Consider the following 57,671-nt stretch of genomic DNA (forward strand, 5'->3'; position numbering starts at 1 on the left):
CCGTCCCGGTTGACCCACCTTGCAAAAAGAGGGAGCTTGCCCTCACGAAGGAGATTCAATGCATTTCGCTACTCAACCAGCAAGATAGCTAAACCAGTTATTAATCCCCTGAAATGAAAAAATGTGGGTAATGGTTAGCTCAAGGGAGGGATGGAGGCAGGGTCGCTCCGAACTTTTTTGTAAGTCGGGGATTTTATTGAATTACAAAAGCCCCACAGGGGCGATCTGTTTATAGTAGATCCATGTTCTTTTTATTAACCTGGCCTCAGAGGAGCCGGCCTGTTGGTAGACAGGTCGCCCCACCAGGGCTATAGAAAAGGAGAAGGAATATTCTTCCTATAAACAGGCTGCCCCTCCGGGGCTTACCCAGGTTATTGGATTTAAAATTTAATAGGTTCAAGTTAAAAACTGCAAAAATTATAGAGTCCCACTTTTTCAAGTTGAGAAGGATACTTTAAGAGGGTCCTTGCCGATAACCCATGAAGTCATTGGGTACGGAGAGGAGGAGAGCTATGCGTCCCCTGGCTTCTCTGGGGACTTCGGCTTACCTCACTTTTTGTAAAGACAGGTCTGGTATTAACTTGAAAAGATAGGACTTTTACTTATTGACGAGACCTTATGGCGCTCAAGAAGGTGGTTTCCCTGGGTGGAAGCTCAGGTCCTCGATTGGTGTTTGAGAGTATCGGATCTTTCCCGGATATTCAGCTTACAGCCATCGTTGCCACAACAGATACCGGAAGCAGTACGGGGATCATCCGTAAGAATTTTTCCATTCCCGCTCCAGGGGATCTGCGGGCCACCCTGGCCCTCATGGCGGATCCTCCGGAGGCTTATAAACTTTTAAAAGAATTGTTTGAATATCGGCTTCAGCCGAGTCTTTCAACGGACCTTAGGAACATGGCCTTCGGGAATCTCTTTATTACAGCCTTAGCCGAGTTGTTGGGAGATTTTGATGGGGCTATTCAATGGCTGCATCAGTTCTTACAAGTCCGGGGAAAGGTTTTACCCGTTTCCCTTCAAAGCACCCATATTTGTGCCGAGTTGGAAGACGGGTCTATTGTAAAGGGAGAGTACTCCATCCGACAACCCCACAAACCTCCCATTAAAAGAATCTTCTTGGAAGATCCGGAGGCTAAAGCAAACCCGGCTTGCCTTGAAGCTTTACATACGGCCGATCTTATCGTAATAGGCCCCGGCTGTCTTTATACCAGTCAGATCGCCTGTCTGGTTTTTCCTGGGATCGTAGAAGCCATTCAAAAATCTTCCGCCAAAAAGGTTTACATTTGTAATACAACGACCTATCCGGGTCAGACCGATGGATTTACCTGCTTACGTCATGTGGAAGAAATTATGGCCTACCTTGGGAAGAATGTTCTGCACTATGCCCTCATCAACCAGGGAACCCCTTCCCAAGAGGTCCTGGACTTATATGCACAGGAGGGTTGTATGTTTATGGATTTAACGCCGGAAATGCGAGATCAAATTCAGAAGTTAAATATCCGTATCTTGAGTGGTTATCTCTTAGAACCTGAGAGAAAAGAGAAAAGAAAGCTTCACAAGTTGGATACCATCCGGCTGGATCCTGGGAAGGTTGGGTTACTCTTATATCAGATCCTAACCTGTAAAGAATAATCAGAACCAGCGCTTCTTATCTACGATATTCTTTAAAGGTTCACCTCCCATAAACCGTTGAAGGTTTTCTTTTACAACGTGGATTCGGCGCTCTGCCGTATGAGGGTCTTCTCCTGCAGTATGGGGAGTTATAATGACATTTTCCATGCCCCAAAGGGGATGGTGAGAAGGGAGAGGTTCGATTTCAAAGACATCCAATCCTGCACCGGCAATTTCACCGTTCTGCAAGGCTGTAGTTAAGGCCGCCAAATCCACCACCACCCCGCGCCCCACATTGATAAAGTAAGCGGTTTTCTTCATCTGCCTGAACTGGGCCATACCGATCATTTTAACCGTCTCGGGGGTTTGCGGTACACACACTACGACAAAATCGGACTCTGCTAAGAGCCTGCTTAATTTATCGAGTCCCCACAACGCCTTAACAAATCTGGGTTTTCTTTTCTTGATGGCATCGACCGCAAGGACCCGCATCCCGGAAGTTGCTCCCCGTCTGGCCACCTCCGTTCCGATTCCACCCAACCCGATAATCCCTAAGGTCTGGTCCGCCAGATGGATGACAGGGACACCCCCCTGCCATTTTCGTTGGAGTTGCCGTCGGAGGTAAATATGAAACCCACGGGCAAAACACAGAATATATCCCATGACATGATCTGCAATATGATCGCTGTAAATCCCTTGCATATTGGTGAGAATCACGTCACTTTCTACCAATGCGGGGAACATATAGTGTTCAAGCCCCGCAATAGGCGTTTGAATCCACCTCAATTTTTTCGCCTTTGCCAAAAGGGCCGGTGTAATGGTTCCATACATGGCATCTACCTCGTCCATAACCTCAAGCGCTTTCTCTTCTTCCTGGATATTCAAAACTTCAACCTCCTTTGAAACGGATTGGATCTCTTGAAGGGATTTCTCATCTATTGCGGGATAAATCAGGAATTTCATAAGGTATACTCCTTTTAGAAGTGATCTTTTAAAGTCAAAGATTTTATATTAACTTTAAATGGGGAGATATGGAGCGTCAAGGATTTTATCCACCGGAAAGTCATTATTTTTTCTTTTATGGGACCCTATGTCGGAGGGGTTCCAATTTCAAAAAGTACGCCTACGACGCCTTAACCATTCAAGAAGCCAGAACTTTAGGAGAACTTTATCGCCTTCCCCAGGGGTATCCGGTCCTGCTGCCAGGTTCTACAGGATATGTTTACGGTGAAGTCATGACCTTTCCAGATACCCGGAAAACCCTGGAACGATTGGACGAGTTGGAGGAATATAATGAGAAAGATCCTGAAGGAAGCTATTACCTTCGGGTTTTAAAGGACGTTGAGATTTTGGAAACCGGCGAACACCTCCAGGCCTGGTGCTATCTGTTTCCGGAGAGTCGTCGTAGAGAGCTGGAAAAGATTGCTGTCAGGCTTCCTACGGGATATTGGGATCCAACCGAACTTTAGGGCTCTTTCTTTATCGAACCCTCCGTCTCAACACCCGACTGAGAACTTCTTTAGCAGCACGTTCACCGGATTCAGTAGCTCCGTTCATAAATCCTTGAAAATCAAGACTTGTATGTTCTCCGGCAAAGTGGAGGCCCTTAACCGGTTCCATTTCGGCTCCTGCCAGGGTGGTATATTGACCCGGTCTATAGCAGGCATAACTTCCTTCAACGAAAGGCGCCGTCGGCCAGTGGTAACGGGCAGCTTGCCCGGTATAAGCCGTCGTGGCTCCGGGGAAAATTTTGTTGATCTGGGAAACGAAATCGGCAGCTTGTTCCTGAGGAGTCCCCTTACCGACCGTAATTCCACGCTTTCCTCCCACGAAGTTTGTCAGAATTCCATGTTTACCGGCCTGTCCACGGCTTGTGTCCCAAGAGGATTGATAACTCAGATCTGAAAAAGTACTGCCGTTACTTCCGGCCATCTGCCAGATCCGTTGGGAAAAGCCTGCAATAATCTTCGCATTGGTACCATAGCCCAGGGTCTCTATAGCCAGTCGCTTAACCGGAGGGAGTGGGACCTGGATGTTAACCTGCCGAAGCATGGTAAAAGGGATGGCCAGAACCACCTCGTCGGCTGTAATATCTTTGGCCTTACCGGCCTGGTTAACCGTCAAGCGATAAGTCCCATTGGCAAGCTGTCGGATGGCTTCCAGGCGAGTTTCAAACTCGATGGGTCGCCGAAGTCGCTGGGCAAGTTGCTTTGGTACACTATCATTACCTTCGGCGATATGGAAGCGCTCATCACTTTCCCCGAAGAGTTTGAAGTGATCTGGATCGGTTCCGATCAAAAAGAGTAAATTCAGAGCACTTTGTTCATCCACTTCAAGGCCGTATTCCCCCAGATAGGCTACTTCCAGTAAAGATCCAATGACCCCGGTTACACCCCGTGTATTTAACCATTCGGCGATACTGAGACGGTCCAGGGCTTGACCATTGTGGGGGTTTTTATAGGTCACCGATCCATCCCCGGTAAGGGTTGCAAGATCTTTCAGAATAAGCGCAGCGACCGGACGAAAATTTTCTACGATCTCGGTATAGGGCACAGAACGGTTTTCAAAGTAATAAACATCCGAGACCAAGTTATCATCGGCCTTATGGACATCGATCAGTGTAAGTCCTAGTTCCTTAACCAGACGCCGAAGCGAGGTGTGGCTGGTATCGATGAACTCACCCCCCAGCTCTGCAATCTGGCCGTCAGGAAAGGCCTTACGCAACGTAAACATACGTCCTCCCACCCGGGTATCTGCCTCTAGCACACGGGCCTGGATCCCCGCTTGCTGAAGTCGATAAGCACAGGTCAGTCCGGCACAACCTGCACCCACAATGACAACCCGGGGACCCTCGGCGGCCATTACCGAAAATTCTGGAAACACTTTATCCACCACTATCCCGGCTACGACGGCGGTGGCTGTTTGAAGGAACCGACGGCGACTCCATTGAACCTCGGCAATCTGTTCAAGCCCCTCCGTTGTGGAAATACCTTTCGTTTCAAAGTATGCGGCAAGTTTTAAAGCACGTTGAATTTTAGAAAAAAGTTGGGTTCTGGCCATGACCAATCCTCCAAATCGATGGGTAAAAAAGCGGCCTCTTTTACACGGCCTCTTCCATATCCAAAAGGTCAAAATCGGTTACCACACGACTGACGCGTCCATCCGGGCCGTATCCCAGGTAGGTTGCATAAAAACCATCTCCAAAGCCCGACGAAAAGGCTATGAGATTTGCTCCATTGGAAGGATTCATACATATATTCATCCAAGACCAGGAGGGAAGGTAGGTTTTTTCAAACTCCGAAATTAACCTTTCCCGATAGCCCTCTTCATGTTCTAATTTTTCCATAAGTATCTGAGCCGTTTCTGCATCCATAAAACATCCCATTTCCGAATCAACCCCATAACCAAATATCTCCCTTTCCCTCAGGGAGCCCAGATCCTGACCCGGAATTGTAGCCATTTCCCATCGTACGGGCATCTCAGAACCTGTCTGGATCATAGCACAGACAACCCTCTCATCCCCGGTATCCAGGAAATGGGCAACGCTTAAAATAACCGGATAAGAACCCGGTCTAAAACTTACCGTAAAGGGTTTGGGCTCCGGACAAACCAGGGGATCACAGGCAACTAACTTGCCTGAAGTCAAAACCAGCTCCCCAATGGGATGACATTTTAAAAGGATTTCTTCATCTGCAACCACTATTTTTTGACCATCCTGAAAGGCCTTGGAAAAGTCGGGATGTTTCATAGGTTATCCTCCAAACATCATCAAACAGATAACGTATAGCCGGGGTTTACCTCTAGATTTGTCGTCATTATAAAAATTAATGAGAAGGATGCAAGGGGAAAATGCCGGGAATCGAAAGAAAGAATTCTCAAGCTAAAGATTTCTCTTCCTCAACCAGCTTGATTCAAACGATCCAAAGAAATAACTTGACGGAGTATTCCTCCGACAGATATATAACAGATAGATAAAAGCTATACTTTCAAGGTTTAATTTTGCAAAAATAACGATTAGAGAAAACGGACTAAAGTATCCGGCTTCGATTTAGTCGTCAGCGAGAAGGGAGGAGAGTCAGTATGCATAAAGATGTTGTCATTATCGGAGGAGCCCGGACCCCTTTCGGGAAATTCTTGGGAAGTCTCAAAGATATAGACTCTGTAGAGCTGGCCACCGTAGCCTCTAAGGAAGCCATGAGGCGGGCTCGAATCACACCGGATCGGATTGATCATGTGGTCTTTGGGAATGTTATTCAAACCCATAAAGGATCTATTTATTTAGCCAGACACATCGGCTTAAAATCGGGGGTTCCGATTTCAACTCCGGCCCTTACCGTAAACCGACTGTGTGGTTCCGGTTTACAGGCCATAGTTTATGGAGCCCAATTGCTTTTGTTAGGTGAAGCAACCTTTGTACTGGCGGGTGGAACGGAAAATATGAGTCAGGCCCCCTATGTTTTACGTGGAGCTCGGGAAGGCTTCAGACTCTCATTTGCCGGAAATGAGCCGGTATTGCAGGATTCTCTAGGAGACGCTTTGGTAGACACATACCACGATACGCCCATGGCCATCACGGCTGAAAACTTAGCACAGAAATATCAAATCACCCGACAGGAAGTAGATGAATTTGCTTTGCGGAGCCAGATGAAAGCCCGGGCGGCTATTATGGAAGGAAGACTTAAGGAAGAGATCGTCCCCATGGAGATAACGGACAAAAAAGGACGGACCTCTATTTTTGACACCGATGAACATCCCCGTATGGATACCACCCTGGAAGGACTTTTGAAATTACCTCCGGTATTTAAAAAAGACGGATGTGTGACGGCGGGTAATGCAAGTGGCATCTGTGACGGTGCAGCAGCTGTTGTTTTGACCACGGCAGATATAGCCGAAAAAGAGGGCCTGACCCCCCTGGGAAGATTGGTTAACTGGGGGCTGGCCGGTGTAGATCCCGATATCATGGGAATCGGACCGGCAGACGCTACCAGAATCGTACTGAAAAAAGCAAATCTGAGCCTGAAGGACTTAGATCTGATCGAGATTAATGAAGCCTTTGCCGCCCAATATTTAGCCGTAGAGAAAGAATTAGGCCTCGACCGGGAGAAAGTGAATGTAAACGGTGGCGCCATCGCCTTAGGGCATCCGGTAGGCGCCAGCGGGGCCCGGCTGGCTTTAACCCTCCTCTATGAACTTCGACGTCGAGAAGCTAAATACGGTCTGGCAAGCCTCTGTATCGGAGGTGGGCAGGGAATCGCAGCGATTTTTGAAAGAATATCGTAGGTCAAACGTCCTTGTTTGACAATGGAAAAGACTCTTTCGCCTCTAAGACCCAAAGGTACTAAGATGTGCTAAAACTCTGAAGGTCTTTAGGTTCCTTCCAATCGGTAGAAAACAGGCTTAATGCCTTTGAGTCTTAGGGTTCCGGATATGCAAATTAAACATGTTGGGGTCGTTGGATGTGGATTGATGGGTTCGGGTATTGCCCAGGTTTGTGCACAAGCCGGATATCCGGTTACCGTAAGGGAGATTTCCCAAGATTTGCTGGATAAAGGACTTCAAAGTATCCATAAGTTTTTGTCAACCGGCGTTGAAAGAAAGAAGTTGACCGAAGAACAGAAAAATCAGATCCTGAGCCGAATTAAGGGAACAACTCGACTGGAGGATTTGGGGAATTGTGATTTGATCATTGAAGCCGTGGTAGAAGATATTCATATAAAAAAGGAAGTGTTTGGTGCACTGGACAAGATTTGTCCTTTTGAAACCATTCTGGCCAGTAATACCTCCTCCCTGACGATTATTGAGATGGCTGCGGCTACCCGTCGCCCAGATCGGGTTGTAGGCTTGCATTTTTTCAATCCGGCTCCCTTGATGAAATTGGTCGAGGTGGTACGAACCATCGCTACAAAGGAGGAAGTCTTTCAGACAGCCTTTGAGTTTGTAAAGTCCCTGGGGAAAGAGCCTGTAGCGGCTAAGGATAACTCTGGATTTATCGTTAATTTTCTACTGATTCCTTATCTGCTGGGAGCTATTCGGGCTCTCGAAAACGGATTGGCTTCTAAAGAGGACATCGATAAGGCCATGAAGCTGGGCTGCGGATACCCCATGGGGCCCTTTGAACTCCTGGATTTTGTAGGATTAGATACCACTTACAAAGTGGCCAATATTTTCTTTGAAGAATATCGAGATCGTCTTTATGCTCCACCCCCCCTGTTGAAAAAAATGGTTCTGGCCGGTTATCTGGGACGAAAATCCGGGAAAGGATTTTATGATTATCCCAAGTAACTACACACAGATTTCCCCCCTTCCTTTCTGAAGTAGGTTTTTCTTAACACCTAACCCTCTCATCCCCATACTCCTTCCCCCCGTCCACGGGGGGATACAGGGGGGTATGGGGATGAGAGGGTTAGGGTAGGCAATCCAACGGTGGGTCCTCCAAAACCATTTCGTCGAATGATGACACTACCATCCGTATTCTCGAGCTACTGCGGATCGTGTAGGGGATAAGGTTTAGGAAGAAGTATCTGGAACTTTATAAATAATCACCTCACCTTGATGATAAACCGGCTCAAAGGTGGTGTTAAATCCTTCCAACCCCACCGGGCTGTAAGTTTGCCTTTCCAGGGAACCTACGTAAATGTACTGAATGTGATATTTTTTTAATAAATCTTGAACGGTGGACTTATCCGGAGCTGTATAAATCGTCTGAATGTCCTGGGTGCGTTCCATAATGGATTTCCAGGTTTGATCCCGCCAGAGAGCTTCATGATTCCCCCAACCCAATACAGTTGGAAATCCTGTATTGGTGGAAACCCTCCCATAGAAGGAATAAGGTTTCCCGGTGGCTTCTAAAATAACAGGTTGCCCGGAGAGGTTTTCTTTTAGCCATTTTATAGCCCGATACTCTTGAGGATAACGAAATTGAATATACAGGGTACCGTCCAGGGTTGGAAGATAGGGAAGGCCTCCATGTTTTGAATCTTTGAATCGATTACATTTCTCGTAGGTAGCGGCCACGGGATAAATAACCAGAGCTACCAGCAAAAACATGAAAACATAATCCCAGTAAATTCGGACTTTTTCCTTCAAAAACCCCTGGGTATCGATCTCATAGAGTAGATAAGGAACCCCTATGGATAAGAAAATCCAAATCTGATAATAAAATTTGAAGATAGTGTTCTGCCGTTCGAGGGGATGGGCGTAAAAATCCTTAATATATATCAACTCGCATCCTATCAAAATCGCCGTAGCCACGAAGATCAATCCATAGATAAATTGCGAAGAGGCTTCTCTCTCCTGTAAGGTTAATACTAAAAATAACAGGGTAAGGGGCAAGGTCAGAGGAATAACCCAGGTATTAAAGACAAGGTATAAGATGGGAAAGGATAACAAAAGACCTCCCCACAGGGTCCTTTGAACATCTTGCGTAAAGGAACCTAGGATATGTGTGAATTTACAGAAGGCAAAGGTGACCAGGATAAACAAGAAAAACCCATAGATAATGAGGTAATAAGCCACCCCGGTCCGTTGAGAGCTTGAAACCATTCGGAGGCTACTGAGAGGAACCTGAGATTTAAAAGATAGATGGAAAGGCAGGTACAGGATATAACTCCCGGCCAGTAAGACTAAAAAGGTGAAGAAGGTCCATCCAGCATAAGCAGATAATTTCGGTTTCTGGAAATGCGGGCCAGAAGTTTCTGCCTTTCTAAGATTTCCTAGGAAAAGGCACAAAAGGGTTAAAAGGAGATACGTGGGAAAATCCCATGTGTTAAGAAAGGGAGTTGCACCAAGGGAGAGACAGAAGGGGAGAAGGGGAAAAAGGGAGCGTGGAAGAACGCGAGGGTGAAAGAGGGAAAGGAAGGAGGAAGGGAACGGCTCTTCCCCTTCTCTGTTCCTGTTTTCGCCCTTTCTCCCTTTCTCCTTTTCCTTCCAGGTCACCTCATACAACAGGGAAAGAAATAACAAGGCAAGGGGGATCGACATAAAATGGGCATGAAGATCTCCCAGTAAGAAGCTGAAGAAGGGGAACTCGTTGATAGTATCTGGAATAATCCGGGAGCTTCTCCACCAGTCAAAGGGAAACAGTCTTCCTCTCTCCAGCCACTGGATAAGGGCATCGAGATTACCTGCCAGGCACAATAAAAACCCGGTCAAAAAACCATAACGAAATCGCCCTGTTAGCTTAAAACCCAGACTAAATGCGCCCACGAGGGATAAAGCCGGTATAGTGGCTATGGCTAAATTAAATCCGATGGAAGAGGGAATCCTGGATAATTTAATGACTTGAGCCCAGATAAAATAGCCAAAATAATAATAGTTAAGAGATTCTCCGGCAAACCAGGTATCCAGGGGGGGAAGGGTTTTACTTTGTAAAATAGCGTTGAGGAAGGTGAAATCCGGCTCCTTTTCCGCTCCTGTAATATCTGGATTATAGGATCGGATAAAGGCAAAGACCGAATAGGCCGATAAGAAGATAACTTCCAGGAGGAGCAGCAGTTTAAGGTTTCGTTGAAGGAACTTGATCAGATCCTTACGATGGGGTTGGACGAGTCCGAAACCCACTCCTAAAACGAGAATAAAGGCTACTGACAACCAGGCCGTTGTAGTCTGATAAGGGAGCAGATGCAGGCTGGTGAGAAGCCAGCTTATATAAGCACAGAATAACAGTCCCTGGATTTTAGCCAGGGCATAACCCCGGTCTGGAAAACTGGGAAAAAGGCGATAAGAAATGGGAAAAGTACTCCATGCCAGAATCTGGAGGATAAGATACCAAATAAACAGGGATAAAAATTCAGAATTCATAAACGTTACTACCTAACCAACCCTATACAGGGTAAGTTCTAAGGATGTCAGGTGGCTGAACTGTGGGTATCATAAAATTGTTTTTACTAAAAGTCAATCAAATCCAGGAACTTTTTTCTAATACCGGCTTCAAACTGGTGAGCTGCTTTACTCTCCTTTTTTGGAGCTTTAGCCTACGATTCGAGCTGTTAAAAGTCATCAAACTAAAGATATTCGGATAATGGGTTGGGTTGGATCGGTTATGAAGGGTGGGATTTGCTATGACGTTCTTTCAGAATTTTAACCTTCAGGTTTGGACAAACTGTCAAACTAGGCTGTTCCCTCCGGGGGAAGAAGGAGTAGTATTAAATCCCAGACAGAATGTCGAAAGAATCTGGTTCGGTTTAGATAGATTTCGATTCAGAGTGGGAAAACGGCCATAGAGAACCACCCCTACCGGGTTCTCCTTCAAGATTATAGGAACCTACAAGATAGGGGCCTTCTCTTAGGCTGGAGACCGGTAGAATAAAACGGTATTCTACCGGGTTAACGACGATTGAGACGAGATTTGGAATTTAAACGGTTAACATCTCTGATCTGTACAGATTCCTTGGCTGCAATGGGAGCCTGACCAACTCCTGACGTCTGGTACTGTGGCCATCTCGCATTCTCTGGATTAAACGCAACACGGTCCGATGGTAAAGGTGGTGTCACGCTCCCAAATCGGGACGTATTTGAAAGACCGTTGTTGTTAAACCAGGGCCACCGTGCACCTTCCGGATTAAAGGCAGTTTGATTTGAGTTCTGTCCTCTATCCGGTAGTAAAGCAGGTGGAAGGGGTGTTACAGGCTCAGCGGTCGACTGATTGAACCAGGGCCATTTAGCCGCTGCCGGATCAAATTCTGTACGATTTCCATTACCAAACCGATCCAGAGCTGTAACTCCGGTCACCGTGAAAAGCAACAGGCTTATCACCGCAACAAAAAAGATAGACTGAATTTTAAACCAAGACATACTGTAACCTCCTTTTTTTAAGAATGTTGTGGGTTATACCCTCTCCGTGTTGGAATGTAACATAACTGGTAGGAGCAGTTCTCTATGGCTATCCTGTTAAAAGGCAATACCGTAAGGTCGTCCTACCCTTTATGAAACATTTTCACGGTAAATGGGTAACCATTAGACATTTTAAATTATCTCCAAATTTTATGCCAGAGCTTTTAAAGCAAAAAAGCCCTCCCTACACAGGGAAAGGCCATTGATATTCCAGAAATTTTGACAAAAAGTCGTTGGTTTCTTGTTTCTGACTCCACTTTTTATGACACTACTTAGAAGTTGAGAAGTTTTCCTCAAATTTTATTTTTGACTTAATCCGCTTCCTTTCCAGCTTCTTAGGAACTCAACCAGCAACCGTACTCCAAAACCGGTTCCTCCTTCAGGAATATAAGGTTTCTCTTCAAAATTGCGGGCCACATTGGCAATATCCAGGTGAACCCAGGGAAAACCTTCGGCAAAATAGCTCAGGAAAGCTCCCCCCATAATCGTACCGGCTCCTACATCTTCGGTAATATTTTTTAGATCGGCTATCTTACTCTTGGCCAATTCCCTGTAATCCTCCCATAAAGGAAGTTCCCAAACCCGTTCACCGGAAGTTTCTCCGGCCTGACGGATCTTATCCAGAAGAGATTTATCATTTCCCATCATAGCGGCTGCAACCCGACCGAGGGTAATGGCGCAGGCACCGGTAAGAGTTGCCAGATCAATAACGGCCTGGGGATTGTATCTTTTAGCATAGGCCAGGACGTCCGCGAGGATCAACCGACCCTCCGCATCGGTATCTAGAATTTCGATGGTGATCCCGGAGAGGGAAGTAACGACATCACCGGGTTTTGTGGCTTTACCACTGGGGAGGTTCTCGGCAGCTCCTATCAATCCCACTACGTGAAGGGGGAGATCCAGCAGCGCTATAGCCTGCAGGGTACCTAACACAACCGCGGCTCCGGACATATCGGTCTTCATCTGGTACATCCCCTTTGAGGGTTTCAGAGAAATTCCCCCACTATCAAAGGTTACACCCTTACCGGCTAAAACTATGGTACCCAAAGCCGAACTACCCTCTGGTTCTTTGCCGATTGCTGCTTGCTTCGGATCGTGTTCCAGAATTACAAATCGGGGAGGCTCTTCGCTTCCCTTTGCAACGGCTAACAAAGCTCCCATTTTAAGATCTGAGATCTCTTTTTCCGTCAGGATCTGACATCTTAAACGGCAGGTTTCGGCCATCCGCCTGGCCTGATGGGCCAGCTCCGAGGGAGTCAGGATATTCGCCGGCGTATTAATCAAGTCCCGAGCAAAGTTAACGGCTCCTGAGATAATCCGGGCCGTACGAATTTCCTCTTCTACTTCTGCTAACCTTTGCTCATCGGTGCAGATAAGGATCATGCGATCTATCTCCCTGGCATCCTCTTCTTTCTTAGACTTATAGGGATCAAATTTATAGAGTCCCAGTAACGTTCCTTCAACCAAAGCCTGGGCTTCTCTGGGATTACCTGTTCCGGGAAGCAGAGTCGCAAAACTGGTAAATCCCTTCCTTGAAATTTCTTTTGCAGCCTTACCTGCCGCACGACGGAGGGTTTCCAGATTAAATTCCTCTTTTTTTCCAAGCCCTACAAGCAGAACGGCTTTTGCAGTGAGAGTCGGATCGGTTCCCTGTTTGCTTAAATAAATCAGTTGGGTTTCCAGGACCTTTCCTTTGAAGTTGTTTCCTTGCAAGACCCGATGGATCATCCCCTGGAGGGATTGATCCAGGGACTTGACAGGTTCTGTGAGATCTTTCGTTTTCTCAAAAAAATTCAAAACGAGGACGTCCACAGACTCCTCGTGGATCTTTCCTGTTCTGGCCAGAATCTGTTTCATATTTCTACTAAAATCTTCCAAATGGTTGGATTGAAGAGGACAAGATTTGCCTGTGATTGGGTTTCTGTCTTTACATAATCCAGCATTTCCCAGATCCGATCTTCGGTAGGCGGAACTACCGGAAGCCCATCGGTCCAGCCTTTCTGGAAATAAAACTCAATAGCTTCTAGAGAATCCTTCACTTCAAACCTTCGGGATAGCAATTCTCTGCTGGCATTTAGCTCAAAAATCAAAGAGGTAGAAGGTAAAAGCCATAAAGCAGCGGCCGTTAGGCAGGTTTGTATAGACTTCAATCTCCCATAATAGGCGTCGGTCGACCGTTTTCATCGACCGCCACGTAAATAACTTCAGCCTCCGTTACCCTAACCTTGGATTTATGACTCGTTCCACGTTCTGCTTCGACTATAACGTGGACCGTTAAAGAGGTGCGCCCTACCCGAATGACCTGGGCATAAAAACTTACCAGATCTCCCACATATACAGGGGCCACAAACTCTACTTCCCGCATGGCCTTGGTAACAAACCTTTTAGGAGCGTATTTATGGGCCTCTATCCCCCCGGCCAGGTCAATATAGCTCAAAATAACCCCACCAAAAATAGTCCCAAACCCGTTGGTATCCCGGGGGAGCATCATCACGCGAATAGCTGGCTCTTGCACAAATTAATCGATGCCAGATAAGGGATGACCCTTAAGGTCAGAAGTTAAAAGCCAGAGGTCCTTCCGGCTTCTAACCCTATCCTTTACCCTGCATCACTCGGTGAGAGGGTTTTGATCAGATTCCCGGTTTTGGCGTCCCAAATGCGAATAGTATCGTCGAAGCTGCCGCTGGCCAGATAATTACCATCCGGGCTGTAAGAAACCGACATAACCTGTTTGGTATGCCCTTTAATTAACAACTCTAAGTTTCCCGTTTCAAGATTCCAGATTCGAATGGAATGATCATCCTTTCCCCCTCCACTGGCCAGGTGCTTTCCATCCGGGCTATAAGAAAGACTCATCACAGATCCCGTATGACCCAGCAGCCTGTGAATTTCCCTTCCTGTCTGGGTATCCCATATTTTGATGGAATCATCAAAACTTCCGCTGGCTAAATAGGAACCATCTTCCAGATAAACCAGGGTTTTAACATGTTTTAAATGCCCTTCCAGTATAAATTGGGTCTCTTCCGTTTCCACATTCCAGATTCTGATCTTTCGATCCATTCCTCCACTAGCTAAATAGCGGCCATCTGGACTGTAACAAACCGTAAAGACCTGATCTGTATGACCCTCCAGGGTTTTTACCTCTTTAGTAGTCAGATTACAAATTTTAACCTGCCTGTCCCGACTGCCACTGGCTATACTCTCTCCATCAGGACTATAAACTACACTGAATACATCTGCCGTATGGATTTTTAAGCTGTATAATGCTTTACCCGTTGCCGCTTCCCATATTCGAATACTTTTATCTCTACTTCCACTGAGGATGTACCTTCCATCTGGACTGTAACAGACGCTATACACCGCATCATAATGTCCCCCCAACATCATGACTTCTTTGCCGGTTTGAACTTCAAAGATTTTTACCTGGCTATTGCTACTACTGGCTACCAGATAATTTCCATCTGGACTATAAGCAACACAGGTAACTTTAATCATTTTAACCTATCAGAATTCAGAGGCCAGAATTCAGAAGAAGGAATACAACCTCTTAACCTAGTTTTGCCCTTCTATCCATCCGGGAATGATTCCGTGGGTAAGATCTAAATTCTGACTCCTGAGTAACTTCTAAAACGATTTACAGTTCATGGTACTTCAAAATCTTCAACATCACTCTAGGCTGACGGGGATCTAACTTTTGCCTGACTTCATAAAACTCGTTGAGTTTAGTTATTTCTTCTGAAACGTAGGCCTGATAGGCTTCATGAACCTTTTCCAGGGTCCAGTCGACTCGGGTTGGACTCCAATGATAACCCTTAGAAAACTCCATAGGATCATTCTCCACCTGAGTGATATAATTTACGGCACATTTTGTACAAACAGCATAACCTTGAAACCACCAATCTCTGCGGAGCTCGCGCTCTGAACCTTCCACCTTCTCGTAATCACAGCTAAAAAAGCGTACATTTAACCTGTTTCCACAATTCAGGCAAGGTTGTTTCTTTAATATTTCTACAGCTCCTCTGGCATTTCCAGGGGAAATAAGATCATATTTGAAACGATCCCACAGTCCCATTTTTGCTTGTGGGTCCATGTAAATACAGGAGCAATTTCAGACAACCAGCTTATCCACCGGTCATTTTGGATTAAGACAAGGACCCAGGACCTCTTTATTCTAAAGATAGCCAGGGGACCTGAAAAGTTCCAGGAATTTCAATAATAGTTGTAAAATTCGAATATAGAGCCTCTTTAAGGGCAGATTTTAGTTCTGAAGGATCCTTTAATCGAATTCCTCGCGCCCCAAAAGCTTCTGCAAACTTTACAAAATCAGGGGTATAGAGATCTACCTCAAAGCTACGACCATATCGAATTTCTTGAAAACCCTTGAGAACCCCATAGCTTCTGTCGTTAAAAATTAGTATGGGAATATTTAGCTGATATTTGACTGCTGTAGCCAGTTCCTGGCAAGTAAACATAAACCCCCCATCTCCACAAAGGGCTATAACCTGTCGGTCAGGATAGGCCACTTTAGCTCCAATTGCAGCAGGTAAGCCAAACCCCAAGGTGGTAGAACCATAAGGATATAAGAACGTCCGTGGCCGACGTACTTTAAAATACCGCCCAGTCCAGTAAGTCATAATGGTCATATCATTGGCCACAATGGCATCTGGCTCTAAAACCTCTTGGAGATCCCAAACTATCTGGAGTTCTTTTTCCCGACGGCCCGACTTGAGAAGCCCTTCAATTTCCTTTTTCAACTCAGTCACCGTATTTTGTACTTCTTCCCATTCAGAGACTCGAGATAGATTTTTTTCTTTTAGTTCCTTCAAGATTTCTGCCAAAACTTGTCTGGCATCCCCCACAATACCTACCTCGACCGGATAGTTTTTTCCGATCTCTTTCTCATCCAGGTCAATCTGGATCCTTCGCACCGGTAAAGGTAACCGCCAATTATCGGTGGTCGCTTCACCCAGTTTTGTCCCAATGATCATTAAACAATCGACTTTAGATAGAAATTTCTGTACGAAGGGACTCTTCACCGGATTTCCTCTATAGATAAGGAGTCCATTTATACAACCCAGGGCCAGAGGGTGATCTTCGGGGAGGATTCCCTTTCCCTGAAAGGTTGTTATAACCGGAGCACTCAACCGTTCTGCAAGCTCACGGATTTCTAACTCAGCCCCTGATCGAATCGTTCCACCGCCGGCTAAAATTAAAGGATTTCTAACTTGATGTAAGATGTCTATCGCCTCTTTAATCTTTTGGGGATCACCGGATCTCCTCGTCCACGGAACCTTCTCCGGGATAGTTATCTGACCTTCGCTACTTAGAATATCTGTGGGAATTTCGATCTGTACCGGCCCGGGTCTCTGGGTTTTTAATTTTTTGAAGGCTTCCCGGATCACGGAAGGGATTTCCTCCACTGACTTCACGCGATGATTCCATCGGGTAACCGATTTAAACAGATTATAATGATCTTTAACTTCATGAACCCCTCCTTTTCCGCTATCCACCAACTTAGAATGAATTTGTGCCATGAGAATTAAGACCGGAGAAGAGCTCGCGTAGGCTTCCATAGCCGGGGTAATGACATTACCTCCCCCTGGACCCGGGGTTATTAAACAAACGCCCGGTTTTCCGGTTACCCTTGCATAGGCATCGGCCATAAATCCGGCTCCCTGTTCGTGCATAGTCTGAATGTGACGGATCTCGGGGTAATCTATCAACACATCATAAAGAGGTAGTGCATGAACTCCAGGAATCCCAAAAATAACTTCGGTCCCCTCTGCCTTCAGGGTTTGAATAACTGCCTCTGCTCCCTTCATCCGATAGGATTTCCCTGACAGGCTATCTGTTGGTTGTTCCGGTTTTGCTTTGGCTGCAAACCTCTTTTTATCGATAATCGCCCGTTCATGGAATCCTTCCCCGATTTTTTCCCTTTCGTTATAGGCTTCTACTTCGAACATACAGCGTCTATCACGGATCTCGATCAACCGGGATCTGGCCGTAACCTTCATTCCTATCGGGGTTGGTCTCAGGTGTCTGATATTCACGGCTGTTCCCACAGAACTTTCTCCTTGATCTAAATAGGGCTCTAAGAGCTTCCTGGAGGTATCTTCCATGAGTCTGATCATGGAAGGAGTCGAGAAAACCGAGGGATACTCGGGACCTAAGTACGTGATTCCCTCTTCAGGTGCTACGGTAATCGTCTGTTCAAAACTTAATCCAACTTTAAGTCCTTCTTTCATGGGTTATAACCCACGAATTATACGAATCACATAAATCCGTTTAATCCAGGGTTGTAGGAGATTTAAAGCCTGCCTTCTTTAGAATGATCCTGTTACCTGTATTTAATGCGATGGGGTCCCTGTTGTCAAGATGCAGTTTGGACTTACCCGGCAAACCTAGTCGGAAATAAACTTTTTATTGACGGGATCAACCTTTCTTTTATAAAATTTAAATAGTTATTCACTCTAAAAATCCAAAGAACGTAAAAGGAATAAAGGGGGCTAGGGAATTGAACGAACTTTTTCAAGCTTTGGATCTGCTCTTAGAACAGATGATTTCCCAGCAAAGGGAAAAAGTCTACCAGGTTGCTCAAGAAATTAATCCTCGATTAACTCGGGAGGATATCCTGGATCCTCCCGGTTTTCCAGAGCTGGCTTCCAACCCCAGGTTTAATTATGAAGATGGTATTCTGGCCGGGCTGATCAGTGCCCAGATGGCCCTTCGGGCTCATATACAACGTTAAGATGAAACAACATCCTATTTTTGCAGCTACCTATAACTGGATTATGATTCCGCAAGAGTGGTTGGGTCTTGGGAAGCAGAGACAAAAAGTGGTCTCGGCTGCAAAGGGAAAAGTCTTAGAACTGGGGATTGGAACGGGATTAAACCTTCCTTATTATCGGGACGTCGAGAAAGTCGTAGGGATTGATCCAGAACCCCATATGCTTGAAAGGGCCTATAGGGAGTTAAAAAGGGCTTCCGTATCAGTTGAGCTTATCCGGTGTAGTGCCGAAGACCTTCCCTTCAAAAATTCTAGCTTTGATACGGTTATATCAACGTTGGTCTTCTGTTCAATTCCGGAGGTAGATAAAGCAACCAGAGAAGTTCATAGGGTCTTAAAACCTGCCGGAACCTTTAGATTTCTGGAGCATGTCAGGACCAAAACCCCGATTTTGGCTAAAGTTCAGGATGCCTTAACTCCGGGTTGGAAAAAACTCTGTGCCGGTTGTCATCTGAATCGGGAGACTCTGTCCATTTTCCGACGAAACGGTTTTGAGATTATGGAATTACAGAGCGTCGTATACGATGTGGTATTACGAGGTATGGCTAAACCCCAGAGGATCTCCTAACGAAAGGGAAATGAAATTTTTCCGAAATAAATCTTCCGGAATCCCGACCCAGAGAGAATTCCGGATTCAAAAGGAGTAGGGACGACCAGCCGGTCATCCCTACAAGAGCTTATCCGGTCTATGGGATCAGAGGGGGTAGGTAGGGTAAAACGCATTATCGGAGAGGATGTCCTGCTCCACCTGTGCCGGAAGCCTGTCCCCCGCCCATTGCTTTACCGGTGCCGGTAGCACTCCCTTTGCCAATAGCAATTCCCCTACCAGAAACGGTGCCGGTTCCTTTTTTAGCACGGACTTTACCGTGATTACCTCGATAGATAACCATTCCGGTACCGCTGGCACTACCTGTACCCAGGGTTGTACCACCACCATGAATACTGCCGGTTCCCCGAACTCCGCCTCTTCCACTCACTTCACCGGCCATAACCGGAACAGAGAATATAGCCAACAAAACTACCATACATATGGCTATAAGCATTCTTTTCATAAGGCACCTCCTATTTATATTGGGTGAAATTTACCTGAATTCCCTTGTAAGTAACCCATCGTAAACCTTTGTAATAAATTCCCAAACAATCAGTAGAAGCGAGTTTCTACCCTATCTCTATTCCCACGACTACGAGGGTAGAAATCTTAAAATTATTCAGGATCGTTTGTTTATTACCTCAGCCTTTTTTCAACCTGAGTAAGATCATTCTACTTTAGAATGACGTACTGACCTGAAAAAGGTTCCCAATAAATTATCTTGGCCGGAGATGCAGGTTAAAAAAGTTCTCAGATTCTACCAGTCCTGATTCGGACAAACCGGTTGAATAAATAAACCTGAGAGGAAAAGCCATCGGTAAGAGAGGAAGTGCAGCGGAACAGACATCCGCTGCAGCTCAGGATCAGGTGGGTTTCATCTTTCCATAAAAATTTAAGTGGAGTTATTGCTTAGTATTGCTCGTTGATCCAGTATTTCCGGTTTCTGTAGTTGTTCCGGTATCGGTACCTGTATGGGAGTCACCATGATGTCTGGGATTACCGGCTGTACCCGTCCCCGTGGCAGCCCCTTTACCTGCTGCAGTACCCTTACCGGAAGTAGTACCTTTACCTATGGCAACGCCTTGACCAGAAACACTTCCTTTTCCCTTCTTAGCATGAACCGTAGTTTTCTTCTTACCTTTTCGAGTCCGTTTCTTACTTTTGTAAACTACGACGCCGGTCCCCGTGGCACCTCCAGTCCCCTTGGTTATTCCCGTACCTTCGGTGGTACCTGTACCCTTCGCACCGCCGGTTCCGGTTACTGTATTTCCGGTTTCCGTATTCTGAGCTATACCAGGAACAGAAGACGCAGCCATTAGGGCTGCCATGGATATTGCAATCACGGTTTTCTTCATAACTTACCTCCTTGGAGGGCCCGAGAAAAAACGCCGAAGGTTTTTAATCCGGCCCTTGTTTTAATTCTCCTGAAAACGGAATAACACCAGCTCAAAAGACGTAATCCTTTGAGAAAAGTTTCTATACCTGTTGGGAATTATCACTCAAGACCTTATCCAACAGATATCTAAAACCCTCTCTGGGGATACCCAAAAGGGTTTGCATCTTTTCGACTTTCCTTACTCCGTTTCAACAACTTAAAAATTATCTACCCGGTGTACGAGCTAGGCTAACTAGAAAACATAACATCTTGTCCGTAGCCTGGTTTCAGACTCCTTCTGGGAACATACCTCCATCAGGCTCTCTGCTCCGAATCCCCTTTACGACCAGGCAAAGTTTCTGAATCTACCTTTTAAGGTAGAACCCGGGAGCGAGAAAAACTGGTCACGGATCGAAATGTCAGGTTTAGCGTGTATTTTTTAATTCTTTTAGTCTTAAGTTTATTTAATTTGACAATATGGAATTACTAGCTTAAACTCATAGACTAAAATATCATAAAAAATACAACTACTGAGAATCTGGTATCATTTAGAATCTGAGTCAAGGAGAAAGATAAGTATGGATATAGAAACTTTTGTAAAAGAACTGGAAGCGTCTAACAATGAACTCTTAGATCAGCTAAGGGCTATGGATGCCCGTAAAGCTTTTGGAGAAGGAAATCTGGATGTTAGAGACCTTTTAAAAATTGCCCTTAAAAACGAGATCGAGGCTGCAGAAATTGCGGCCAGGTGGATAGGAACTACCCCTCAGGCGGAAGTAAAACTGGCCTTTGCTCGTCAGGTAGGTGATGAAGCGAAGCATTACCGGTTAATCGAACAGCGACTCAAGGAGTTGGGGGTAGATCTTACCGGATTTGATCCTCTGGCCCAGGGATATAGCCTCCTGTTTCAGTATTTGACAACCCTTACAGATACCGTTGAACGTGTAGCCGCAGGACAATTTACCCGAGAATCGATTGCCCTTATTAAGAACCAACAATTCATTGATTTTTGCGAATCTATAGGAGATCAGGCAACCGCCGGTCTTTACCGGGATATCATCCAACCGGATGAGCGGTTTCACCACGAGCTGGGTCGACGTCTTTTGCTAAAATACGCTTTAACGCCTGAACAGCAGGAACAGGCCCGACGTGCGGCGGCACGTACTTTAGAATTAGCCGAAGAACTCCAGGACCTTGCCTGGACCAGGGCCAGGATCCATCACGCCCCGGGATGCTGAGAGGTTTTTAGATCGGTTCTGAAGGCTCAATCCACTTTCCATGGGCTTTAATAAGCTCGATCAACTTTTCGTCGGCAACTTCTTCGGGTATGTTTCGGGCCACCCGTTCTTTCCCGACATAGAGATCTACCCGCCTGGGGCCTGATCCAACATATCCAAAATCGGCATCAGCCATCTCACCTGGACCATTAACAATACATCCCATGATGGCGATTTTAACCCCTTTAAGGTGGGACATCTTAGACTTAATACGTTGGGTGGTAGTTTGGAGATCGAACTGGGTGCGACCGCAAGATGGGCAGGATATAAAATCGGTTCGAGATATTCGCAATCGGGTAGCCTGAAGCAAATTATAACTCACTTCAAGGGCTTCGAGAGGATCATCGTATCCGGCTATCTGGATGGCATCGCCGATTCCATCGCATAGCAGAGAACCCAATATCACCGAAGCCTCCAGGAGAGGATCTTCAGTTTCAGGAGTCGGACTATACCTTAAAAGGAGGGGAACGTCCATTCCCGAAAAATCCAATTTATCAACAAGCTTACGGTAGGCAAAGATCATTTGAGAGGTTTTCAGAGAGATAAGAACATTCTCATAATTCTGATCCAGACCCAGTCCAACAAGCTGATAGCACGTCTCTACAAGACCTTCGAGGGTTTTTCCATGGGTCTTTAAGATAAACTCAGGAATCTGGGCTTCATCAACATCCCATTGAATCGTCCTCTGATACGTCTTGGCCAACTGGATATACGGTAGAATCCGAGATTTCCAATCTGAGCTGGATCCTTCTGGATCAGGACTCAGGTTGATTTTATCAACCTCTGGAAGAATACGACAGATAGGATCCGGATCTATCAGATGAGGAGAAATTTTAAGGGCCAGAGGGACTCGACCCGAAACCATGGGCCCGGTTTCCGATTGAATAAGGGGAAGGGATAAGGACCTGGAACCCTGAAGGTTTCTTCGAATTTCTGTTACATAATCTATTTCTATGTCCTTTTCCAGGGAAAGCTGAATAATCTCAGAAGGTGGACAGTTTTTGGACTTCGGATTTAGAAGTCGGTCCATTTGCTGTAAGGTAGCTTCTACATCTGAAATCGGCGTTGTAACGGCAATTTCTACCCGGATCGGATGGGTATTTCCGAGTTTAAGACCGTTTAAATCCAGTTCCCGGGTTTTACGACGGGAGTAAGTGTAAGGATTTCGTAGGGAAGCAGGCATAGGGGAAAGTAGGGGTTTGGGAGAAGAGAGAACAATGGGCGTCCTGGCCTCTCTATCTTTATGGTCTTCTTCCTCCATCTTTCCGTACTTCCTTACTTTCTCGAGCAAATCATTATACTTCTTAACCAAAGCATAGGCCACAGGAATTTCTGCAACCGGATCTTCCGTTAAAGAGACGCGAATGGTATCTCCGATCCCATCTTCCAACAGGGAACCGATTCCAACGGCGGATTTCATACGTCCATCCACCCCATCCCCGGCCTCCGTCACACCCAGATGAAAAGGATAATCCATTCCCAATTCAGCCATCCTGGCAGCCAACAACCGATAAGCCTGGATCATAATCAGAGGATTGGAAGCTTTCATGGATAGAACCAGATCCCGGTATCCATATTTTTCACAGATTCGTACAAATTCCAGAGCAGATTCTACCATGCCCTCCGGAGTATCCCCATAGCGGTTCATGATCCGATCTGAAAGGGAACCATGATTGGTTCCGATCCTCATGGCAACTCCATATTGTTTAGCTTTTAAAACTAAGGGTTTAAATTGGGTCTCTAACCGTTCCAATTCCCGGGCGTATTCGCTATCGCTGTATTCTTTTTGCTCAAAGTGTTTCCGATCTGCATAATTTCCCGGATTAATTCGAACCTTCTCCACATACTCTACAGCTTTTAAGGCAGCATTCGGGGTAAAATGGATATCTGCTACCAGCGGAACTTTAATACCCCGCTCTCGTAAAGCGGCTTTAATATTTTTCAGGTTTTCAGCATCGGCCAGAGAAGGCACCGTTACCCGGACGATTTCACAGCCGGCTTCCACCAATCGGATGATTTGATCCACCGTGGCAATGGTATCCTTTGTATCCGTGGTAGTCATGGACTGAACCCGAATAGGATAATTTCCCCCAAGGGGAACATCCCCCACATAAACAACTCTTGTTTTTCGGCGATAATAGGTATAAGGGTCTTGACAATAAGGTAAGATGTTAATCATAGAAACGAGAATCAGGATCAGCCTCCAGGAACCGGAATTCAAAACATTCTGATCCCTGAGCCCTTATCTTTAGATCACCTTTAATTGGTACTTGCAATGAGCTTCCGAAGTACCTGAATATGTCCTTGAATGATATCTCTATCCGGTGCATCGGGTACCATTTTTACATATCGCTCCAAATCCGCCAATGCCTGGACGTAGCGCTCCAGATTGTAGTACAATAACCCCCGATCTCGGATCTCCTGAGGATGGTTAGGATTAATAAGAAGAATGCGCTCGATAGCCGAAAAGGCTTTGGAATAGTTTTGCTCGCGAATATAAATTCCCTTAAGGTTTTGGAGCACTCGAGTTAAGATCTGTTTTTTAGTAACTATCGCCAGAAACTGCTCCTGAAACAAGAGGGCACCACCATAAATCTGATCTAACCGGGTCTGGCAGTCTGCATAAGAAAGAATGGCTCCTTTATTAAAGGGATCGATAAGGATTTCTCCACTTTCAGAGGGACTCTTAACCAGGAAATGCCCGGGAAAACCGACCCCAAAGACCGGGAATTCGATCCTGCGCCCGATTTCCATGTATAAGATAGAAAGGAGGATAGGAATACCTGTCTTCCGGTCCAATACCTGGTTCAAAAAACTGTTTCGAGGATCGTAATAGTTTTCTGTATTGCCGGTAAATCCCTCCTCCTCAAAGAGATACCGGTTCATGGTTTGAATAATCCCTAAGGGGCTATGAATCCCTTCCAACCAGTTTCTGACTTCCTCAGCCATCCTATCTAATCTTCGAAGATATTTCTCTACCTCCAGATCCGGATATTCTTCCCTGGCAATGAGGAGAGCAGCTCTATCCAGCTCAATCTCGCCTTCAGAACGCCGCATCATCTCGACAAAGAGCTGACGGGTGCTGATAGATTGCATCAGTTAAGTAGGGGAGTGTGGGAGTGTGGGAGGATGGGGGTGTGGGAGTGTGGGAGTGTGAAAGCAGGAAATTTTTTGTGGTAACGTCGCGTTAGCTGTTTATGGGATAAAAGAAAATATGGAGGTGAGGAGTACATTTATACTCTTACATCCCCATCCTTCCCTACTTCCACACCTCCACACTCCCACACCCCCATCCTCCCACACTTCCACATTTCCACCTAGAATAATTTTTCTGCTTCTTCTATATTATAGCTCTCTAGACTGGGAATGACCAGATCAGCACCGGCAGATTTAAGAGCTTCTTCGGAATAGGTATTCAAAACGGCTAAGCATTTCATCTGGGCACTTTTGCTGGCCTGAACTCCGGCTAAAGAATCTTCAATAACCAGACATTGGGAAGGACGAATAAGAGGGGCTGTTTTCATAATTTCTTGATTAATTTTTTTTAATGCCTTAAGGAAGCCCTGGGGATGAGGTTTGCTATGTTCGATGTCCTCAGCGCTTACAATAACTTTAAATTTATCCCGGATCCGCGCAGCTTCCAGTACAAACTCTATCTCGTTTCGCAAAGCTCCAGACGCAATAGCTGTTATATACTTTTCTGCCGTCTTTGTTATAAAATTGACCACCCCGGGGAACAAAATCAGATGATGATGTAACTGTTCCTGATAATACCCAGCCTTACGTTGGGCCAGGTTTTCAATCCATGCAGGATCCAAGGGTAAGTTCAGATCCTTCAAAATAGCCCGAAAGGCATCTAGGTCATCATAGCCCAGATATCTGGCATAAAAAGCCTCTCGGGTTAGAGGGATTCCTTCTTCCTCTAAAACCTTTCGAGTTGTTTCGTAGTGCATCCCTTCGGTATCTACAATAGTACCATCAAAATCAAAAATAACGGCTCTGAGCAAGACTCTTCTAATCTTGAACCATGAAGATCACGAAAGGACATGAAAATTACGAAACAGGAAAAGGTCTATATAAGGTGGAGAAGAGGGATCTTTTCACATTTCGTAGGCTTTGGTTTTTTCGCGCTCTTTATGGTCCAAACACTCCTTACCACCTGGTCGTTTCTTTATATGTAAACAGGTATGAACATAAAGTATTCTTATCCCATCCGTCAATAGAAAAATAAACCCATCTTTAAAAGCATTTTTGGTCTAAACCATCTCCTTAGCGAAACTTTTCACCGGCTAGGGTTGCGGGAGGAGGAAGGAGGATTAAGGAGATAGCCCCCGATTTTACTGTTTTCTTAATGCTTCTAATTTAACTCGGGCCTTCTCGGTGAGATCTTGATCCGGAGAAGTCTCTATGACTTTTTCATAAAGGGTAATGGCTTCCTGGATTCTTCCGAGTTTGGCGGTAATCTCGGCAGAAGCAAAGGCTGCGGCTGCGGTATAAGATTTTTGGTCCGGATAAAGGTAGATGACTTTTTGATAAATGGCAAGGGCTTTATCCAAATTATTGGTTTGGGTATAACACTGGCCGATCTTGAGTTGAATTTCAGCAACCGAGGTATTTTTAAGGGGAGCGCCCTCGATCCCTCTTTCTACTTTCTCGGCTTCCTCACATTTATTCTCATGGGTTAAAGTCAAAGCAAGTTGGGCATAGGCCTCGGGAACCAGGGGATGCTGAGGATATTGTTCTACAATCTTCTTGAAATGATCTTCCGCCTCAGAGGTTTTTCCCGTCTTTAACAAGGTTAAACCGATTTGAAGGAGGGCTTCAGGGATGAGAGGACTGTCAGGAAAACTTTGGGTAAAGATTCTATAGGTTTCAAGAGCCTGTTCGTAGTGGCCGAGTTTAAATTGAAGGGTGGCTTTATCATATTGAGCACGGATTCGGTACTCGCTGGTCGGATAAGTATCCAATAATTTTTGAAATTCTTCCAAAGCCCTATCCAGATTCTCCATCTGCAAATAGCTCCAGGCGATCTTATACTGAGCATCATCGGCCAGTTCACTCTGAGGTTGATGATCCACAATCCATTGATAGGCCTTCAAAGCCTCCGGGTAATTTTTTTGTTGCAGGTACTGCTCACCCAATTGATATTGGGTTGCAGCACTTAAAGGACTTTCGGGATACTTCTGAACAAATTCCTTAGAAGCTTCTATATAAGCGGTGGTGTCTCCCAGTAGATACCTGGAAAGATTCAGGTTGTACTGGGCTTCGGCTGTTTTAGGATGATCGGGATGCTCAATAAGAATCCTTTGATAAGCTTCTATGGCCTTTTGATAATCGCCCATATTAAAATAACAATCGGCTATTTTGAGTTTAGCGTCCACAACCAGGTTACTTTGAGGGAATCGCTCAACAAGGAGTTGGAATTCCCGAATAGCCCCTTTAAAATCCCCTTTCCGAAAATAAGACCAGCCTATCAGATTTTGGGCTTCAGCCGCCAGGGGGTTGTCCGGAAATCTTTTGATAAACTTTGTAAATACCTGCCGGGCTTCATCAAATCTCTCAAGCCGATAGTGGGTATATCCTATCTGATAAAGGGCATCCTGAGTCGAGGGATCGTTAGGATAGCGTTTTTCAATTTTTTGATAAGTCTCCAAAGCCTTCTTGTAATTTTTTAAATTGAAATAAGCATCGCCTTTAAGGAGCAAGATGTCAGGCTGTAGCCGGTCTTCATCAATGTTCTTTAACTCATCCAGGACCTCGTTCCATTTTTCCTCTTGATAAAGGATTTTAGCCAATTCTATATGGATTTCATCGGAAACAGATCCTGCCTGCTTTTGATTCAATAGAGTTGTAAAATACTCCCTGGCTTTTTGATAATCTCCCGAACTTATCAGCATCTCTCCCATCCAATGGCGGGCCTGTTCTACCAGGTCAGGTTTAAGTCCGGGCTCTGAAAGAAGCCGGGTTAGCGAACGGATTCCTTCCTCGTAATCACCCTGCCGATAATAAGAAAGGGCCGAATGAAGTTGAGCTTCCGGCCATAAAGTATTCCCCTGGGGAACTTTTTCATATTCTCGAACTGCTGCACGGTATTCTCCTATGTGGAACAAACTTTCCCCCCTCATAAAATAGGCTACAGGTACCTCTGAGCTTTCTGGATAAAGGCTTATCAATCTCTGGTAAGCCTCTAGAGCTTTTTGGTAAGCTTCCAAATGGACATAAGAATGTCCTATATGGAGCAGGGCCTCATCGGTATAAGCCGATTGAGGAAACCGGTTTACCAAACGATAAAACCCTTCGAGGGCTTTGGCATAATCCCCGGCCTTTTCATAGAGTAAACCGATTTGATATAGGGCCGCCGGGAGTGCGGGGTGATTAAGGTAATCCTGGGTAAAGATTTTCAGAGATTCCAGGGCTTTTTGTTCCTCTCCTATATTTAAATAACTTAAGCTTAACTGGTAGAGGGCTTCTCCTCGTCGGGGACCTTGAGGATCCTTTTCGATGAGCTTTTCATAAAAAGAAATGGCTTTTGAAAACTCTCCTAAACGAAATAAAATTTCACCCGAGTTAAATAAAGCTTCTCCTGATTTATCTGATTGGGGATTTAGCTGGATAAACTGATCATAGACCTGAAGAGCTGTTTGAAAATCCTCTAAATCCATGAGACATTGCCCTAGATAAAAAAGTGAATCCGAATAAGAAGGACTTTTAGAAAGTTCCTCTCCCAGGGCATGGAGTCGGGCTACGGCTGAAGAACAATTTCCGGTCTGGTAGTAACTTAACCCGAGGTAATAGTAAACATCCAGTGGATGAGATTGAAACTTAGCCAAAATTTGTTCAAAAATATCGATAGCTTTGTCAAATTCCCCCAGTTCAAAGTAAGTTTTTCCCAGTTGGTAATAAGCATCCTGGTTGAGAGGATCCTTCTGAATAGCCAGTAACAGCTCCCTTACTGCCGCCCATCTATCACCCTGTTCCAGATGCTTGACCCCTTTCTCGTAAGGACCAGGACACCCGAGAAGCAAAAGAGATAATATAAGAAGAAGGAGGCCTTTAAGAATCCACTTATACCCTACCATACTTGTATGGTACGGAAATGCCCTTCTCCTTGTCAAGGGATTATATTTAGTTTAGTGAAGGTTCCCTCTAGCACCCTATTTAAATCGAAATGTCCTGTTTTTTATCCAGGGAACCAGCCAAATAGGCGATCATATCCTCTATCATCAAGGTGGCTACAGGGTGATTTCCGACATGCTTCTGCAAACGGAAGGTAGAGACCAGTAAACGTCCGTTACCGATACGTCGTTCGGCCACCAGAGCCACCGTGTGATGTAACCATCCTACAAACAATCCAGCATGGACGTCTGCGGCAAAATCTCGAGGGTTTAAACCCACAATAACCTGTTCCGGGGTTAAATCGGCGAAGGCGAAATCGACGACTCCTCCGGAGGGTATATCTTTGAACATCCGATCTTGACGAATCCAACTCATACTACTGACCCAATCCCCTTGCCAGCTTCGCCCTTGCCGTTGTGCTATCCCCAGACTACCCAGATAGGTATGTTGGGAATCGCTGGATTCAGCAAGCCAGAGTACGTTTCCACCATTTTGGACGTACCAACGCAATTCATCGGTCATTTTGGTTGCCAGCACTACGTCAGCAGTAGCTAAATTTTCGGTTATCTGATAACCCAGGGCACTTAACCGTTCGGCTAACTCCGACAGGCCGGGAGCACTCAAAATAGCAGTTCTTAATGTTTTCGACCGATGGGGAAAGAAATATAATTCGTGATGATTGGTTGTTATCAGGTTTCCTGATCCATCCAACAGCCGTAGTTCTAGACGGGTCCGTACACTCTTGTTTAATTTTGGTACCTCAAAAGTCACCGTACCCACATGGGTCACCTGGGCTTTTTGGGGTTTGAATCCGGCAAAATGACCCCGGATATCCGGCCACAAATCTAGATTCCACTCCAACCTGCATTCAGATAAATCTACCTCTGAAAAATGAGATAACATCACGCGTACTTCACAGCGGGTATCTTCCCAAAAAGCTATACATTCCCAATCGGCAGGTATAATAGCATCGGCTCTATTGATTTGACCCATTGCGTCGTAGAAAGCCTTGGGGTTACGACACATATCCAGTAAACCGTTGGCTTCCCAATAGACATCGGTAAATTGAGTGATGATATAGCCTACAATACCGGGATGGCGACGTATCTGTTCGATTTCATATTTAAGTGCAGTAAACTGCATACGCTGACTGGCTGCTGTTAAATCGGATAGGGTTGGGAAGACTTTATCCAGGTGGAAGACTTTGAAGCGTTGTTCAATACCATGGGGATAAACCACTCCATTAACCCATTCGATCCCTGTTTCAAACCACCAGGGTTCTTTACCTCCATAGTGCTCTTTTAACTGGTTGATGTCCGGCAAACCCCAGTTACCGAACTCGGCAATGACCACAGGTTCTTTGCCATGGCGGTGTATTTCAGGCGCCGGAGTACGAGGGATCAGGCTCCAGGGATCCCGGATAAATTCCCGCCAGGTTTCAAGATTTTCGTAAACATGGACAAACATCCAGGATGGACGACCGGCAAAAGTCTGCACCCAGCTCCGCCATTGACGGTAGTGATCCGGAATAGCATAGTAGTCATGAAAGTCCTCAATATCGGTTACAACATGAAAGTTGGTAAAGCAGGGAGAATTACCGATCACTAATCGGTAGGGATCGAGTTGCTTGAGATAAGAATAAGTTTCGGCCAGCCATGCTCGATGCTCGGCATTGACGGCTAAATCTACTCCCCAACCTTCGTTGATAATGGTCCAGATAATAATGGAAGGATGATTCCAATCCCGCTCCACCATTCCGGTCAGGGTCTCTCGGGCCCGACGCTTGGCTGCATCTGTCAGGTTTTGCCAGTTAGGCAATTCGGTCCAGATAAGCAGGCCAACACGATCAGCCACATCGTAATAGCGGGGATCTGTAATCTTGATATGGGTCCGCAAACAGTTCAAGCCCATATGTTTGGCTTTAGTGAATTGATCCTCCAATTCGGCATCACTAAAGGGGGTATAGAGCATATCTGGATAGTAATCCTGATCCAGTGCCCCACGTAAATAAAGAATACGTCCATTCAGCATAAGATATCCATCCGGCGAGGTCGCAATACTGCGCATTCCAAAATGGGAAGATAATGAGTCCAGGACAAGTCCCTTATCATCATTACTGACCAATGAGGCTTCAAGTTGATAAAGCTGCGGATTTTGAGGATCCCATAGGAGGGGGTTTGGTATGGGTAATTCCCCTTCAAATTGTTGCTCCCCTACATCGATAACAAATCGATGGTCATCTTTCTGCCCCAGGGGATTCTTTACGGTGAGAAGGAGTCCTATACGCCGCTCGGTCGGTTGGTTCAATTTTAAACTTACCCGAGCCTTTTCGTCTGCTACTTGGGGAGTTATATGCAGACGGGTGATATGGACAGCATGACGCATCTCCAGATAAACACTTTGCCAGATACCTCCTATGGACCCATACCAGCTCTGTTTCCCATGGGGAATTTCCGCAAAGGTAAACTGGGGAAAGAAATCGGCATCATTACCGGGATCAATAACCCGAACCACCAGTTCATTCAAACCTGTGAGATGTAAGGCATCATCTAAGATAAATTCAAAGGGTAGATAACCCCCTTCGTGTTCTCCAATCAACTGGCCGTTTAGCCATACCGATGCGTAGTAATCCACTGCGCCAAAGTGAAGCACATAGGTAGGATCTGGAATAATCTCTCCTTTCTGCAAAGAATCTGCATTCATAAGCTCAAAACGCCGCCGATACCAGGCTACGCCACTGTAATCACGTAAATCTTCGAATTGAGCCTGCCAGGGACCAGGAACCCAAATATTAAGGGGTGGACCCGCACTTTCAAGGGTTTGTAATTCTAATCGCTGATAGGGGTCCAGGAAGAAATCCCAAGAACCATCCAGGCTTATACGGATCCGCGTCATATACGACTCCATTGTTCCATTAAGATACAAAAACTTGCTCTGAAATTACCCATGTAAAAATGGCGCAAAAGTTATGCCAAAAGCTCCAATCGACACGGGGTAAAATTTTACGTAGACAAGGAAGATTCCATGAGATCCACATAGATCAAGTCGAATTAAGGGGAAATTCAAGATGATTTGTTTTCTCTTGTCAAATATGAGGTAAGCTGATACCCTCTTTTTATCGCCTCCAGATCGGATTTTAGCATATCTGTGGAAAAACAAGGGCCTTTCCTCAAAGTCTGGAGTTTTAAATGGCACGGGAGACGGAGGAGTTCAGGGAATGGCATACAAATTGCCCGAAACATATTTAAAGGACGAGGTTTTAAGCTTCTATAGCGGGGAAAACTCTTAAAGGAACATTCTTGAAATTGGACCTGAAGGAGGCCAGTTATGAAAAATAAAGATAAAAACCAAGGAACCGGCATAAATGCCCTAGAAATGCTTACATCTGACCATGACAAAGTGAAGGAGTTATTTCGGGAATATGAGGCCGCAGGAGATCGGGCCTATAAGAAAAAAAGAGATATTGCCGAGAAAGCCTTTATGGAATTGGAGGTTCACACCATGTTGGAAGAACAGATTTTCTATCCGGCCATTCAGGAAGACGGAAACAGGGAGGATAGAAAACTGGTTGCCGAAAGCATCGCAGAACATGATGTGGTTAAGGGTTTGATTGAGGAGCTTAAAAAACTCGATCCTGAAGATGAGCAATTCGACGCCAAGTTTAAAGTGCTCATCGAAAATGTTGAACACCACATCCAGGAAGAAGAAGAGGAGATGTTCCCGGAGGCCCAAGAGCAACTTGGCGAGGAACTCCAACATCTGGGTATTCAACTGAAAAAGCTCAAGGAACGACTTCTGGCTTCCATAGACTAGACGAGAAGTTCCAAAGGTACTAACAATCCCGTAACTTTTACTGTTTGGATAAAAACACTTTAGTTCATGCCTGTCAAAGAAGGTTCCTTCTATACCCGAAAAGAAAATAAAGGAATCGGCAGGGCTATGGTACTTTCTAAATAAACGATAAGGAGAAAAGTTTTATGAATATAAGCCATCGTGAAGCAATTTCCGTACTGAACAACCTGATTGAAACCTGTAAAGATGGGGAAAACGGCTTTCAGACAGCAGCAGAAGGGATCAAAGACAGTCAACTTAAGAGTCTTTTTAATTCCTACGCTCAGCAACGGGCCCAATTCGCTTCGGAATTGCAAAGGGAAGTCCGGCGTTTAGGAGGCCAACCCGAGGACAGCGGAAGCGTAACTGCATCGATCCATCGCGGCTGGATGAACATTAAATCGGCAGTAACCGGTGAGGACAAAGCTGCGATTATTTCCGAATGTGAACGTGGAGAAGATGTAGCTGTAAAAACTTATAAGGAAGCCTTGAACGCCAACTTACCTGCAGATATAAGAGTTATTGTGGAACAGCAGTATGCAAAGATTCAAGAAGCCCACGATAAAATCCGTTCATTAGAAAAAGCAACCAGTTTCCAGAAGTAATTTCCCTCAGCTCCGGTTCGTTGTTCGTGTTTTACTCTGGATAACGGACAACGAACCCGACCTCACCATGGATAAAAAACAAAAGGAATCCAAACAGCCGGCACAACCTCAAGACCATCAACCTGGAATCGAATCGGAAATGAGACCCAAACCCAGGGCTGAAGACCGTCAGTATCGTGGAAGTGGAAAATTACAAGATAAAGTTGCCCTTATTACAGGGGGTGATAGTGGTATCGGTCGTGCGGTAGCCATTGCCTATGCTAAAGAAGGTGCATACATTACTATTGTATATTTAAACGAGCATAAAGATGCAGAAGAAACCAAGAAAAAAGTGGAACAAGAAGGTCGTCGTTGCCTTCTCATGGCGGGAGATGTGGGGAATAAATCATTCTGCCGGCAGGCGGTTCAACAAACTATCAAGGAGTTTGGGAAGCTGGATATCCTCGTGAATAATGCGGCTGAACAACATCCTCAGGATAGCATCGAAAATATTAGCTCGGACCAATTGGAGAGGACCTTCCGAACAAATATTTTTTCATTTTTTTACATGACCCAGGCCGCTCTCAGATATTTGAAAGAAGGAAGTGCTATTATCAATACGACTTCCATAACAGCGTATAAAGGAAATCCGAAATTATTGGATTATTCGGCCACGAAAGGAGCTATTGTGGCCTTTACCCGATCTCTGTCCCAGGCATTGGTTGAAAAGGGGATCCGTGTGAATGGTGTGGCCCCCGGACCGATTTGGACCCCTCTAATTCCTTCGACGTTTCCACCTGAGAAGATCGAAAAATTCGGTGAGGATGTACCTTTGAAGCGCCCAGGCCAGCCGGAAGAGGTTGCACCCAGCTATGTGTTCCTGGCATCCGATGATGCCTCCTATTTTACCGGCCAAATTTTACATCCCAACGGTGGCGTCATTGTCAATGGGTAAAATCTAAAACAAACCGTTAGAGGAGGTGAGAAAATGGAATCAAAACTATCCACCGGGATAAACAGACAAATGACCTCTGAGGTTCAGCAACAGAGAATGAACCGCATCAATGTGGGGGAGGTTGAGCGCTGGTTATCCGTCCTTGCGGGCGGTGCGTTGACACTTTATGGTTTATCGCGCTCTTCTTGGGGTGGGCTTATGTTAACCTGGATTGGAGGAAGCCTTCTCCATCGAGGTATTACCGGACATTGTTATCTTTATGAAGCACTGAACGTAGATACTAGTCAGGTTTTCTCACCTGTTAGTTCCAGACTTCCTTCCAATAATGAAGTTTCGTCTACTTCACAGCATATTGTAGGGATAGCCTCTGAAGAATCATTCCCTGCCAGTGATGCACCGTCCTGGACACCTACGACGGCTCTAGGCTCCCCTCGAAAATAAGATCGAATTCAAGAAATCTCCAGGGTCTTCAAACCCCTGGAGATCTTCCAGGAACCAACATCCTTCAAATCGAATGGAAGATAAAGCAAATTCTGAAATAAAAATAAAAATCGCCGAAGTGAATATTACTTCCCTCCAGCGGCTTCTTTTTTAAATTAAGAAAAGATCCCCAGAGTCAGGCTACCCACCTATCGCTGACCGGGTTGACCGGGATTTCCCGAAGTCCTGGGAAAGGATCGTATCAAAGCCGGTCACACTACTTATCACCTCACCGTTCTCCACCCAATGGAATTCCGGTCATGATACCTGTTGTAATCCCAGTTTGACTACCTGACGTGATATCCAGGGAATTAAAGGTAGTTACCAGCGGGGGAGGGATCATAAAAGTCCCACTCCCTACCGTCCCAACCGGATTATTCAAGGTGATATCCAGGGAATTAAAGGTAGTTACCAGTGGGGGAGGGGTTATAAAAGTCCCACCTCCTACCGTCCCAACCGGATTATTCAAGGTGATATCCAGGGAATTAAAGGTGGTCACCAGCGGGGGAGGAGTCAGGATAGTGCCGGTGAAAGTTCCAACTGGATTAGTGGGAAACACATTTCCAATTTGAGTGGGGATTAGGAAGGTACTTTGTCCCAGCTGGCCGATTCTTATGGTTTGACTTGCAAATCCCGGTTGGAGAATGGTAGTCGTTCCCGTGATAGTTCCAGAGGGATTGGTTAAGGTAATCCCGACCATGGCCCCGGGCTGGGTGATGGTTAAAGTGGTGAGGGTTGTAGTCCCAAACCGATTACCTGGAAAAACTGGATTCATTTGCGTGTTAACGATAAGGCTACTTGGACCTCCCGGTTGTTCGACTCTCGTTGTGCTGGTTGAAAACCCAGGCTGGACAATACTTACCGTATTGGATAGTATACCAGATGGAGGGGGGAAGGTAATACCAGACGGACCTTTGGTTACCGCACGTAGCTGATCCCCCGATGGGTCTTGAAGTTGCCGATTTGCCACATGACCGATGCCGATTTGACCTATCCGACTAGTCTGACCGGCGATTATAATTCCCGTTCGATCACCGGAAACGTGCCTGGTTATATCACTTGCAGATTGGGCAGCGTCGCTGGGTACCGGCCAGGTGATAATGATCATCAAAAACAAAGTAAAAATACCTGATCTTCTCATTATTTCTCTACCTCCTCACCCTTTTATACCGAATGTTACTCGGTATTTTCCTTCAAAAGGGTTAAGTTGATTTCATTTTGGACTCAATTTATCAGGTAGCCAAACCCATCTGGCTTTTAATGTCGATTACCTTTCAGGTGAAAATTAGACCATTCTCAAGAAGAACAGATGTGAAACACTCCCCTATGTATGAAACGCAAATGGGTAAAATCCATGGCTGACCTTTCAAAACAGATAAGTTCTAATTCCTCTCTTTAACTTAAAGATAAGAGTATTTTTTATTTATATAAAGGAGTAATTTTTGGATCAGAGGGTATTCTTGAGTAAATTCTACAGTAAGAAGGAAGAATTCTTTTCCACGTTCAACTAACTTCCCTCAGAGGTGGAAGAATACCCGGTTTACCCGGGATAGAAGGAAAGATTTTTAGAAAGGTTAAGTCTCCCATAGGGAGTTTGGGGTCATACCCCTTTGGTTCTGTCAGAAAGATAGACAAAAAGAACCGGGATTTTATTCCAGGACAGGAGTTAAGCCCTTCTTTTAGACAATCCTTAGAAACGAGGTTTTAATGTCCTGGATAGGTCAACCAGCTTCGGGTCAGATAATCGCTGAGGGTTAAAGCGATCATAATTCCCAACCAGAAGAGGCCTCCTAAAATAACCACCCAGGTTAAACGCGTACTGTAGCGGACATGCATAAAAAAGAGAGCAACCAGAGTAGCTTTGCAGACCGCGATCCCCAAAGCCAGGATATTATTCAGCCATCCCAAATCCATAAAGGCAACCTGGATGGTAATAAAAGTCAAAACCATCAGGACTACAAAGACGGTGAAGTAGACTTTTTTAGATTCAACATGCTCGACCATGTTTTACAAACCTGCAAGGTGTAATGAGTACGGAATTAAAACTCATGACCCCTTTAAATGCAGTCCAATTAAATAGAGTAAGGGAAAGAGAAAAATCCAGATAATATCTACGAAATGCCAGTAAAGTCCTGCCAATTCCACAGGCGTATAGTATTCTGCCGAAAAGAGGCCCCGGCCGGCCAGAATCAAGAGAATAGTTAATACCCCGACTCCTGCCACCATATGTAAAGCATGAAGACCGGTCATAAAGAAATAAAAGACAAAAAAGAGTTCTACATGACCGGCCTCTGGCCCTGGATAACTAAATCCAAAGCCTGGGACCAGATGATCTCTAAACTTATGGCCATATTCCACCAATTTAATTCCAAGGAAGGTCAGACCAAGGAGAATGGTTAAAATTAGAAATATAACCAGCGATTTACGGTTACTCATCTGGGCACTTCGAACTGCCAGTGCCATGGTCAGGCTACTGGTGATGAGTACAACGGTATTGATTCCACCCAGGGTGATATCTAGATGATGGCTCCCTTCGGCAAATACCCCGGGATAAATCGTCCTATAGACCACATAACCTGTGAACAAGCCTCCGAAGAACATAATTTCTGTTACCAGAAATATCCACATTCCCAAGGAGGAAGCTTCACGCTGTTGTTCTATACTATCGAAATGATGTGCCAGTACGGTCGAATGACTCTTAGCCACTGTTAGTTTAGGATCTGTGATCGATTATCTATCCCTTGTCCTTATCCTTCCGGTTGATGGACAATCGATCACAGAGAGCAAATTAACCGGATTCGTCATTTATGTTCAGTTTTCCGATAACTTCCATTTCTTCTCGGGGTCTAAATTCATAAGGCTCCCAGGTTACAACGGGAGTTTCCTTAAAGTTCTCCGTTGGAGGCGGTGAGGGGGTTCGCCATTCCAGACCGGTTGCTGGCCAGGGATTTGAGCTGGCTCGGGGTCCATATCGCATAGACCAGATGAGATAGATCATAGGAAGTAGATAACCAACCCCAAGGATGGAGGCCCCTGCCGAAGACATAACGTTTAATACCTGGAATTCATCGGGATAGGCATAATAACGCCGTGGCATTCCTAAATAGCCCAGAACGAACTGTGGGAAGAAGGTCAGGTTGAACCCAATGAAGATGACCAAGGCCCCCAACTTGGCCCATCCTTCAGGATACATTCTCCCACTGATTTTAGGCCACCAATAATGTAGCCCACCCAGATAAGCCATGATCGTTCCACCCACCATGATATAATGGAAGTGGGCTACCACAAAATAGGTATCCGTTACATGGACATCAATCCCCAGGGAAGCCAGAAACAATCCAGTAACACCCCCTATGGTAAACAGTCCGATAAATCCAAATGCATAAAGCATTGGAGTTTGATAGGAAATGGAGCCTTTGTAGAGAGTGGCAGTCCAATTGAAGACTTTAATGGCGGAAGGAACGGCCACAAAGTAAGACAGAAATGAGAAAATCATGGCTCCATAGACAGATAAACCGGCCACAAACATATGGTGAGCCCAAACAAGAAATCCCAATACAGCGATAGCAACACTTGCAAAGGCAACAAAGCGATAACCGAAAATATTCTTCCGGGAGAAGGTAGCCACCAGCTCGCTAATCACGCCCATGGCAGGTAAAACCATGATATAAACCGCCGGATGGGAGTAAAACCAGAATAGATGTTGGAAGAGTAAGGGATCCCCTCCCAAGGCCGGGTCAAAAATACCTACGCGAAGTATCCGTTCAACGGCTACCAGCAGGAGGGTAATGGCAACCACCGGCGTTCCTAAAACGATAATGACACTGGTTGCATAGAGCGACCAGATAAACAGCGGCAGGCGGAACCAGGTTAAACCCGGAGCCCGCATCCGGTGGATGGTAACAATAAAGTTTAATCCTGTGAAGATGGATGAGAAGCCACTTAAAAATATCCCCAGTATGGTAACGGCTACGTAAGTTGTCGAATAGCTACTACTGTAAGGGGTATAAAATGTCCAGCCGGTATCCACCCCACCTGCTAAAATCGCCCATATGGCAATAAGTCCTCCCAGAATAAAGAAATACCAGCTTGCCAAATTCAGGCGAGGGAAAGCCAGGTCCCGGGCCCCGATCATCAGGGGCACGAGAAAATTTCCCAATACGGCGGGAATAGCAGGAATCAGAAAAAAGAAAATCATGGTTACCCCGTGCATGGTAAACAACTTATTATAAGTTTCTGCCTGGACCAGATCCCCTTGTGGGGTTAATAGCTCTAGTCGAATTAAGACAGCAAACACCCCCCCCACAAAGAAAAACAGCGTAACCGATACCAAATAAAGTAAGGCGATCCGCTTATGATCTGTGGTTAGTAACCAGGATTTTATCCCGTAATCTGCATTTAAATAATTCTCTCTCGGTTCAACCCGATCTACAATCATAATTTAAGGACCACGAAGAGCGGAGGAGTATGGAAGTATGGGAGTGTGGGGGTATTTACTACCATACCCCCCATACTCCCACACTCCCATACTTTTAGCGTCCTTCATGGATAAACCAAGAATAACTTAAGAAAAAATGCAAAGGTATCATCATTTAAGAGACTTGATATAAGCGATGAGCTGGATCAATTCTTCTTCACTTAGCCGGCCTTCATAAGGGGGCATAATAGGCTGAAAGCCTGCAACAATTTTAGCTTGCGGATGAAGAATCGATTCACGCAAATAATTTTCATCTGCAACCACCGTTTCTCCATTTTGTAAAGCAATGGATTTACCGAATATTCCTACCAGATTGGGTCCTCGTCCCTGGGTACCCAGTCGATGGCAGGTTATACAACCTAAATCTCGAAATAGCTTCTCTCCGGCTGATGCAAGGGAGCCTTCAGCAGCACCGGTACCTGGAGCTTCTGCTAAAGGTGCTGCAGATCCTGGAGCCATACCCGTTGTCACCCCAGCAGGGGAGGTAGACCCCTGTGGGGTACCTGAAGTTGGAGCTTCCCCCGTCATTACGGGGGAAGGGGTAAGGGCACCTGCCTGTTGTATCACGTTTCCACTTAACCAAGCCTGGTATTGTGCGGGTTCCATAACGATTACGCGACCTATCATACCGGAATGCTGAGTCCCACAATATTCAGCGCAAAATAAATGATAGGTTCCAGGTTTGGTTGCCTGGAACCAAAGGGTTGTATAGCGCCCGGGAATCACATCCCCTTTGACACGAAAAGCAGGTACAAAGACGTCATGAATGACATCTTGGGAAGACATGATCAGCTTAATGGGACGATCTACCGGTATATGGAGTTCATTAATTTCCCTTTGTCCTCCAGAATGTTGAAATTTCCACATCCACTGTTTACCGATAACATAAATATCTAAGGCATCCTCTGGAGGGTGGGCCAGGGTAGAATAGATACTGGCTCCCCAAAAAAACATAACCATGAAAAGGCCGAAGGTAAATACCGTCCATAGTATTTCCAGAGGTAAAGAACCTTCTACGGGCCTTGGCCTTTCAGCTTCCGACCGACGATGATACTTGATAGCAAAGTAAATAATCAGGAGAACAACCAGCAGAGATAAAAAACCGGTGATGATTAGCAGGAAATAGAAAAGCGCATCCACACGTCCGGCAATGGTAGATGCTTGCTCGGGAAATAAGGGAAGTTGTTTCATCTATCTTTTAGGGTCCCTCCTTGGTCCTCTGCAAGGAATCATCCTGCAAAGGATAAGAAACAGAAGACCAATTACGATCCCGTCGCCACATGACAAACATAAAAATCCCCAGAGCCAGAACCGTCAGGATACCTCCCAAGCGCACAAGACTTAAAACCGTAGCACTATACTTTCCAGTCGTAGGATCATAGTGGTAACAGAGTAGCATCACCTGATCGACCAGGGAACCGATTTTGTTTGCTGAAGCCTCTACGAGACCAAGGCGTAGGTCTCTGGGTGCAAATTCTACTCCAAAGAAGTAGCGGGCAATCTTTCCCTGAGGGGTTAATAGAATGATGCCGCTGGCATGGGCATATTCATCCCGCTTTGCATCGTAAGTATAATGAAACCCCACGACCTGTGTTAAACGTTCAATGGATGCTTCTTCCCCCGTCAGGAAGTGCCAGCCTTCGGTTGCTCCAGAACGGGCATATCTTCGAAGGTATTCTTCTTTTTTGGTTGCGGCGATCTCCGGGGTATCTTTAGGATCAAAGCTTACCGTAATTACCGAAAAATGCTCCCCAACGTTAAGAGAGAGCACGCGAAGACTACTTATAAGTCCTTCCAGAACCGTGGGACAAAGCAGGGAACACCTGTAATAACTCAATACCAGGATGAGGGGTTTGTTACCAAAGTAATTCCCCAATTGAATCAACCGTCCCGTTTCATCTCGAAATACCAGATCCCCAGGTACCTGCTCGTTCAATCTCTGATCGATACGGAGGTCACCGGGTGATAGAGATTTTTCCTGATGAGCCTGCACCGGAACGGCTACTAAAAGACAAAACATAAAAATTACCCACTTCATTTTTCTTTACTCCCCAAGGATTTAATGTATGCGACAAGTTTTGATACCTCCTCGTCACTAAGTTTACCTTCATAGGGAGGCATAATAGGGGGAAAGCCGGCAACGACCTTTGCCATTGGATTGAGGATCGATTCACGGATATACGCTTCATCAGCTATGACCGTTTCCCCGTTTTGTAACTGCACAGGCTTACCAAACACTCCCGCAAGATCCGGCCCACGGCCCCGGGAGCCAATTTTATGACAAACATTGCAACCTGTTTCCTGAAAGAGTTTTTCCCCTTCTGATGCCAGGGATTTTAAAGAAGGTTCTCCAGACGGCCCAGGTTTCTCAACTGTCGGTGCAGCCACCAATCCAGGAACCTGCTGAATACCGGGAAGTTTCAGGGGAGCGCGATAAGGTTCTCCTCGAATGGTTCGACCCGAGCTGGAGTCCTCCACCAACTCATAGGAAAAAAACTCCTGTGAAGATGTATTTTCTTGGCCCTGTGTCCCGTCCCTGGATCTTACCGGCAGACCTTTTTCGGCTATCAATTTCATGGCCTGCTCAATGGGAATTCGGACCGTATTCGTTTTTTGATCAACCCAACCATAGCTATGAAGTAGGGCATCTTCCGATGCACGCATTTCTTTCATATCCCGGGCCGGAGAAACCTGTAATCGAGGCTCTGGAGGAAGCTCTTTCTGGGGACGGGAAACCGTTGGCACCCGGGGCTGGGTCTGCTTCTGATCACGGGCGGAAAAATAGTCAAATAGCCACCAGAGTAAAAGATGAGCCACAACGGCAAGAACAATGAGTCCCACCCCAAAGATGAAAATCCCCCGAACATTTACATCGCTATGCTCATGGCTCACCTGGGGATTCTCTTTATCGGTGGTACGAAGGCTTGTCTTCTCCATTTAAATATAAAAATACTCCTTCAGGAGTCAGGAGCCAGGGATTATGTTAGCTTCTGACCCCGTTTTTTCCTACATTCAATGTTTACTTCCAGTCGAGCTAAAGGCTTCTTCTAAATAGGGATCATAAAGAGGTAATAAAGGTCGACTCTTCAATTGTTGGATAAACTGCGCCAACCAAACACCCCCCACTCCTATGGGGGCCAGGATATCCATCACGTGAACATGCAGATAAGAAACGACCCCTGTTTCCATTTGGGCGGCAGGGGCTATCATCCAGAATAAATCGACCAGGCGCATCAAAAGCATCCAGACGGCTATGATGGCAAGCACACGCCGGTTGCGTTTTATAGGTCTCGATAGGAGCAACAAGAATGGCAAGGCAAAGTGAAAGAGAATAACAAATAAGCCTATCCACTTCCAGCCACCCTCCATTCGACGCAGGTACCAGGGAGTCTCTTCGGGGAGGTTACCCGACCATATGATAAGGAATTGAGAAAATGCGAAATAAGCCCAAAGCATTACAAAAGCCAGTAGCAGCTTACCGAGATCATGGAAATGGGTTGGTGAGATAACATAGCGTAGGGGCCGTGCATATAAGGGGTCGGGGACTCCGGACTCCGTACGATCTGTCAGCAAAACTGCAACAACAATTGCAAATGAAAGAGCCGAGATTCCCTGCCCTCCCATAAACATAATTCCAAAGATGGTGGATAACCAATGGGGTTCCAGGGACATCACCCAATCAATCGAGGCAAAGGTAACGGTTAAGCCATAGATTACCAATCCAGGACCGCTAAGTAATCGAAACCGTCTCAACTTGGCGTACTCTACATGTTCAGGAAGACGGTGATCCGCCATCTGATCCTGCTCCAAAGACCACTTGTTCAAGAAGTGGGAGACGCTCAACCATGCCACAAAGTAAAGGGCTGCCCGAACCAGAAAGAATGGAATATTTAAGTAAACACTTTTATGCTGGAGGATAACATCCTTGACAACCTCTTCTGGACGTGCCCAGGGGTATAAGTAACGAAGACCCAACACAAGGGGTAGAAACAGAAGTACCAGGAGTGGGAATGTTCGGGTTGCGGCTTCGAGTAGGCGTCGGATGACCAATCCCCATACTCCACCCGACAGGTATTGCACCATTAACAGGGCAAAAGAGCCAAGGGCAATTCCAATCCAGAACATATAAGCCAACAGGTACGAATGAAAAAACTGTCCGGGATTGAAGAACGCCCATATAATACAAAGTGCCAGGCCTACCACTCCAATCTTGAAAGATCGCTGCTGTATCTGATCCAGGTCTTGCATGGGTAAACTATTTAGATTTATTTAAAGTGAACGGAGAGTGTCTAAAGTTAAAAGAACCCAATCCTGGAGGTTCCTTTGACTTCGGGTATGTATCCTTTAGACACTTTAGTTCATCTGCTGAGTTTGGCACGCTCCTCCGCCGGTATATCTTCAAGTCTAGCATGCTGACTGAGCTGTAGTGCACGAATATAGGCAATAATGGCCCATCGATCCCGGGGTGGGATTTGGGTCGCATAATCCGGCATAGCTCCGAAGCCGTTGGTAATAACATCAAAGAAATAACCAACCGGAGCTTCTCGCAATCGATCTTGATGAAACGAAGGGGGAGGGGTATAACCCCTGCGTACAATCATCCCATTTCCACTCCCTGTACGATCATGACAGGGGGAGCAGAAAATATTATACCGCTCCTGCCCACGTTCTAATACCGTCCAGGTTACCGGGAATGGAAAAGTGTTGGTAAAGTCCTTACCGGATTTACCGGTATAGAATTCTGTATCCTCCCGGAGATAACCCCGGGCTACAGTACCGGGTGGAAGAGGCCGTGCAGATTGACCATCGGCAAAAAATGTACTTGCCTCAAAGGGGTCATATCTGGGTTGCTCGGCCATATCTTGACGACAACCCACGATCAAAAAAGCAAAAAGCAACAGGCAAAGGATAAACATCCAACGATTATCCAGGGATCCTGAAAACCCGTAAAATATTTCATTCCAGAATCGTATTTCTGTCTTCGGTTTTTGACCTTTTAGCTTTTGACTTCTCATCCTGATTAATGCTCCACCTCATAGACCACACGGGGTGCCAGCCTTTCCAGGAAGTACCTGGTCGTTTCTGGATCAAAACGGGGGTCTGTAGCTTCAATACACAGGAAGAATCGATCTCGTGTTGCAAGGGCGAAACGAGGTACATTAAAAACGGGATGGTAGGGCATGGGAAGACCGTTCAAGGCCAACATACCCAACACCGCAAACAGAGATGCCACGAGAATCGTACACTCAAAAGTAACCGGGATGAAAGCTGGCCAGCTATTTAGAGGACGTCCCCCGATATTGAGGGGATAATCTATCACGGCGGTATAATACTGCAAAAAATATCCTCCCACACACCCTATCAAACCTCCTATGAGCACGATAAGTGGAAGACGGGTTTGACGGAAACCCAGGGCTTCCGTTAATTCCTCAATGGGAAAGGGAGTATAAGCATCCATCTTCCGATAGCCTTCTTCATAAGCCTTACGGGCTGCAGCGACCAGATCACTTGGATTCTCAAATTCGGCCATTAAACCATATATCGGAGGCCTTCCATCCATCAAAATGAAAGAGATCCAGGAAATTAGAAGCAAGGAAGCCTGAAATCTTGCTTCTAGCTTCTGGTATCTGACTTTGAATTTTCAATCTTCTATATAATCAACCAATTCCCTGACTTCCGCCTGAGGTAAAATCGTCCGCATTTCAAAGATGGAAATCATGGGAAGGAAGCGAATAAACAAGAACAGCAGAGCAAGGAACAGACCGATTGTACCCACAAACATAGACCAATCAAACAGGGTTGGAACATACATATTCCACGAGGAGGGAAGAAAATCCCGATGTAGACTGACGACGATGATAACAAAACGCTCTAACCACATCCCGACATTGACGATCAAAGCGATTACAAAAAGGGCCGGTACACTCGTTCGTACCCGTTTGAACCAAAGTACCTGGGGGATTAAAACATTACACAGTATTAAGGCCCAATAAAGAGGGGCATAGGGTCCCTGCATCCGATTCAGAATCATATATCTCTCGTAAGGATTCACACTATACCAGGCCATGAAGGCTTCCATCATGTATCCATAGGCTACAATAAGGCCTGTGACCAGGATAATCTTGGCCATATTTTCCAGATGCCTCATGGTAATAAAATCTTCCAGTTTATAAACTGCCCGGATCGGAATCGCAAGGGTCATCACCATGGCAAAACCGGAATAAATGGCCCCGGCCACAAAATAAGGAGGAAAGATGGTAGCATGCCATCCGGGCACGATCCCCACGGCAAAATCAAAACTTACGACGGTGTGAACTGAAACCACCAAAGGAGTTGCCAATCCTGCAAGTAACAGATAAGCCGTCTCATAGCGGTGCCAATGTTTCGCCGAACCGCGCCATCCCATTGCCAGGATTCCGTAAATAATACGACCCAATCGACTTTGCGATCGATCTCTCAAAGTGGCTAAATCAGGAATCAATCCCACAAACCAAAACAAGAGGGAAACGGTACCGTAAGTCGAGATTGCAAAGACATCCCAGACAAGGGGACTGCGGAACTGGGGCCAGAGCCCCATGGTATTGGGATAAGGAAGCAGCCAGTAGTCAAACCACGGTCGCCCGGTATGAAAAGCCGGATATAATCCTGCACAAGCCACTGCAAACAAAGTCATGGCCTCTGCAAACCGGTTGATCGAAGTTCGCCATTTTTGACGTAAAAGCAGCAGAATGGCCGAGATTAGGGTCCCAGCATGCCCGATCCCAATCCACCAGACAAAATTAAGAATATCAAACCCCCATCCCACCGGGATATTGACGCCCCAAATCCCAACCCCAACCACCAGCAGGTAACCGATAGTATATAACAACATCAGGGTTAACAGGAAGGTTATCCCAAAACCTACAAACCATCCCCAGGGAGTCTTGCGAGTCAGTACGATGGAACTGATTTTATCGGTGATCGACTCGAAGGTGTGTCCCGGCTCGATGACCGGAGAAAGGCCCGGCTGACGAACGGATCCTATTTCCTTGGTTCTAGTCGTTTCGTGTGGAAGTTCCGATTTCATGGATACCCAGTTCAGAGAGGATAAGGCGTTAAGTAGACAGGCGTTCCTTCTATACCCCGCTCCTTACCTCTTACCCTCTATTATTTTCGGTCATTTCAGGGTTAGGATTACGAATCACCGCCAGATAAGTAGTCCGCGGTTTTGTATTCAATTCTGCGAGTAATCCATAGTTACGAGGTTCGGCCTTGAGCTTTGAAACGCGGCTGTTGGGATCGTTAATATTACCAAAGACAATAGCATCGGCCGGGCATACAGCCTGACAGGCTGTTAAAATCTCCCCATCACGGATCTGCCGACCTTCCTTTTCCGCTTCAATCCGAGCTGCATTGATTCGCTGAACACAATAGGTACATTTCTCCATAACTCCCCGGCTTCGGACCGTTACATCGGGATTTCTTAACAATTTAAGGCTTGGGGTATTCCAGTCTGAATACTGGAGGAAATTAAAACGGCGGACCTTATAAGGGCAGTTATTGGAGCAATAACGGGTACCTACACACCGATTATATACCATATCGTTCAACCCTTCTGCGCTATGGGAGGTAGCTGCAACGGGACAAACCACTTCACAAGGAGCCTTCTCACACTGCATACACAAGACGGGTTGATAGTAGGTTTCCGGATTATCCAGCCCTCCGGCGTAATAGCGATCAATGCGCAGCCAATGCATCTCACGGCTCTTCATGACCTGATCCTTACCGACGATGGGAATATTATTCTCGGACTGGCAGGCGATAATGCAGGCATTACAGCCTACACAGGCACTTAAATCGATGGCCATGCCCCAGGCATATCCTTTATATTCGTATTCAGGATATAAGGAAGGATAGGGGCCGGCTTCAGATTCCCCTTCATGTACAAAATTGGGATTTTCCCGGTATTGCTCCAAACTGGCCGAGCGAACCAGATTACGGCCCTCCATACTATGGTGCATCTGGGTACAGGCCAAGGGATACTTCTGGCCTGTTTTTTGAATTTCCAGTCCGGAACCAAACCAGGGTCCGTCAGAGGTACGAAGGACATAGGCATTGAATCCCTGGCCTGTTCCGACCCGACCTGCACGGGTCCGACCATATCCTAAATGCACCGTAACCGAATGATCCGCGTGACCCGGCATAATCCAGACCGGGGCACTCACCACACGCCCCCGATAAATCAGTTTAACCACGTCCTCATTGGAAAGACCCAGGCGTTCGGCGGTAGCTGGACTGATGAGCGCGGCATTATCCCAGGTAAGTTTGGTCAGCGGCTTTGGTAATTCTTGAAGCCAGCCGTTGTTCGCGAATCGACCATCCCAGATACAGGGGTCCGGTTGAAACACAATTTCTAAAGAGGGAGAACCGATTCCCGGGCCTTCGGGTTTTTGTAATTCTATAGCTCTTTGTACCCAATCCGGTTTTAAGGATACCGATTTAGGTGGAAGCGCCGTATCGGGGATAAATCCGGCATTCAGTACGGTACGCCAGAACTGTTCAAAGTCACCGGAAATCTTCCGGCTTTTCCAATAATCCCGAACGATATCGTAGCTGGTCTGCTCTGGCTTATCGGTAAATGCGGCTAATACTTCATGGGCAGTCTTTCCCCCATAAAGAGGTGCAATCAAGGGTTGAAGGATGGTAATGGTCCCGTCGTAGGCCCGGGTATCACTCCAGGATTCCAGATAATGGGCTTCGGGAATATGCCAATGACACAGGACCGAAGTTTCATCTTCATACAGGCTCAGATGAACACTGAATCCTACTTTTGCCAGACGCTCACCAAACGGAAGATCTGCCGGGGCAGTATAAGCCGGGTTGCCTCCTAGAATTACAAGTACATCCACAAGGCCCTGATCCATATCCTGGACCAATTCCCGGAGCGAAGCCATTTGATCCACCGGATTGGCTTCTACCGGATCTGTATAAACCACCGTATTCCCCACGTTACCCAGGGCATGGTTCATAGCGTGGGCCAGGGCATGAACCAGGGGAGGTTGTTCCGGGCCAACTAAAATTAAACTGGTTCCCCGATGTTGCTGAAGATCCCGTACAAGGGCACCTATCCATTGGGCAGGGATAATGGGCGGAGTGATCGACTGATTGCCCAGGGCTCCTATCTCAACACCCAGGGCTACGGCAACGGCCCGTGCAAAACCCTCAATTTCATCGGCCCGTAGCGGAAGTCGGTGATCGGCTACAGCCCCGGTATTGGAAGGCGTACACTCCACCACATACAAACGGTTCATTTTACCCTCACCCATCTGCATCCGCCGTTTGGTAACGAAATCCCGAGTATATCGCAGGCTTCCGGGCCCCCATGTCAAAAAGTCCGACCCCAGAGCCAGGACGATTTCCGCTTTGTCAAAACGATATTGAGTTTCGACATACTCCCCAAATGCCAGCTTAGCCCCTGCCCGGACATTATCCCGTCCCACAGGCTCATATTGATGCCATTTTGCCGATGGGAACATCGTCAACACACCTTGCAGTTGATGGGCCAGGGTTGGTGAGGTAACGGTTTCGGTCAATATCCGCAGGCGAGTCCCTCGGGTTTTACGCTGCTCCGCCAACACCTTACGAAACTCCGCCAGGAAAACCTCCCAGGGTCGAATATCCCCTCGATAGGTCACGGTCTCTGAGCGATCGGGATCATAGAGTGTCAGGACGGAAGCCTGGGCAAACACATCGGTTGCTCCCAGGCTGGCAGGGTGATCTGGGTTTCCTTCTATTTTGGTCGGACGTCCCATATGGCTTTCAACCAATAGACCCGTAGCAAAACCGCCCAGGGACATGGCCGTAGCGAAAAACAAAGGCTTACCGGGCACAATTTCTTCGGGGGGCCGGACATAGGGTACAATCTTTTCATCGGGTGGACGTGCGCAGGCGTTTAAACCAGCAAGGGCTAAAGAGGCCCCCATTAGCCTCAAAAATTGACGACGACTGACCGGGTCTGGCCATTCTGCCGCCTGCTGCGGAAATTCACGATGGAGGAATTCCTGAAAATCTTCGGTTTCGGCCAGTTCTTCCAGGCTCCGCCAATAGAGCGAACCTTGAGTTGCTTTCAGACGCGCACGAATCGAAGCAAGATCCAGTCGCTTATCGGTTGTCTGTTGTCCGTTGTCCATGATTCCTTGTCCGCTGTTCACCGTTCGTTGCACAAACCAACAGCAACGAACAACTCACAACGGACATCTTTTTACCTATTTACTCTTATCGATGACAGGTAGAACAACTGGTAAGAAAGGCAACATCGGGGATATTGTATTCCTTTACAAGCTTTTGTCCCAGCGCAATCTGATCGGCCGGTGGCTGCCAATCCATACTAAAGACATACTCCCGAGGTCTGATGAAACGTTCCGGCTGGCGGTGACATTCCAGGCACCACTCCATCTGGAGAGACTGCTGCTGCCAGGTTAAGGGCATTTGATCAATCCGCCCATGGCACGTCACACATCCAATTCCCTTATTTACATGGATACTGTGATTAAAATAAACAAAATCGGCCAGATTGTGAACCCTTGTCCATTGAATAGCTTTACCAGTTCGCCAGCTCTCGCGCACAGGTTCCAGATAGGGACTGTTAGCCCAGATCTGAGAATGACAATTCATACAAGTCTTCGTCGGGGGAATTCCGGCAAACGAGGATTCCTCCACGGTGGTATGGCAATAACGACAGTCAATTCCCAATCCACTGACATGATGTTCATGACTGAATTGGACCGGTTGTACACGGACTATATTGGCCTGGGTCACATACTCCGAACGATTGATTTGCATCAAGACCCAGGCAAACACTACAAGCATGAAAACGGCTCCAAAGATACTCAGCTTGGATAAGGTATTCGTACTACGGTGAAAGATCTGAGGCATTTTAGCGTATCAAGTTCATCTTATTCTTTCTAGAAAAGATTATCATATCCTGCTCAATTATCAGAACGCACATTGACGTGTTAATACCATGAATATCATGAATGAATGGCGAACTGTCAAGCGAAATTTATAGATTCTCACTTAAATTTGTGGGCTAAAGGGGAGTAACTGAAATCCTAGCGGGATACAGCAAACCTCTCTCTTAGAGAATTATTTAACTCCCTAACGAAGACCAGGACTTGACCTGGCTAAATAAAAGGGAATTCTCTATGAAGGACTTCCCCAGAAAGGATCCTTATACTTTCTTTTCACCGGGCCCCTCCCCTTCTGATGCTGCCTGCGCAAGGATGGCGTTAATTTCTCCTCCCACCAAAATAAAAAACCCCGTCAGATACATCCAGGTTAAAAGGACTATCACGGCCCCGATACTTCCATAAGTCTTGTTATAAGAACCGAAATGACTGACGTAGTAAGAAAATCCAAGTGAGGTGATAAGCCAGCCGATCACAGCAAAAACAGATCCCGGGGTAATCCATTTCCACTCCTGTTCTACATCGGGGGCAAAATAATAAATCATCGCCATGGCTAAAATCAAAAACATGAAGATAACCGGCCATCGTAGGATGGTCCAGGTTACCTCAAAAATACTTCCCAGGCCTATACTACTTACCATCCAACTCCCTATTTGGGGGCCAAAGATCAAAAGGATCGTGGCCGTGATGAGGAGGATTGAAAGCCCAAGGGTCAGGAGAATAGCCGTACCTTTCACCTTCCAAAAGGGACGTCCTTCCTGAACCCCATAAGCTCGATGGAGGGTCTCTATAATAGCGGTCATAGCACTGGAAGAGGCCCAGAGGGCCGTCAGAATACCAAAGGACAAGAGTCCACCTCTCGGGTTAGAAACCAGATCCCGAATATGATCCTGAATAAGTTTTAAAGCCTCCTCTGGAACTACCTTTGCCAGGAGCTCCAAGATCCTATCCATCAGATCAGGAACCGGCACATATCCCAAAAGACTCGTAAGAAAAAGTAAAAACGGGAACAGGGCAAATAAGAAATAATAAGCTAATTGGGCGGCAGATCCCAGGCAATCGTGTTTTTGAACCTTTTTAACCAGGCATCGTAATAATTCTACCTTGCTGAGTCCGCCCAAACGCCAAACTTCTTTGAGTTGTTCTTTGAGAGAAGTCCTTTTTCTTACCTCGAATTTTTCTGTTTCCCGGGTTTTTGTTTTTTTACCATAGTTATTCATGTTATTTCGATCCTGTTAAATTAGGTTTTAACCTTAAAAGCTCCGCAGGAGCGATCTGTTAATTCCCCCCGCATGCGGGGGAAAAGAGCGATAGAGAGGAAAGGGGGGCTTCCTTTGGTAGCAACCCTCTTACCTGAACACCCTAAGCCCCATAAGGGCGGCGTCGAGTTATTTATTAGGTTATTCATTATTCAATAGTATCGCAAAGATCAGGCCAGAAACCTCTCTTAAGTTATCGAAGTAAAGGAAGAGGTAAAAATATACCCTTATCGGGGAAATAAAATTACCCCTGGTTACAGGCTGATGTTGGGGTAGGGGTTATTCAAAACTCTCCCAGGGGAGTTAGTTGAAGGAATTGAATCCAACCTTTTGTCTTTAAACCGATTCATTCACAAGAAAAATAGACCTCCTGGATAGAGACGAGGAGAAGGGCCCATAACCCTCCTAAATTCTTAAAGATCCATGGGAAAATTTCTTCTTTGCTTTGGCATACTTATTGCCCCAATGTAGGTATTATCCATACCTGATGATAGGAGGGTTTTTATGAGCTACTTCAAGCTAAAAATACTAAATTATTTCAGGGTTTTTCTCTTCTTAGGTCTTTTTTCCTTATCTGGATGCTTCAATATCTTACAACTTACCCCCAAAGACAGGCCTCCCACTCAAGAAACCGGTCAAAGGAACGAAGTCATCCTTAAAGATTTTCCCATTTCTTCCCCTCTACCACAAGGAGAAGAGCAATTATCTGAAGCTGAGGCCTTTTTAGAGAATGCAAACTCTCAAAAAACTCCCTACGCCGGCTATTCGGACCAGGCAGAGTTTTATAGTCAGTTTATTCTAAACAAGGCCAACTAAAAACGAAAGGAGGTTATGGACAAATCAAGAAATAATAGCTAAAATTAGCTAAAGGAATAGGTGGAGAGGGTTAATTATAACCTTTTTTTCAATAATTCAGGAAAATATTCCTCAGTTATCAAACGGGACGTTTGACCTACTAACTTGAGAAATCATAACTTATGAGTCCTTCCATATTGGAAAAAGTAAAAGATCAGCTTGGGTTCAATTTTGTGGTAGTACTTCTGGCCGGATTATTAGGTTTTCTGTTAAATACCCTTCCCATAGAGTTATTCTATAAAGTATGGATCTTTTTCGGAAGTATCCCTGCTTTAATTGTTACCCTTACCCTGGGTCCCTTATGGGGATCTCTAACAGCCCTTCTTGCTTCGAGTTATACTGTTTATCTGTGGAATTCCTTTCACGGGGTTGTTCTTTACACCCTTGAAGCTCTCGTACTTGGTAGCCTGGTCAGCCAACAAAGGTCTCCCATTATCATGGACATGTTTTACTGGATTCTGATAGGGTCTCCACTGACCTATTGGTTTTATACTTCCTGGTTAGGTTATTCAAAGATTTACGTAAGCATCCTGTGGGTTGGATTAATTCTAAATGGATTTATCAACATAACTTTGGCTAAATTGCTGCTGTTGCTGTTCCCCGGCATCAGTCTCGGTATTTCTAGAGGAAAGAAACCTTATCCAAGCGAAAGTCTTCAATCTTATCTTTTTGTGACCTTTATCATCGTAGCCATTACCCCGGTTGCCATAATGAGCCTCGTTAACAGTCGCTCCCTGATTAAAAGCAAACTGGAGGAGCGAAAAAATAATCTAAAAGAAATCTCCAACTCGGTAAGTATCAGCATTGATAAATACATAAAACTCCATATGGAAGGGCTCCAGACCCTGGTCAAGCAGCTTGAATCCAGAAAAAATCTGGCGCCTTCCCCAGAAATTGAAAACCTGATCGAAACGGCTTACAAGGAGTATCAAGGATTTTCCGCTGTTTATCTGGCAGATGCCTCCGGCCAGGTCATGGTAATAAAACCGAGTTCCAGTGCTTCAGAGGTGATGAACTTTAGTAGCCGGGATTATTATAAGCAGCTTGTCCAAACGAAAAATACCACGATTTCAGAGGTATTTTTTGCCATAGAAGGAGGTTTTGAACCGACGGTTGTAATCGTTAGTCCGGTTCTAGACGAAAAAGGGCAAATGATGGCTTTTATCGGGGGAACACTGAACCTGAAGGTTATCAATCATTTCATCGACAAATTTAAAACCGATAAAGACCGGGAAATTATCGTGGTAGATGAACGAAATCGGGTGATCAGTTCCAGTAATCCAAAACGTTATTGGGCCCTCAAGGATCTGGGAAACACAGAACTTATAACCCAGGCTCTTAAAGAAGAATCTGAAGTTTTTCAGTATCAGCTCGATGAAGCGAAGGAGAGGGTCTCACCGGAGTCGGCCATCCGTCTGGTTGGGTTCCAGGTTCTTCGCCCTCTAGGATGGAAAGTTCTTATTGAGCAATCCTTACAAGAAATCTACTCGGAAATTCAAGTTATTTATCAACGACTGGCTTTCTGGATCTTTGGAATCTGTGGATTTTCTATCTTTATCAGTATTTTACTTTCCAGAACGATCTCACAGCCTATTAAAGAATTAGAAGCAGAGGCTAAATCCTTCATCAGCAACCTGGGACATAGAAAAGTCTCCTCCCGAAGCCTCATTGCTCCTACGGAGGTAACGACCCTGGCCAGGGCTTTTTCTGAAATGGCTCAAGAGATTGAAGGCTCTTACTCAAAGCTGGAGAGAATGGTTAAGGAAAGAACTGAGGAATTGGAGACTAAGAATTTTGAACTTCAGCAAATGAATAAAAAACTTGAAGAAATCAATCGACTCAAATCGGCTTTCCTGGCCAACATGTCCCATGAGTTGAGAACCCCCTTGAACTCCATCCTGTCCCTGTCAGAAGGTCTGATTCGCAAGATCCCCGGAGAACTCAACCAGGATCAGGAAAAATATTTAAAGATCATCTTCAAAAATGGCAAAGACTTGTTGGAGTTGATCAATGATCTCCTGGATCTGGCTAAAATAGAGGCTGGAAAGATGAAGTTAAATCACCGGGTTTTTGTAGTTAATCGCCTCATCGAGGAGGTTGTGGAGATCATTTATCCCATGACCCAAGAAAAGGGGTTACACTTCTTTGTTGAAGTGGATACATCTACACCCCCTGTGATTTACAGTGATGAAGAGCAAATCAAAAGGATTATTTTAAACCTGGCCAGCAATGCAGTTAAATTTACAGAGAAAGGACTGGTGGTTCTTGGGGTCAAAAGACGCCTCCAGCAAGATACCCAAAGACCATATATTCAATTTTCTGTATCGGATACCGGAATCGGAATTTCGAAAGAGCATCAAGAAGCCATATTTGGAGAGTTTATCCAGGTGGATATTTCCAGGGCCCGTCGCTATCAAGGAGCGGGGTTAGGCCTTGCCATATGTAAAAAACTGGTTCAAATCTTAGAAGGAGAGATCTGGCTTAACAGTGAGCCTGCAGAAGGCTCCACCTTTATGTTTACTATCCCTACCTGTGAAGATCAGATAAGTCCTGAAGCCCTGGCCTATATCCTAGAAGGGGAGAAAAATGTAGAAGCCAGATTTCGAAAATTTGAACTCAGACTTAAGAATGACCAGGGTCGCAAAGTTCTATTGATAGAAGATGTTATATCTACCCAGTATGCGATCAAGTTCCTCCTGGCAACCAGGAACATCCAGGTTATCATCCCAGACCACAGACCAGAAGAATGTTATAAGAATCTGGAGGTTCAACCTGATTTAATCCTGGTGGATGTGTCGATTCCAGATCGAGATGGACACACGATCCTTAAAGCTTTTAGAGAAATCCAAGCATTTAGGGAAATTCCTATCCTGGCGATTACCTCAGGTTCTAAAGAAGAACAGGGAAACAAATGGATAAAAATGGGGTATAATGATTATATTACAAAACCGATCCAGGACTCGGATTTGTTAGATAAAGTAACCTATTGGCTTAACCCAATCTGTTGTTAGTCATCTATTGTCCGTTGTTCATGGCAGGATTATCAGCTTGACCCTATTAAGTTCCTTAGAATCTCTTAATTACAAGGACAAAAAATCCTGGGGATCAGAAAATTTTATGTTGACACCCATATCCTTGGAATCTTTGGCCCTGACAGTGAAAGAATTCTTTCTGACTAAACAGGGTTCGTTTAAACAGGTAAAGAGTAACAGGGGACAACAGATAACGGACGACTGGCAATTAAGATAGTTATGGCAAAAATCTTAATCGTCGATGATAGAAGAGACAATATATTTTCTGCGACGGTCAAATTAAAAGAGGACAACTATGAAATCCTCACGGAGACTCAGGCCGAAGAAGCTCTTAAGAAGGCTGAAGAGGAGTTACCGGATTGTATCCTGCTCGATGTAAACATGCCGGAAATGGATGGATTTGAGATTTGCAGGAGACTTAAACAAAATCCCAAGACCCAGGATATTCCAGTTTTGTTTACAACTGCCATCTATCGAGATACAGAGAGTATTGTAAGGGGGTTGGAAGTTGGAGGAGATGATTATATTGTATCACCGTTTGAAGCTCAAGAACTCAGGGCTCGGGTCAAGGTTCTGGTTCGTCTCAAAAAGAGCCGGGATGAATTAAGAGAGAAGAATCTGGAGTTGGAACTGGCCAATGAGCAACTCAGAGAAAAGAATAACGATCTCATCCGGGCCAATAATTTTCTCAGCAGTATTATGGATTGGTCCGATTATTCTATTCTGACCGGCGATTTGCAAGGGACTATCTTGACTTTTAATGAAGGGGGGAAACGGACGTTTGCTTATGAAGCAGGGGAAGTTATCGGAAAACCCATAGGTATCTTATTTACGAAGGAGTTTAATGAGCCTGAGCAAATCCAGAACATGATCGAAGCCATTGTTACAACCGGACGCTATGAAGGGGAAATGAAAGGAGTTCGAAAGAATCAGGAAATTTTCCCGGTGCATGCAGTATTTACCCTGAGAAAGGATGAAAACGGAAAACCTTTCGGATTTGTCAATATCTCAAGAGATCTTTCTAAAGAGAAGAAACTGGAATTAACCGTTGAGCAGAAGGAGGAAGAACTCCAGAGAGCTACCCAAGAATTAGAACGGAAAAATAAAGAACTGGAACTACGCTACAAATTCAAGAAGGATATCATTGGATATAGTCCCAAAATGCTGCAGGTATTTAAGATTATCGAACAGGTCTCCCAGATTGATTCTACGGTTTTAATTCAGGGAGAAAGCGGGACCGGAAAGGAATTAATCGCTAAAGCCATCCACTACAATAGCCCACGAGCCAAAGGCCCCCTAAGAACCGTTAATTGTGCTGCACTTCCAGAAACTCTGATCGAAAGTGAGCTATTCGGCCACGAAAAGGGAGCTTTTACCGGAGCAGACCGACAAAAGAAGGGACAGTTTGAGCTGGCCAATAAAGGAACGATCTTCCTGGATGAAATCGGAGAAGTCTCCCTGAGTACTCAGGTGAAACTGCTGCGGGTTCTTCAAGAAAAAGAGATCATCCGGGTCGGAGGGGATAATCCAATTAAAATAGATGTCCGAATTATTACCGCTACCAACAAAAATCTGGAAGAAGAAGTCAAAAAAGGAAATTTTAGACAGGATTTGTTATATCGACTCAATGTAATCCCTATCGTTTTACCTCCACTCAGAGAAAGACGGGATGATATCCAGTTGCTGGTCAATCACTTTCTAAAGAAAACCTGTGAGCGCCTGGGAAAGAAAGTCAAAATCTCCCCAGAGGCCATGCAGGCCCTTACGAATTATCAATGGCCCGGTAACGTAAGAGAACTTGAAAATATCATCGAACGGGCCGTGGTTTTTGAAGAGACCGATACCATTACCTTAAGTTCCTTACCTCAGACCATAGCTGAAAATGCTATTCTCAATCCATCCTGGGATAAAAAGGATCAAGGATTTCTAAAAAAGACCTATCAGGAGTTAAAAGAACAGGCCATTGAAAACTTCCATAGGGAACTCTTAGACTGGATTCTGATCAAATACAAGGGCAATGTGGGAGCCGCAGCCAGAGAGCTTGGATTAGATAAAAGTAATTTCAGGAAAATCATTAAGAAATACCATATTAATGTACGGAATTACCGTCAAGGCCTGGCAAGTACCATGGGACGTACCCCAATCAAAAAGGAAGAGAATACCAGCTAAACCCCCTTGAATTTAAGACCAGAAATATGTAAAGATCCTGATTTATGAAGGTTTCTCAAGAGGTACGGGTTTTCGAAGGGGTAGATCTAAACCTTACCATTTAAACAAATCCAAAAAGGGTAAAAGCACAGATAATACCAGATCGGTATTGAAATAGGGTGTAAAATAGGAACAGCTCCTCCCCAGGAGGCAACCTCTTCAGAGGGAAAGGAAAGGGTCTATTCTGGAGTTGGAGTAGGCCACACGCCAATAAGAAAGTCAGGGAAACGGTCCTGGATATCCTCCCCATCCAGAGGGATAATTACTTCATCCTCCCTGAACCGGCTCGTCCATCTCCCGCCTGATACTTTTAACAACTTAAATCTTATTTTAAGAAGAAAGAGGGGAGTTTCTTCGTTTAAATTAAACCTGACCTCCTAATCATCGTAGAATCCCTATGGATCATAACCTTTGATTTAATTTCCTAATACCTGAGGTAAAGAACGGTAAGTTTCCCA

At 45.6% G+C, this 57,671-nt stretch carries 46 protein-coding genes; 14 read left to right on the forward strand and 32 right to left on the reverse strand.

Annotated features, from left to right (window positions below):
* The first annotated feature begins 618 nt into the window (after positions 1-618).
* Positions 619-1,632, forward strand: a complete 1,014-nt coding sequence (locus tag VNM22_05910) for a gluconeogenesis factor YvcK family protein (GenBank protein ID HWP46678.1) — start codon at positions 619-621, stop codon at positions 1,630-1,632.
* Here VNM22_05910 and VNM22_05915 read toward each other — a convergent pair whose 3' ends face one another.
* Positions 1,633-2,574, reverse strand: a complete 942-nt coding sequence (locus VNM22_05915) for a D-2-hydroxyacid dehydrogenase (GenBank protein ID HWP46679.1) — start codon at positions 2,572-2,574, stop codon at positions 1,633-1,635.
* A 68-nt stretch (positions 2,575-2,642) separates the two neighbouring features.
* Between VNM22_05915 and VNM22_05920 the strand changes: the two genes are divergently transcribed.
* Positions 2,643-3,080: a gamma-glutamylcyclotransferase family protein gene (locus VNM22_05920; GenBank protein HWP46680.1), complete on the forward strand. Its 438-nt coding sequence runs from the start codon at positions 2,643-2,645 to the stop codon at positions 3,078-3,080.
* 10 nt (positions 3,081-3,090) lie between these two features.
* On the opposite strand, the gene VNM22_05925 is transcribed toward VNM22_05920, so the two are convergent.
* Together VNM22_05925 and VNM22_05930 are read right to left on the reverse strand one after the other, a co-directional pair.
* Positions 3,091-4,671 carry an NAD(P)/FAD-dependent oxidoreductase gene (locus tag VNM22_05925; protein ID HWP46681.1) on the reverse strand — a complete coding sequence of 527 codons (1,581 nt, stop codon included), beginning with the start codon at positions 4,669-4,671 and terminating at the stop codon, positions 3,091-3,093.
* Between the two features lie 40 nt (positions 4,672-4,711).
* Positions 4,712-5,359, reverse strand: a complete 648-nt coding sequence (locus tag VNM22_05930) for a DUF4241 domain-containing protein (protein ID HWP46682.1) — start codon at positions 5,357-5,359, stop codon at positions 4,712-4,714.
* A 332-nt stretch (positions 5,360-5,691) separates the two neighbouring features.
* Here VNM22_05930 and VNM22_05935 point away from each other — a divergent pair, with 332 nt between their 5' ends.
* Together VNM22_05935 and VNM22_05940 are read left to right on the forward strand one after the other, a co-directional pair.
* Positions 5,692-6,891, forward strand: coding sequence for an acetyl-CoA C-acetyltransferase (locus VNM22_05935; GenBank protein ID HWP46683.1), 1,200 nt, complete (start codon positions 5,692-5,694; stop codon positions 6,889-6,891).
* 147 nt (positions 6,892-7,038) lie between these two features.
* Positions 7,039-7,893 carry a 3-hydroxybutyryl-CoA dehydrogenase gene (locus VNM22_05940; GenBank protein ID HWP46684.1) on the forward strand — a complete coding sequence of 285 codons (855 nt, stop codon included), beginning with the start codon at positions 7,039-7,041 and terminating at the stop codon, positions 7,891-7,893.
* Between the two features lie 225 nt (positions 7,894-8,118).
* Here VNM22_05940 and VNM22_05945 read toward each other — a convergent pair whose 3' ends face one another.
* The 8 genes from VNM22_05945 to VNM22_05980 all read right to left on the reverse strand — a co-directional run bounded on the left by VNM22_05945 (position 8,119) and on the right by VNM22_05980 (position 17,687).
* Positions 8,119-10,410, reverse strand: a complete 2,292-nt coding sequence (locus tag VNM22_05945; protein ID HWP46685.1) for a DUF2298 domain-containing protein — start codon at positions 10,408-10,410, stop codon at positions 8,119-8,121.
* A gap of 525 nt (positions 10,411-10,935) precedes the next feature.
* A complete protein-coding gene (locus VNM22_05950) occupies positions 10,936-11,403 on the reverse strand; it encodes a hypothetical protein (protein ID HWP46686.1) in 468 nt (155 codons plus the stop codon).
* A 339-nt stretch (positions 11,404-11,742) separates the two neighbouring features.
* Positions 11,743-13,299 (reverse strand): leucyl aminopeptidase, encoded by a 1,557-nt coding sequence (locus VNM22_05955; protein ID HWP46687.1) that lies wholly within the window; start codon positions 13,297-13,299, stop codon positions 11,743-11,745.
* Entirely contained in the window at positions 13,296-13,592 is a 297-nt protein-coding gene (locus VNM22_05960; GenBank protein HWP46688.1) for a hypothetical protein, read from the reverse strand. Before VNM22_05960 ends, VNM22_05955 begins: the two co-directional genes overlap by 4 nt.
* On the reverse strand, positions 13,589-13,957 hold the full coding sequence (locus VNM22_05965; GenBank protein HWP46689.1) for an acyl-CoA thioesterase: 369 nt from the start codon (positions 13,955-13,957) through the stop codon (positions 13,589-13,591). Before VNM22_05965 ends, VNM22_05960 begins: the two co-directional genes overlap by 4 nt.
* A gap of 83 nt (positions 13,958-14,040) precedes the next feature.
* Positions 14,041-14,937 carry a WD40 repeat domain-containing protein gene (locus VNM22_05970; GenBank protein HWP46690.1) on the reverse strand — a complete coding sequence of 299 codons (897 nt, stop codon included), beginning with the start codon at positions 14,935-14,937 and terminating at the stop codon, positions 14,041-14,043.
* 139 nt (positions 14,938-15,076) lie between these two features.
* Entirely contained in the window at positions 15,077-15,514 is a 438-nt protein-coding gene (locus tag VNM22_05975; protein ID HWP46691.1) for a hypothetical protein, read from the reverse strand.
* Between the two features lie 94 nt (positions 15,515-15,608).
* Positions 15,609-17,687, reverse strand: coding sequence for a thiamine pyrophosphate-dependent enzyme (locus tag VNM22_05980; protein HWP46692.1), 2,079 nt, complete (start codon positions 17,685-17,687; stop codon positions 15,609-15,611).
* Positions 17,688-17,956: 269 nt separating this feature from the next.
* Between VNM22_05980 and VNM22_05985 the strand changes: the two genes are divergently transcribed.
* Both VNM22_05985 and VNM22_05990 read left to right on the forward strand, forming a co-directional pair.
* Complete coding sequence (locus tag VNM22_05985) at positions 17,957-18,190, forward strand: hypothetical protein (protein HWP46693.1); 234 nt, start codon at positions 17,957-17,959, stop codon at positions 18,188-18,190.
* A 1-nt stretch (position 18,191) separates the two neighbouring features.
* Positions 18,192-18,797 carry a class I SAM-dependent methyltransferase gene (locus tag VNM22_05990; GenBank protein ID HWP46694.1) on the forward strand — a complete coding sequence of 202 codons (606 nt, stop codon included), beginning with the start codon at positions 18,192-18,194 and terminating at the stop codon, positions 18,795-18,797.
* A 154-nt stretch (positions 18,798-18,951) separates the two neighbouring features.
* Here VNM22_05990 and VNM22_05995 read toward each other — a convergent pair whose 3' ends face one another.
* Complete coding sequence (locus tag VNM22_05995) at positions 18,952-19,281, reverse strand: hypothetical protein (GenBank protein ID HWP46695.1); 330 nt, start codon at positions 19,279-19,281, stop codon at positions 18,952-18,954.
* Positions 19,282-19,720: 439 nt separating this feature from the next.
* Positions 19,721-20,173: a hypothetical protein gene (locus VNM22_06000; protein ID HWP46696.1), complete on the reverse strand. Its 453-nt coding sequence runs from the start codon at positions 20,171-20,173 to the stop codon at positions 19,721-19,723.
* 598 nt (positions 20,174-20,771) lie between these two features.
* On the opposite strand from VNM22_06000, the gene VNM22_06005 reads away from it, so the two are divergent.
* Positions 20,772-21,431 (forward strand): ferritin-like domain-containing protein, encoded by a 660-nt coding sequence (locus tag VNM22_06005; protein ID HWP46697.1) that lies wholly within the window; start codon positions 20,772-20,774, stop codon positions 21,429-21,431.
* Between the two features lie 7 nt (positions 21,432-21,438).
* Here VNM22_06005 and ispG read toward each other — a convergent pair whose 3' ends face one another.
* The 5 genes from ispG to VNM22_06030 all read right to left on the reverse strand — a co-directional run bounded on the left by ispG (position 21,439) and on the right by VNM22_06030 (position 31,481).
* On the reverse strand, positions 21,439-23,649 hold the full coding sequence (gene ispG / locus VNM22_06010; GenBank protein HWP46698.1) for a (E)-4-hydroxy-3-methylbut-2-enyl-diphosphate synthase: 2,211 nt from the start codon (positions 23,647-23,649) through the stop codon (positions 21,439-21,441).
* A gap of 80 nt (positions 23,650-23,729) precedes the next feature.
* Positions 23,730-24,566 (reverse strand): tetratricopeptide repeat protein, encoded by an 837-nt coding sequence (locus VNM22_06015; protein ID HWP46699.1) that lies wholly within the window; start codon positions 24,564-24,566, stop codon positions 23,730-23,732.
* A gap of 221 nt (positions 24,567-24,787) precedes the next feature.
* Positions 24,788-25,477 (reverse strand): HAD family phosphatase, encoded by a 690-nt coding sequence (locus VNM22_06020; protein ID HWP46700.1) that lies wholly within the window; start codon positions 25,475-25,477, stop codon positions 24,788-24,790.
* A gap of 330 nt (positions 25,478-25,807) precedes the next feature.
* Positions 25,808-28,549 (reverse strand): tetratricopeptide repeat protein, encoded by a 2,742-nt coding sequence (locus VNM22_06025; GenBank protein ID HWP46701.1) that lies wholly within the window; start codon positions 28,547-28,549, stop codon positions 25,808-25,810.
* Between the two features lie 79 nt (positions 28,550-28,628).
* Complete coding sequence (locus VNM22_06030) at positions 28,629-31,481, reverse strand: glycoside hydrolase family 2 TIM barrel-domain containing protein (GenBank protein ID HWP46702.1); 2,853 nt, start codon at positions 31,479-31,481, stop codon at positions 28,629-28,631.
* 432 nt (positions 31,482-31,913) lie between these two features.
* On the opposite strand from VNM22_06030, the gene VNM22_06035 reads away from it, so the two are divergent.
* From VNM22_06035 to VNM22_06050, 4 genes are all read left to right on the forward strand, one after another.
* Positions 31,914-32,399 carry a hemerythrin domain-containing protein gene (locus VNM22_06035; protein HWP46703.1) on the forward strand — a complete coding sequence of 162 codons (486 nt, stop codon included), beginning with the start codon at positions 31,914-31,916 and terminating at the stop codon, positions 32,397-32,399.
* 164 nt (positions 32,400-32,563) lie between these two features.
* The gene (locus VNM22_06040) at positions 32,564-33,022 is read left to right on the forward strand and encodes a PA2169 family four-helix-bundle protein (GenBank protein HWP46704.1); all 459 of its coding nucleotides are present in this window, start codon (positions 32,564-32,566) and stop codon (positions 33,020-33,022) included.
* A gap of 67 nt (positions 33,023-33,089) precedes the next feature.
* Entirely contained in the window at positions 33,090-33,956 is an 867-nt protein-coding gene (locus tag VNM22_06045) for an SDR family oxidoreductase (protein HWP46705.1), read from the forward strand.
* A 33-nt stretch (positions 33,957-33,989) separates the two neighbouring features.
* Positions 33,990-34,397, forward strand: coding sequence for a DUF2892 domain-containing protein (locus tag VNM22_06050; GenBank protein ID HWP46706.1), 408 nt, complete (start codon positions 33,990-33,992; stop codon positions 34,395-34,397).
* Positions 34,398-34,665: 268 nt separating this feature from the next.
* Here the strand turns inward: VNM22_06050 and VNM22_06055 are convergent, their stop codons facing one another.
* The 14 genes from VNM22_06055 to VNM22_06120 form a co-directional block, all read right to left on the reverse strand.
* Positions 34,666-35,577: a hypothetical protein gene (locus tag VNM22_06055; GenBank protein HWP46707.1), complete on the reverse strand. Its 912-nt coding sequence runs from the start codon at positions 35,575-35,577 to the stop codon at positions 34,666-34,668.
* Between the two features lie 563 nt (positions 35,578-36,140).
* A complete protein-coding gene (locus VNM22_06060; GenBank protein ID HWP46708.1) occupies positions 36,141-36,440 on the reverse strand; it encodes a cytochrome C oxidase subunit IV family protein in 300 nt (99 codons plus the stop codon).
* Positions 36,441-36,482: 42 nt separating this feature from the next.
* A complete protein-coding gene (locus VNM22_06065; GenBank protein ID HWP46709.1) occupies positions 36,483-37,142 on the reverse strand; it encodes a cytochrome c oxidase subunit 3 family protein in 660 nt (219 codons plus the stop codon).
* An 82-nt stretch (positions 37,143-37,224) separates the two neighbouring features.
* On the reverse strand, positions 37,225-38,874 hold the full coding sequence (gene ctaD / locus VNM22_06070) for a cytochrome c oxidase subunit I (protein ID HWP46710.1): 1,650 nt from the start codon (positions 38,872-38,874) through the stop codon (positions 37,225-37,227).
* A gap of 150 nt (positions 38,875-39,024) precedes the next feature.
* Complete coding sequence (gene coxB / locus VNM22_06075) at positions 39,025-40,104, reverse strand: cytochrome c oxidase subunit II (GenBank protein ID HWP46711.1); 1,080 nt, start codon at positions 40,102-40,104, stop codon at positions 39,025-39,027.
* A gap of 7 nt (positions 40,105-40,111) precedes the next feature.
* Entirely contained in the window at positions 40,112-40,951 is an 840-nt protein-coding gene (locus tag VNM22_06080) for an SCO family protein (protein HWP46712.1), read from the reverse strand.
* On the reverse strand, positions 40,948-41,850 hold the full coding sequence (locus VNM22_06085; protein HWP46713.1) for a cytochrome c: 903 nt from the start codon (positions 41,848-41,850) through the stop codon (positions 40,948-40,950). Before VNM22_06085 ends, VNM22_06080 begins: the two co-directional genes overlap by 4 nt.
* 75 nt (positions 41,851-41,925) lie before the next feature.
* On the reverse strand, positions 41,926-43,161 hold the full coding sequence (locus VNM22_06090) for a hypothetical protein (GenBank protein HWP46714.1): 1,236 nt from the start codon (positions 43,159-43,161) through the stop codon (positions 41,926-41,928).
* 110 nt (positions 43,162-43,271) lie between these two features.
* Entirely contained in the window at positions 43,272-43,928 is a 657-nt protein-coding gene (locus tag VNM22_06095; GenBank protein ID HWP46715.1) for a cytochrome c, read from the reverse strand.
* Between the two features lie 5 nt (positions 43,929-43,933).
* Complete coding sequence (locus VNM22_06100) at positions 43,934-44,443, reverse strand: DUF3341 domain-containing protein (protein HWP46716.1); 510 nt, start codon at positions 44,441-44,443, stop codon at positions 43,934-43,936.
* 111 nt (positions 44,444-44,554) lie between these two features.
* Positions 44,555-45,979 (reverse strand): NrfD/PsrC family molybdoenzyme membrane anchor subunit, encoded by a 1,425-nt coding sequence (nrfD, locus tag VNM22_06105; protein HWP46717.1) that lies wholly within the window; start codon positions 45,977-45,979, stop codon positions 44,555-44,557.
* Between the two features lie 70 nt (positions 45,980-46,049).
* The gene (locus VNM22_06110; GenBank protein ID HWP46718.1) at positions 46,050-49,082 is read right to left on the reverse strand and encodes a TAT-variant-translocated molybdopterin oxidoreductase; all 3,033 of its coding nucleotides are present in this window, start codon (positions 49,080-49,082) and stop codon (positions 46,050-46,052) included.
* An 85-nt stretch (positions 49,083-49,167) separates the two neighbouring features.
* Positions 49,168-49,827, reverse strand: coding sequence for a cytochrome c3 family protein (locus tag VNM22_06115; protein ID HWP46719.1), 660 nt, complete (start codon positions 49,825-49,827; stop codon positions 49,168-49,170).
* Positions 49,828-50,122: 295 nt separating this feature from the next.
* Positions 50,123-51,079, reverse strand: a complete 957-nt coding sequence (locus VNM22_06120; protein HWP46720.1) for a YihY/virulence factor BrkB family protein — start codon at positions 51,077-51,079, stop codon at positions 50,123-50,125.
* Between the two features lie 543 nt (positions 51,080-51,622).
* Between VNM22_06120 and VNM22_06125 the strand changes: the two genes are divergently transcribed.
* The 3 genes from VNM22_06125 to VNM22_06135 all read left to right on the forward strand — a co-directional run bounded on the left by VNM22_06125 (position 51,623) and on the right by VNM22_06135 (position 57,174).
* A complete protein-coding gene (locus VNM22_06125) occupies positions 51,623-51,934 on the forward strand; it encodes a hypothetical protein (GenBank protein HWP46721.1) in 312 nt (103 codons plus the stop codon).
* A gap of 161 nt (positions 51,935-52,095) precedes the next feature.
* Complete coding sequence (locus VNM22_06130) at positions 52,096-54,984, forward strand: ATP-binding protein (GenBank protein HWP46722.1); 2,889 nt, start codon at positions 52,096-52,098, stop codon at positions 54,982-54,984.
* 240 nt (positions 54,985-55,224) lie between these two features.
* A complete protein-coding gene (locus VNM22_06135) occupies positions 55,225-57,174 on the forward strand; it encodes a sigma 54-interacting transcriptional regulator (protein ID HWP46723.1) in 1,950 nt (649 codons plus the stop codon).
* Positions 57,175-57,671: the final 497 nt, after the last annotated feature.

The organism is Candidatus Limnocylindrales bacterium (assembly GCA_035559535.1).
Lineage (GTDB): Bacteria > Moduliflexota > Moduliflexia > Moduliflexales > JAUQPW01 > JAUQPW01.

Excerpts from the sequence above, each read along its gene's own strand:
- VNM22_06100 (HWP46716.1), bottom strand. The coding sequence starts at position 44,443 with ATGGCCGAATTTGAGAATCCAAGTGATCTGGTCGCTGCAGCCCGTAAG.
- VNM22_06050 (HWP46706.1), top strand. The coding sequence starts at position 33,990 with ATGGAATCAAAACTATCCACCGGGATAAACAGACAAATGACCTCTGAG.
- VNM22_06055 (HWP46707.1), bottom strand. The coding sequence starts at position 35,577 with ATGAGAAGATCAGGTATTTTTACTTTGTTTTTGATGATCATTATCACC.
- VNM22_06040 (HWP46704.1), top strand. The coding sequence starts at position 32,564 with ATGAATATAAGCCATCGTGAAGCAATTTCCGTACTGAACAACCTGATT.
- VNM22_05980 (HWP46692.1), bottom strand. The coding sequence starts at position 17,687 with ATGAAAGAAGGACTTAAAGTTGGATTAAGTTTTGAACAGACGATTACC.
- nrfD (HWP46717.1), bottom strand. The coding sequence starts at position 45,979 with ATGAAATCGGAACTTCCACACGAAACGACTAGAACCAAGGAAATAGGA.
- VNM22_06000 (HWP46696.1), bottom strand. The coding sequence starts at position 20,173 with ATGAAGAAAACCGTGATTGCAATATCCATGGCAGCCCTAATGGCTGCG.
- VNM22_06090 (HWP46714.1), bottom strand. The coding sequence starts at position 43,161 with ATGCAAGACCTGGATCAGATACAGCAGCGATCTTTCAAGATTGGAGTG.
- VNM22_06130 (HWP46722.1), top strand. The coding sequence starts at position 52,096 with ATGAGTCCTTCCATATTGGAAAAAGTAAAAGATCAGCTTGGGTTCAAT.
- VNM22_06135 (HWP46723.1), top strand. The coding sequence starts at position 55,225 with ATGGCAAAAATCTTAATCGTCGATGATAGAAGAGACAATATATTTTCT.
- VNM22_06060 (HWP46708.1), bottom strand. The coding sequence starts at position 36,440 with ATGGTCGAGCATGTTGAATCTAAAAAAGTCTACTTCACCGTCTTTGTA.
- VNM22_06120 (HWP46720.1), bottom strand. The coding sequence starts at position 51,079 with ATGAATAACTATGGTAAAAAAACAAAAACCCGGGAAACAGAAAAATTC.
- VNM22_06005 (HWP46697.1), top strand. The coding sequence starts at position 20,772 with ATGGATATAGAAACTTTTGTAAAAGAACTGGAAGCGTCTAACAATGAA.
- ctaD (HWP46710.1), bottom strand. The coding sequence starts at position 38,874 with ATGATTGTAGATCGGGTTGAACCGAGAGAGAATTATTTAAATGCAGAT.
- VNM22_05955 (HWP46687.1), bottom strand. The coding sequence starts at position 13,299 with ATGAAACAGATTCTGGCCAGAACAGGAAAGATCCACGAGGAGTCTGTG.
- VNM22_05940 (HWP46684.1), top strand. The coding sequence starts at position 7,039 with ATGCAAATTAAACATGTTGGGGTCGTTGGATGTGGATTGATGGGTTCG.
- VNM22_05935 (HWP46683.1), top strand. The coding sequence starts at position 5,692 with ATGCATAAAGATGTTGTCATTATCGGAGGAGCCCGGACCCCTTTCGGG.
- VNM22_05950 (HWP46686.1), bottom strand. The coding sequence starts at position 11,403 with ATGTCTTGGTTTAAAATTCAGTCTATCTTTTTTGTTGCGGTGATAAGC.
- VNM22_06030 (HWP46702.1), bottom strand. The coding sequence starts at position 31,481 with ATGACGCGGATCCGTATAAGCCTGGATGGTTCTTGGGATTTCTTCCTG.
- VNM22_06115 (HWP46719.1), bottom strand. The coding sequence starts at position 49,827 with ATGCCTCAGATCTTTCACCGTAGTACGAATACCTTATCCAAGCTGAGT.
- VNM22_05990 (HWP46694.1), top strand. The coding sequence starts at position 18,192 with ATGAAACAACATCCTATTTTTGCAGCTACCTATAACTGGATTATGATT.
- VNM22_06025 (HWP46701.1), bottom strand. The coding sequence starts at position 28,549 with ATGGTAGGGTATAAGTGGATTCTTAAAGGCCTCCTTCTTCTTATATTA.
- coxB (HWP46711.1), bottom strand. The coding sequence starts at position 40,104 with ATGAAACAACTTCCCTTATTTCCCGAGCAAGCATCTACCATTGCCGGA.
- ispG (HWP46698.1), bottom strand. The coding sequence starts at position 23,649 with ATGATTAACATCTTACCTTATTGTCAAGACCCTTATACCTATTATCGC.
- VNM22_05970 (HWP46690.1), bottom strand. The coding sequence starts at position 14,937 with ATGATTAAAGTTACCTGTGTTGCTTATAGTCCAGATGGAAATTATCTG.
- VNM22_06035 (HWP46703.1), top strand. The coding sequence starts at position 31,914 with ATGAAAAATAAAGATAAAAACCAAGGAACCGGCATAAATGCCCTAGAA.
- VNM22_05995 (HWP46695.1), bottom strand. The coding sequence starts at position 19,281 with ATGAAAAGAATGCTTATAGCCATATGTATGGTAGTTTTGTTGGCTATA.
- VNM22_05920 (HWP46680.1), top strand. The coding sequence starts at position 2,643 with ATGGAGCGTCAAGGATTTTATCCACCGGAAAGTCATTATTTTTTCTTT.
- VNM22_06080 (HWP46712.1), bottom strand. The coding sequence starts at position 40,951 with ATGAAGTGGGTAATTTTTATGTTTTGTCTTTTAGTAGCCGTTCCGGTG.
- VNM22_06045 (HWP46705.1), top strand. The coding sequence starts at position 33,090 with ATGGATAAAAAACAAAAGGAATCCAAACAGCCGGCACAACCTCAAGAC.
- VNM22_06095 (HWP46715.1), bottom strand. The coding sequence starts at position 43,928 with ATGAGAAGTCAAAAGCTAAAAGGTCAAAAACCGAAGACAGAAATACGA.
- VNM22_05930 (HWP46682.1), bottom strand. The coding sequence starts at position 5,359 with ATGAAACATCCCGACTTTTCCAAGGCCTTTCAGGATGGTCAAAAAATA.
- VNM22_05910 (HWP46678.1), top strand. The coding sequence starts at position 619 with ATGGCGCTCAAGAAGGTGGTTTCCCTGGGTGGAAGCTCAGGTCCTCGA.
- VNM22_06110 (HWP46718.1), bottom strand. The coding sequence starts at position 49,082 with ATGGACAACGGACAACAGACAACCGATAAGCGACTGGATCTTGCTTCG.
- VNM22_05975 (HWP46691.1), bottom strand. The coding sequence starts at position 15,514 with ATGGGACTGTGGGATCGTTTCAAATATGATCTTATTTCCCCTGGAAAT.
- VNM22_06015 (HWP46699.1), bottom strand. The coding sequence starts at position 24,566 with ATGCAATCTATCAGCACCCGTCAGCTCTTTGTCGAGATGATGCGGCGT.
- VNM22_06125 (HWP46721.1), top strand. The coding sequence starts at position 51,623 with ATGAGCTACTTCAAGCTAAAAATACTAAATTATTTCAGGGTTTTTCTC.
- VNM22_06085 (HWP46713.1), bottom strand. The coding sequence starts at position 41,850 with ATGGAGAAGACAAGCCTTCGTACCACCGATAAAGAGAATCCCCAGGTG.
- VNM22_05915 (HWP46679.1), bottom strand. The coding sequence starts at position 2,574 with ATGAAATTCCTGATTTATCCCGCAATAGATGAGAAATCCCTTCAAGAG.
- VNM22_05925 (HWP46681.1), bottom strand. The coding sequence starts at position 4,671 with ATGGCCAGAACCCAACTTTTTTCTAAAATTCAACGTGCTTTAAAACTT.
- VNM22_05945 (HWP46685.1), bottom strand. The coding sequence starts at position 10,410 with ATGAATTCTGAATTTTTATCCCTGTTTATTTGGTATCTTATCCTCCAG.